The organism is Pseudomonas sp. TJI-51 (assembly GCF_000190455.2).
GTDB lineage: Bacteria > Pseudomonadota > Gammaproteobacteria > Pseudomonadales > Pseudomonadaceae > Aquipseudomonas > Aquipseudomonas juntendi.
The window spans coordinates 10,683-62,753 of the sequence record NZ_AEWE02000128.1 but is presented as its reverse complement, the minus strand read 5'-3'; the positions used below and the strand labels follow the sequence as shown (position 1 = coordinate 62,753).

The 52,071-nt window shown below is 64.0% G+C and carries 50 protein-coding genes, 3 pseudogenes and 1 riboswitch; of the genes and pseudogenes, 27 read left to right on the top strand and 26 right to left on the bottom strand.

Annotated elements, in window-relative coordinates; all coding sequences use genetic code 11:
* Positions 1 to 336: 336 nt before the first annotated feature.
* The 3 genes and pseudogenes from G1E_RS23775 to G1E_RS23765 form a co-directional block, all read left to right on the top strand.
* A pseudogene (locus G1E_RS23775) lies at positions 337 to 690 on the top strand (SDR family oxidoreductase); the annotation flags it as partial.
* A gap of 102 nt (positions 691 to 792) precedes the next feature.
* The gene (locus G1E_RS23770; RefSeq protein ID WP_009686929.1) at positions 793 to 1,866 is read left to right on the top strand and encodes a metal-dependent hydrolase; all 1,074 of its coding nucleotides are present in this window, start codon (positions 793 to 795) and stop codon (positions 1,864 to 1,866) included.
* Between the two features lie 3 nt (positions 1,867 to 1,869).
* Positions 1,870 to 2,562 carry a TraX family protein gene (locus G1E_RS23765; RefSeq protein ID WP_009686928.1) on the top strand — a complete coding sequence of 231 codons (693 nt, stop codon included), beginning with the start codon at positions 1,870 to 1,872 and terminating at the stop codon, positions 2,560 to 2,562.
* A 35-nt stretch (positions 2,563 to 2,597) separates the two neighbouring features.
* Here G1E_RS23765 and G1E_RS23760 read toward each other — a convergent pair whose 3' ends face one another.
* Both G1E_RS23760 and G1E_RS23755 read right to left on the bottom strand, forming a co-directional pair.
* Positions 2,598 to 4,118 carry an FAD-dependent oxidoreductase gene (locus tag G1E_RS23760; RefSeq protein ID WP_009686927.1) on the bottom strand — a complete coding sequence of 507 codons (1,521 nt, stop codon included), beginning with the start codon at positions 4,116 to 4,118 and terminating at the stop codon, positions 2,598 to 2,600.
* A gap of 174 nt (positions 4,119 to 4,292) precedes the next feature.
* On the bottom strand, positions 4,293 to 5,621 hold the full coding sequence (locus G1E_RS23755; RefSeq protein ID WP_029886214.1) for an MFS transporter: 1,329 nt from the start codon (positions 5,619 to 5,621) through the stop codon (positions 4,293 to 4,295).
* Positions 5,622 to 5,784: 163 nt separating this feature from the next.
* Here G1E_RS23755 and G1E_RS23750 point away from each other — a divergent pair, with 163 nt between their 5' ends.
* Both G1E_RS23750 and G1E_RS23745 read left to right on the top strand, forming a co-directional pair.
* Positions 5,785 to 6,882 carry a sugar diacid recognition domain-containing protein gene (locus G1E_RS23750; protein WP_009686924.1) on the top strand — a complete coding sequence of 366 codons (1,098 nt, stop codon included), beginning with the start codon at positions 5,785 to 5,787 and terminating at the stop codon, positions 6,880 to 6,882.
* Positions 6,883 to 7,023: 141 nt separating this feature from the next.
* Complete coding sequence (locus tag G1E_RS23745) at positions 7,024 to 8,166, top strand: glycerate kinase (RefSeq protein WP_009686923.1); 1,143 nt, start codon at positions 7,024 to 7,026, stop codon at positions 8,164 to 8,166.
* On the opposite strand, the gene G1E_RS23740 is transcribed toward G1E_RS23745, so the two are convergent.
* Complete coding sequence (locus G1E_RS23740; protein ID WP_009686922.1) at positions 8,156 to 9,106, bottom strand: site-specific integrase; 951 nt, start codon at positions 9,104 to 9,106, stop codon at positions 8,156 to 8,158. The two genes, G1E_RS23745 and G1E_RS23740, sit on opposite strands and share 11 nt — an antisense overlap.
* Before the next feature lie 106 nt (positions 9,107 to 9,212).
* Positions 9,213 to 9,327, top strand: a riboswitch (TPP riboswitch).
* 89 nt (positions 9,328 to 9,416) lie between these two features.
* Here G1E_RS23740 and G1E_RS23735 point away from each other — a divergent pair.
* The 5 genes from G1E_RS23735 to codA all read left to right on the top strand — a co-directional run bounded on the left by G1E_RS23735 (position 9,417) and on the right by codA (position 14,683).
* On the top strand, positions 9,417 to 10,064 hold the full coding sequence (locus G1E_RS23735; RefSeq protein WP_009686920.1) for a TenA family protein: 648 nt from the start codon (positions 9,417 to 9,419) through the stop codon (positions 10,062 to 10,064).
* A 2-nt stretch (positions 10,065 to 10,066) separates the two neighbouring features.
* Positions 10,067 to 10,726 (top strand): thiaminase II, encoded by a 660-nt coding sequence (gene tenA, locus G1E_RS23730; protein WP_009686919.1) that lies wholly within the window; start codon positions 10,067 to 10,069, stop codon positions 10,724 to 10,726.
* Positions 10,727 to 10,963: 237 nt separating this feature from the next.
* The gene (gene codB / locus G1E_RS23725; protein ID WP_009686918.1) at positions 10,964 to 12,226 is read left to right on the top strand and encodes a cytosine permease; all 1,263 of its coding nucleotides are present in this window, start codon (positions 10,964 to 10,966) and stop codon (positions 12,224 to 12,226) included.
* Positions 12,223 to 13,440 (top strand): PucR family transcriptional regulator, encoded by a 1,218-nt coding sequence (locus G1E_RS23720; RefSeq protein WP_009686917.1) that lies wholly within the window; start codon positions 12,223 to 12,225, stop codon positions 13,438 to 13,440. Before codB ends, G1E_RS23720 begins: the two co-directional genes overlap by 4 nt.
* Before the next feature lie 4 nt (positions 13,441 to 13,444).
* Positions 13,445 to 14,683: a cytosine deaminase gene (gene codA, locus G1E_RS23715; protein ID WP_009686916.1), complete on the top strand. Its 1,239-nt coding sequence runs from the start codon at positions 13,445 to 13,447 to the stop codon at positions 14,681 to 14,683.
* A gap of 48 nt (positions 14,684 to 14,731) precedes the next feature.
* On the opposite strand, the gene G1E_RS23710 is transcribed toward codA, so the two are convergent.
* Together G1E_RS23710 and G1E_RS23705 are read right to left on the bottom strand one after the other, a co-directional pair.
* Positions 14,732 to 15,733 carry a threonine/serine dehydratase gene (locus G1E_RS23710; RefSeq protein ID WP_009686915.1) on the bottom strand — a complete coding sequence of 334 codons (1,002 nt, stop codon included), beginning with the start codon at positions 15,731 to 15,733 and terminating at the stop codon, positions 14,732 to 14,734.
* 117 nt (positions 15,734 to 15,850) lie between these two features.
* Entirely contained in the window at positions 15,851 to 16,459 is a 609-nt protein-coding gene (locus tag G1E_RS23705; RefSeq protein ID WP_009686914.1) for a transcriptional regulator, read from the bottom strand.
* 251 nt (positions 16,460 to 16,710) lie between these two features.
* Here G1E_RS23705 and G1E_RS23700 point away from each other — a divergent pair, with 251 nt between their 5' ends.
* Together G1E_RS23700 and G1E_RS28815 are read left to right on the top strand one after the other, a co-directional pair.
* Complete coding sequence (locus tag G1E_RS23700) at positions 16,711 to 17,697, top strand: DNA-binding protein (protein WP_009686913.1); 987 nt, start codon at positions 16,711 to 16,713, stop codon at positions 17,695 to 17,697.
* A gap of 55 nt (positions 17,698 to 17,752) precedes the next feature.
* Entirely contained in the window at positions 17,753 to 17,914 is a 162-nt protein-coding gene (locus tag G1E_RS28815; RefSeq protein WP_009686912.1) for a DUF6021 family protein, read from the top strand.
* Between the two features lie 98 nt (positions 17,915 to 18,012).
* On the opposite strand, the gene G1E_RS23695 is transcribed toward G1E_RS28815, so the two are convergent.
* The 3 genes from G1E_RS23695 to G1E_RS23685 form a co-directional block, all read right to left on the bottom strand.
* Positions 18,013 to 18,264 (bottom strand): hypothetical protein, encoded by a 252-nt coding sequence (locus G1E_RS23695; RefSeq protein WP_009686911.1) that lies wholly within the window; start codon positions 18,262 to 18,264, stop codon positions 18,013 to 18,015.
* A gap of 14 nt (positions 18,265 to 18,278) precedes the next feature.
* Complete coding sequence (locus tag G1E_RS23690) at positions 18,279 to 18,779, bottom strand: DUF4142 domain-containing protein (protein WP_009686910.1); 501 nt, start codon at positions 18,777 to 18,779, stop codon at positions 18,279 to 18,281.
* A gap of 107 nt (positions 18,780 to 18,886) precedes the next feature.
* Positions 18,887 to 19,600: an MgtC/SapB family protein gene (locus G1E_RS23685; RefSeq protein ID WP_009686909.1), complete on the bottom strand. Its 714-nt coding sequence runs from the start codon at positions 19,598 to 19,600 to the stop codon at positions 18,887 to 18,889.
* 395 nt (positions 19,601 to 19,995) lie between these two features.
* Between G1E_RS23685 and G1E_RS23680 the strand changes: the two genes are divergently transcribed.
* Positions 19,996 to 20,463 (top strand): sterol desaturase family protein, encoded by a 468-nt coding sequence (locus G1E_RS23680; protein WP_009686908.1) that lies wholly within the window; start codon positions 19,996 to 19,998, stop codon positions 20,461 to 20,463.
* A gap of 11 nt (positions 20,464 to 20,474) precedes the next feature.
* Here G1E_RS23680 and G1E_RS23675 read toward each other — a convergent pair whose 3' ends face one another.
* On the bottom strand, positions 20,475 to 21,368 hold the full coding sequence (locus tag G1E_RS23675) for a bile acid:sodium symporter family protein (protein ID WP_009686907.1): 894 nt from the start codon (positions 21,366 to 21,368) through the stop codon (positions 20,475 to 20,477).
* A gap of 183 nt (positions 21,369 to 21,551) precedes the next feature.
* Here G1E_RS23675 and G1E_RS23670 point away from each other — a divergent pair, with 183 nt between their 5' ends.
* The 9 genes from G1E_RS23670 (at position 21,552) to G1E_RS23630 (ending at position 29,172) form a co-directional block, all read left to right on the top strand.
* The gene (locus tag G1E_RS23670) at positions 21,552 to 22,418 is read left to right on the top strand and encodes a Dyp-type peroxidase (RefSeq protein WP_047150156.1); all 867 of its coding nucleotides are present in this window, start codon (positions 21,552 to 21,554) and stop codon (positions 22,416 to 22,418) included.
* A gap of 84 nt (positions 22,419 to 22,502) precedes the next feature.
* Entirely contained in the window at positions 22,503 to 23,411 is a 909-nt protein-coding gene (locus G1E_RS23665; RefSeq protein ID WP_047150155.1) for an aldo/keto reductase, read from the top strand.
* A gap of 4 nt (positions 23,412 to 23,415) precedes the next feature.
* Positions 23,416 to 24,699, top strand: coding sequence for an NTP/NDP exchange transporter (locus tag G1E_RS23660; protein ID WP_009686903.1), 1,284 nt, complete (start codon positions 23,416 to 23,418; stop codon positions 24,697 to 24,699).
* A 147-nt stretch (positions 24,700 to 24,846) separates the two neighbouring features.
* A complete protein-coding gene (locus tag G1E_RS23655; RefSeq protein WP_009686902.1) occupies positions 24,847 to 25,023 on the top strand; it encodes a general stress protein in 177 nt (58 codons plus the stop codon).
* A 58-nt stretch (positions 25,024 to 25,081) separates the two neighbouring features.
* Positions 25,082 to 25,282, top strand: coding sequence for a hypothetical protein (locus G1E_RS23650; protein WP_009686901.1), 201 nt, complete (start codon positions 25,082 to 25,084; stop codon positions 25,280 to 25,282).
* Positions 25,283 to 25,302: 20 nt separating this feature from the next.
* Positions 25,303 to 26,634, top strand: a complete 1,332-nt coding sequence (locus tag G1E_RS23645; RefSeq protein ID WP_009686900.1) for an iron-containing redox enzyme family protein — start codon at positions 25,303 to 25,305, stop codon at positions 26,632 to 26,634.
* Entirely contained in the window at positions 26,634 to 27,587 is a 954-nt protein-coding gene (locus G1E_RS23640) for a class I SAM-dependent methyltransferase (protein ID WP_009686899.1), read from the top strand. Before G1E_RS23645 ends, G1E_RS23640 begins: the two co-directional genes overlap by 1 nt.
* An 80-nt stretch (positions 27,588 to 27,667) precedes the next feature.
* Entirely contained in the window at positions 27,668 to 28,255 is a 588-nt protein-coding gene (locus tag G1E_RS23635) for a nucleosidase (RefSeq protein WP_009686898.1), read from the top strand.
* 95 nt (positions 28,256 to 28,350) lie between these two features.
* Complete coding sequence (locus G1E_RS23630; protein ID WP_009686897.1) at positions 28,351 to 29,172, top strand: Ku protein; 822 nt, start codon at positions 28,351 to 28,353, stop codon at positions 29,170 to 29,172.
* Between the two features lie 23 nt (positions 29,173 to 29,195).
* Here the strand turns inward: G1E_RS23630 and G1E_RS23625 are convergent, their stop codons facing one another.
* From G1E_RS23625 to ligD, 5 genes and pseudogenes are all read right to left on the bottom strand, one after another.
* The gene (locus G1E_RS23625; RefSeq protein WP_009686896.1) at positions 29,196 to 29,855 is read right to left on the bottom strand and encodes a glycosyltransferase family 2 protein; all 660 of its coding nucleotides are present in this window, start codon (positions 29,853 to 29,855) and stop codon (positions 29,196 to 29,198) included.
* Positions 29,852 to 30,451: a bifunctional 2-polyprenyl-6-hydroxyphenol methylase/3-demethylubiquinol 3-O-methyltransferase UbiG gene (locus G1E_RS23620; RefSeq protein ID WP_047150154.1), complete on the bottom strand. Its 600-nt coding sequence runs from the start codon at positions 30,449 to 30,451 to the stop codon at positions 29,852 to 29,854. The genes G1E_RS23625 and G1E_RS23620 overlap by 4 nt, the downstream gene beginning before the upstream one ends.
* A gap of 11 nt (positions 30,452 to 30,462) precedes the next feature.
* Positions 30,463 to 31,241, bottom strand: a pseudogene (locus G1E_RS23615) (PIG-L deacetylase family protein).
* The gene (locus G1E_RS23610) at positions 31,238 to 32,281 is read right to left on the bottom strand and encodes an acyl-CoA dehydrogenase family protein (protein WP_009686893.1); all 1,044 of its coding nucleotides are present in this window, start codon (positions 32,279 to 32,281) and stop codon (positions 31,238 to 31,240) included. Before G1E_RS23610 ends, G1E_RS23615 begins: the two are co-directional and overlap by 4 nt.
* 25 nt (positions 32,282 to 32,306) lie before the next feature.
* Positions 32,307 to 34,808, bottom strand: coding sequence for a DNA ligase D (gene ligD / locus G1E_RS23605; protein ID WP_047150153.1), 2,502 nt, complete (start codon positions 34,806 to 34,808; stop codon positions 32,307 to 32,309).
* Positions 34,809 to 34,936: 128 nt separating this feature from the next.
* On the opposite strand from ligD, the gene G1E_RS23600 reads away from it, so the two are divergent.
* On the top strand, positions 34,937 to 35,401 hold the full coding sequence (locus G1E_RS23600; RefSeq protein ID WP_009686890.1) for a hypothetical protein: 465 nt from the start codon (positions 34,937 to 34,939) through the stop codon (positions 35,399 to 35,401).
* A complete protein-coding gene (locus G1E_RS23595) occupies positions 35,398 to 35,622 on the top strand; it encodes a metallothionein (protein ID WP_009686889.1) in 225 nt (74 codons plus the stop codon). Before G1E_RS23600 ends, G1E_RS23595 begins: the two co-directional genes overlap by 4 nt.
* A 60-nt stretch (positions 35,623 to 35,682) precedes the next feature.
* Here the strand turns inward: G1E_RS23595 and G1E_RS23590 are convergent, their stop codons facing one another.
* Genes G1E_RS23590 through G1E_RS23575 form a run of 4 tightly spaced genes read right to left on the bottom strand, consistent with a single transcriptional unit; the run spans position 35,683 to position 39,537 of the window.
* Complete coding sequence (locus tag G1E_RS23590; protein WP_009686888.1) at positions 35,683 to 36,636, bottom strand: lysylphosphatidylglycerol synthase domain-containing protein; 954 nt, start codon at positions 36,634 to 36,636, stop codon at positions 35,683 to 35,685.
* Positions 36,636 to 37,841, bottom strand: a complete 1,206-nt coding sequence (gene clsB, locus G1E_RS23585) for a cardiolipin synthase ClsB (protein ID WP_009686887.1) — start codon at positions 37,839 to 37,841, stop codon at positions 36,636 to 36,638. Before clsB ends, G1E_RS23590 begins: the two co-directional genes overlap by 1 nt.
* Positions 37,838 to 38,611 (bottom strand): endonuclease/exonuclease/phosphatase family protein, encoded by a 774-nt coding sequence (locus G1E_RS23580; protein WP_033691360.1) that lies wholly within the window; start codon positions 38,609 to 38,611, stop codon positions 37,838 to 37,840. The genes clsB and G1E_RS23580 overlap by 4 nt, the downstream gene beginning before the upstream one ends.
* Positions 38,612 to 38,619: 8 nt before the next feature.
* Positions 38,620 to 39,537 carry a DUF72 domain-containing protein gene (locus tag G1E_RS23575; protein WP_033691357.1) on the bottom strand — a complete coding sequence of 306 codons (918 nt, stop codon included), beginning with the start codon at positions 39,535 to 39,537 and terminating at the stop codon, positions 38,620 to 38,622.
* 194 nt (positions 39,538 to 39,731) lie between these two features.
* Here G1E_RS23575 and G1E_RS23570 point away from each other — a divergent pair, with 194 nt between their 5' ends.
* Entirely contained in the window at positions 39,732 to 40,283 is a 552-nt protein-coding gene (locus G1E_RS23570; RefSeq protein WP_009686884.1) for an ATP-dependent Clp protease proteolytic subunit, read from the top strand.
* Between the two features lie 19 nt (positions 40,284 to 40,302).
* Here G1E_RS23570 and G1E_RS23565 read toward each other — a convergent pair whose 3' ends face one another.
* Positions 40,303 to 44,082, bottom strand: coding sequence for a CheR family methyltransferase (locus G1E_RS23565; protein WP_009686883.1), 3,780 nt, complete (start codon positions 44,080 to 44,082; stop codon positions 40,303 to 40,305).
* 306 nt (positions 44,083 to 44,388) lie between these two features.
* Here G1E_RS23565 and G1E_RS23560 point away from each other — a divergent pair, with 306 nt between their 5' ends.
* Both G1E_RS23560 and G1E_RS23555 read left to right on the top strand, forming a co-directional pair.
* Positions 44,389 to 44,616 (top strand): general stress protein, encoded by a 228-nt coding sequence (locus G1E_RS23560; RefSeq protein ID WP_047150152.1) that lies wholly within the window; start codon positions 44,389 to 44,391, stop codon positions 44,614 to 44,616.
* Positions 44,617 to 44,758: 142 nt separating this feature from the next.
* Positions 44,759 to 45,028: a DUF6555 family protein gene (locus G1E_RS23555; RefSeq protein ID WP_029886814.1), complete on the top strand. Its 270-nt coding sequence runs from the start codon at positions 44,759 to 44,761 to the stop codon at positions 45,026 to 45,028.
* A 127-nt stretch (positions 45,029 to 45,155) separates the two neighbouring features.
* Here the strand turns inward: G1E_RS23555 and G1E_RS23550 are convergent, their stop codons facing one another.
* From G1E_RS23550 to nikC, 7 genes and pseudogenes are all read right to left on the bottom strand, one after another.
* On the bottom strand, positions 45,156 to 47,360 hold the full coding sequence (locus G1E_RS23550) for a molybdopterin cofactor-binding domain-containing protein (RefSeq protein ID WP_009686880.1): 2,205 nt from the start codon (positions 47,358 to 47,360) through the stop codon (positions 45,156 to 45,158).
* The gene (locus G1E_RS23545) at positions 47,357 to 48,352 is read right to left on the bottom strand and encodes a xanthine dehydrogenase family protein subunit M (RefSeq protein WP_009686879.1); all 996 of its coding nucleotides are present in this window, start codon (positions 48,350 to 48,352) and stop codon (positions 47,357 to 47,359) included. Before G1E_RS23545 ends, G1E_RS23550 begins: the two co-directional genes overlap by 4 nt.
* Complete coding sequence (locus tag G1E_RS23540) at positions 48,349 to 48,873, bottom strand: (2Fe-2S)-binding protein (protein ID WP_009686878.1); 525 nt, start codon at positions 48,871 to 48,873, stop codon at positions 48,349 to 48,351. The genes G1E_RS23545 and G1E_RS23540 overlap by 4 nt, the downstream gene beginning before the upstream one ends.
* Before the next feature lie 573 nt (positions 48,874 to 49,446).
* Positions 49,447 to 49,581, bottom strand: a pseudogene (locus tag G1E_RS29855) (integrase); the annotation flags it as partial.
* Positions 49,582 to 49,594: 13 nt separating this feature from the next.
* A complete protein-coding gene (nikE, locus tag G1E_RS23530; protein WP_009686877.1) occupies positions 49,595 to 50,410 on the bottom strand; it encodes a nickel import ATP-binding protein NikE in 816 nt (271 codons plus the stop codon).
* Positions 50,407 to 51,177, bottom strand: a complete 771-nt coding sequence (nikD, locus tag G1E_RS23525; RefSeq protein WP_009686876.1) for a nickel import ATP-binding protein NikD — start codon at positions 51,175 to 51,177, stop codon at positions 50,407 to 50,409. Before nikD ends, nikE begins: the two co-directional genes overlap by 4 nt.
* Entirely contained in the window at positions 51,178 to 52,071 is an 894-nt protein-coding gene (gene nikC, locus G1E_RS23520; protein WP_256220459.1) for a nickel ABC transporter permease subunit NikC, read from the bottom strand.

Sequence of the window (52,071 nt, the reverse complement as noted above, 5' to 3'; positions counted from 1 at the left end):
TTGCCGGCGATAGGGCCAGACCTGCAAAATGAGTTCGATTACCGAACACCAACCAAACTTGGCGTGTCCGCTATCCGCCCACCCAATCCCAACGCTGCATTGCCCAACCCCCGCCTTTTTGCTTAAGTGTGCTCATCCACCGGCTGTCGCCTGCCCCCGCTACCTGCAACCGGCCCGATAGAATGACCGTGACGACCGCAACCACCGCCGAGAAGGCCGTAGGAAGCGGCGACCAGAACAATAACGATGCCGAGTGCCTTGCCTATGGAAAACCGCCTGCTGAGCGAGCGCAGTAGCGTGTTTCACCACGCCGACCCGTATGCTGTGTCCGATTAGTCGGTCGCCACCCGGGGCGTGAACCGGGTGCCATATGGTGCGGCCAAGGGTGGGGTCAATGCGCTGACTGCTTGCCTGGCCTTCGAAACCGCTGGCCGTGGCATCCGCGTCAACGCCACCGCGCCGGGTGGCACCGAAGCGCCGCCGCGGCGGGTGCCGCGCAACACCGCCGAGCAAACCGAGCAGGAGAGGCGCTGGTACCAGCAAATTGTCGACCAGACCCTCGACAGCAGCCTGATGCACCGCTACGGCAGCATCGACGAACAGGTCGGGGCAATTCTGTTCCTGGCCAGCGATGAAGCGTCATACATCACCGGCGTGACCCTGCCGGTAGGGGGCGGCGACCTTGGCTGAACCGCCCGGTCTTGCGGCGTTGCATCTGGCAACAAGGCGGGGAATTGCCTAGCGACCCTGGTTGAGGGTAGTTTCCCGTCACCACCTGCCAGGAATGCTCCCTTGGACTCGATTACCCAAGCTGTACTCGGCGCCGCCCTGCAGGGTGCCGTGCTGGGCCGCCTGCAAGGGCGCCGCGCGCTGTTGTATGGCGCGGCGCTGGGCACGCTGCCAGACCTCGACGTGATCATCCGCTACGCCGACCCGGTGTCGCAGATGACTTACCACCGCGGCTTCTCCCACTCGCTGTTCGTGCTCACCGGGCTGGCCTTGCTGCTGGCCTGGCTGGTCAACAAGTGCTGGCCCGACAAAGGCTATACCTTGAACAGGCTGTTCCTGGCGTTCTGGCTGGTGCTGATCACCCACCCATTGCTCGATGCCTTCACGGTCTATGGCACCCAGTTGTTCTGGCCTCTGCCAGTCACACCGCAAAGCTGGGCTGCGGTATTCATCATTGACCCGGTGTATACCCTGCCCCTGGTGGCCGCCGTTATCTACGCGGCCGTGCGCGGAGTGACTGCCAGGGCCACGCGGCTGCTGACCCTGGCACTGGTGTTCAGCACGGCGTACCTCGGCTTCGGCCTTGCCGGGCGCATGGCCGCCGAGCAGCGCTTCCAGGCCGCACTGGACCAGCAAGGTGTCGTCACCACTGAACTGCGGGCCGTGCCCATTGCCTTCAACAGCCTGGTCTGGCGAGTGTTGGCGAAAACGCCCGGGGGTGACTATTACGAGGGCATCAGCAGCGCCTTCGACCGGCAGGCGCCAGAAATGCAGCGCTTGCCGCGCAACACGCAGTTGGCGCAGGTGTTGGCCACCGATGAGCTGTATCAGCGTTTGCGCTGGTTCACCGATGACTGGTTGCGTTACGACCAGGTCGGCGACGTGCTGGTGGTAACGGACTTGCGCATGGGTATCCCGGGCAACTACAGCTTCCGTTTCCGCATGGCGCACCGGGACAGCCAGGGGCAGTGGGTGGTCGATGTGCCAACGGCTTTCCAAACCGGGCCCGGGTCGATGTTCAACAGGCGCGACCTGGTGCTGATCTGGCGGCGTGTCTTGGAGCAGCAACCACCGCTGCCGTTGGCCCTGTGGACCGAGCGCTACCTGGGCCTCAGCCCTGCCGAACGCGAGCGCTGAGGGTTGCGCTCGGCGGGGCTGGACCTGGTCAAATGGACCGCCATGGCGACCATGGTCGCCGATCACCTGCGCTTCATATGGCCCACAGCCGATGGCCTGTTCGTGGTGGGCAGGCTGGCGTTCCCATTGTTTTGCCTGGCCATTGCAGTGAATGTGCAGCGGGCCAGGGCAGGGGCTTTGAATACCATTGGCAATGTGCGCTACCTGGGGCTGATGCTGCTGTTCGCGGCGCTGTCGGAACCTGCATATCGCTGGCTGGACGGCGGCTCGCAGACATTGAACGTGATGCCGACGCTGGTATTGGGGTTGCTGGTGGCCTGGGGTGTGCATTACCCGTTGCTGTCGCTGCGTTTGCTGGGTTTGGCGGCCGGGCTGGCAGGTTTTTTGTTCAGTGGGCAGTTGATGTATGGGGTGCCCGGGGTATTGCTGCCAGGCGCCTGCCTGATGGCGCGCCGGCAGGGCGGCGCGGCCTGGGTGTTGCCTTGCCTGCTGGCCATGGGCGGCAACCTGACCAACAGCTGGTTGCAGGCGCATTTGCTGGCACCGATCACCCTGCTCACACTGCTGAGCGCGGCCTCGGCGCTTGCGCTTGGCTTAGCGCTGTTGCGCCATGATGATTGGCGGGTGCCGGCAGTGGGGCGCTGGGGCTATCTGTTTTATCCAGTGCATCTGCTGGTAATAAAGGTGCTGTCCTGAGCCTGTGATCGGAGGGCGGGCCTACCCAAGCCCCTTCAGCCGATCAGCGTCAGGGCCTGTTGCAGGGTCAACGGCTGTTTCATACGCTGCGACAGCGCCGCCATGGCGTCGGAATACCCCCTGGCAATCACTGCCTCGACTTGCTCGTTCACACACTGCAGGGCAATGAAGTCACCTGTTTCCGGCTCGCCGACGAACTCGATGCGGTTCCAGTCCTGTGCGTGCCCCAGCACCTCGATGGTAACCCCGTGCTGGTAGGTCCAGAAGAACGGCACGTCGGCGTAGCGGCGTTGCTCGCCGAGCATGTTGGCCGCTGCGATCACCCCCTGTTGCTGCGCCAGGCGCCAGTGCTCGATGCGCACCGGGCGCCCGGCAAGCGGGAATGTGGCGATGTCCCCTGCCGCCCACAGGCCGGGGGCAGCACGCATGTCGGCGTCGACCCTCACCGATTTGTCTTCCCCAAGGGGCACCCCGTGCAGAAACGCCGTCGCGGGGCTGACGCCGGTTCCCAGCACGACCAAGGCTGTTTGCAGGCGCTCGCCGTTGGCCAGTACCACGGCCTCGACCTGCCCCTGGCCTTCGATCAGCTTGACCTCGGTGGGGCCGTGAAAAGTCACCCCTTGAGCCTCATGCAGGGTGCGCAGGCAACGGCCAATACGTTCACCCAGCTGTCGAGCCAGGGGGATCTCGTGGCGGGCTACCACATGCACCCGCGCGCCGTACGCCTGCAGGGCCGAAGCGGCCTCCAGGCCGATGAAGCCGTCGCCCACAATGACCACCGGCTGGCCGGGCTCGGCCGCATCAAGCACGCGCTCAGCATCGTCGCGGGAACGCAGGGTGAACACCCCAGGCAGATCGATACCGGCCAGTTGCGGGCGCACGGGCTTACCGCCGGTGGCAAGCAGGCAAGCGTCATACGCGATCGACTGGCCGTCAGCCAAAGTGATTTGGCGGTGCTGGCTGTCAACGCTGCGCACCTTGCCATGCTTGCGCTCCAGTTGGCCTTGGCGCAAGGCATCGGCGTCGAGCAAGGCGGGTACTTCGTCGGGGGGCATCTGCCCGGCGATCACGAATTTGCTCAGCGAGGTCCGGTCATAGGCGGGCTGACGCTCCTGGTCTATCCACACCAGCCGGCCGGCAAAACCTTGCCTGAGCAGGGCGGCCACCGCAGCGCTGCCCGCGGCCCCGGCACCCACCACCACAAAGCAGCGGGCATCGCTGTGCCTGGGCGGCTCGACGGCAGCCAGGGGCTGGTCATCTACCCACACCTGATCGCCCTTGAGCCACACCTGGTAGCGGCGCAGGTCGGCAAGTGCCGGCGGTTCGCAGACTGCGCCGTCGTCGACGGCAAACGCGGCTTTGTGCCACGGGCAGACCAGTAGCCCGGCGCACACCACACCCTCGTCGAGCGGCGCGCCGGCGTGCGGGCAATTGGCCTGGTAGGCGTGTACCTGCTGGCCTTGGCGGACGAGGATGATCTCTTCGCTGCCGGCCTGAACGCGCAACGGGCGGTGCTCGTCGAGTTGTGCCAGGCAAGCCACGGCGTACTGGGTCATGGGGGTTCTCCAAAGGGGGCCTTTGGAACCATTTGACGCCTGAGGTGGGAAGGGGGTGCGTTGGGCTGACGACCGGTGTTCCGGTGGTAACGGGCCAGGCCCGCTGCCACTAGAACACCCCCGTTGCATCACTATGCTGGCGTGGTCTGGCAGCGGGCTGGCTCGCCGCTGGACTCAATTGGCCCGGGCAGCACTCAGTGCACCGGCCCTGGTCACGCGCAGCGCCACCAGGCTACCGAGCACGATCAGTGCCGCCAACGAATACAGGGCGGCATCGGTGGACCCAGTCTGGTCTTTGATGAACCCCACCAGGTACGGGCTGAGGAAGCCGGCCATCTGGCCGACCGAGTTGATGATCGCCAGGCCGGCCACGGCGGCACTGGCGCTGAGCAGCGCCGTGGGCATCGGCCAGAACATCGGCAGACCGGTGAGCGCGCCCATGGTGGCGATGGACAGGCCAAGGATGGCAATGGCCGGGTTGGCGGCGAAGTTGACTGCGATCAGCAAGCCCATGGCGCCCATGAGCATCGGCACCACCAGATGCCAGCGGCGTTCGTTGCGCAAGTCGGCCGAGCGGCCGCACAGAATCATGAAGACCCCGGCCAGCAGATACGGAATGGCGCTCAGCCAGCCGATCAGCAGCGGGTTGTCGAAGCCCATGCCCTTGATGATCGACGGCAACCAGAAGTTGATGGCGTAGACACCGCTCTGGATACAGAAATAAACGAAACCAAAGGTCCAGATCAGCGGGTTGGTCAGTACCGCCAGTACACTGTCGCCGGTAGTGGCGGGCTTGCTGGCAGCGTCGGCCGCCAGGTCTGCGGCGATCAGCTGGCGTTCGCCCGCGCTCAACCAGGCAGCCTTCTGGTAACCGTCACTGAGCAGGAACACTGCCAGTATGCCTAGAGCCACGGTGGGCAGGCCCTGGATCAGGAACATCCATTGCCAGCCGGCCAGGCCATGCTGGCCGGCGGCGAAATGTTCGAGGATCCAGCCGGAGAACGGCCCGCCCAGCAGACCCGAAACCGGGATAGCCGACATGAACAAGGCCATGATGCGCCCGCGTCTGGCTGCCGGGAACCAGCGCGAAAGGTACAACACCACGCCCGGGAAGAAGCCGGCTTCGGCCGCCCCGGTGAGCAGGCGCAAGGTATAGAACTCGGTCGGGGTGGTGACGAACAGCAGGCAAGTGGACAAACTGCCCCAGGCGATCATCATCAGCGCGATCCAGCGCCGAGGGCCGAAGCGGTTGAGCGCCAGGTTGCTGGGCAGGCCGCACAATACATAGCCGATGAAGAAGATGCCGGCGCCAAGGCCGTACACGGTTTCGCTGAACTTCAGCGCGTCGAGCATCTGCAGCTTGGCAAAGCCGACGTTGACGCGGTCCAGGTAATTGAACAGGTAGCAGATGAAAATGAACGGAATCAGCCGCAGGGTGACGCGCCGGTACAGCGCGTTGCGGGTGGTGTCCGTGCCTTGGTCAGGGGCTGGGCTGTGTGCCATGATCGGATTCTCTGTTGTTATGGTTATCGCCGCGTCGCCTGTGCCGGCGCTCGCCCTGACGAGTCTCGGGGACTGCGGCGTGCCTGTCTTTGTGCTTTTGCACAGTGCTGGGCGCGGGCTGCTGTGCCCGAGCCCAAAAGCCTAACACCCTAAGGACCGTGCAATGTTCGAACTCGACCATGACCTGGCACAGGATATCGTTGACCGGGCGATGGCCATTCTGCCGTGCAACGTCAATGTCATGGACAGCCAGGGGTTGATCCTGGGCAGCGGCGAGCCGGAGCGCATCAACACCCGCCATGAAGGCGCCCAGTTGGTACTTGCCAACGGCCGGATCGTCGAATTGGACACTGACGCGGCCAAATGCCTGAAAGGCGTGCAGCCTGGGGTCAACCTGCCGTTGATGCTCGACGGCAGGTTGATGGGCGTGCTGGGCCTGACCGGCGACCCGCAGCACGTGCGAACCTACGGTGAACTGGTGCGCATGACCGCCGAAATGCTGCTGGCCCAGCGCCATTTGCAGGCCGACCAGCAGTGGCGGCGGCAGCGCTGTGACGACCTGCTGGCGTTGCTGCTTGGCGGCAGCGGTGATTCCACGCGGTTGCTCGACGAAGCCCGGCAACTGGGCCTGAAGCCACAGCTGCCGCGTGTGCCGTGCTTGTTCGAACTGGCCTCGGGGCCGGCCGCCGAGGCACTGGCAGCGTGGTTGATCAGCCGTTACCCCGACAGCTGGTGCGTCAGCCCGGCGCGGCAGTCGTTGCTGTGGTGCCGCCCGGCGGGTGTCGCACTGGATGAGCCGCGCCTGCTGGAACGCCTGCAACGGCATGGCTGGGAAGTGGAACGGCTAGCCCTGGGCAGCGCCGCGCAGAGCCTGGAGCAGTTGCGCCGGGGTTACCGTCGGGTGCGTGACTTGCTGGCTTATGGCCGTGAGGTATTGCCTGGCGAACGCCTACTCAGCCTGCAGCGCTACCGGCTGCCGGCGCTGCTGTGGCGCCACCGCAATGATGACGCACTGGATGAACTGCTGGAACCGTTGCAGCGCATACGCGTCAAGGACAGCAGCGGCCAGCTGCTGACTACGCTGCGGGCATGGTGTGCCCATGACGGCCAGAGCCAGGCCTGTGCCGATGCCTTGGGCATCCACCGCAACAGCCTGCGCTACCGGCTGGAGCGCATTGCCGAGTTGGGCGAGGTCGACCCGCTGCGGATGGAAGGCATGCTGAGCTTGTACCTGGGGTTGCAGCTGTTGCCTGCAAACTGAAGCATTTCTCTGTTGCGGCCCTATCGCCGGCACAGGCCAAAGGCATCCGCCCAAACAACCCACCCAGGGTTTTGTGCATTTGACCGAGGCCGCCTGGGCGTACAGCTGTCAGCATGCCGCCATCAGGACAGGAGAATCCCCATGAAGATCGTCATTGCCCCCGACTCGTTCAAGGACAGCCTCGATGCTGCCGGGGTTGCGCGCGCCATCGCCGCCGGCTTGCGTGAGGGTTGCCCGGATGTGCAGGTGGTCGAATGCCCGATGGCCGATGGTGGCGAAGGCACCATGGACGCGATCCTTGCCGCCAGGGACGGCGAGCTGCGCCGCCAGACCGTGCGCGGGCCGCTGGGGCAGAGCGTGGAAGCCGGCTGGGGCTGGTTGCCGCACAGCCGCACGGCAATCATCGAAATGGCCCAGGCCAGTGGCCTGCAGCTGGTCCCAACCGGGCAGCGCGATGCCTGCCGCAGCAGCACCTGGGGTACCGGCGAGCTGATTGCCGCCGCGTTGGCTGCCGGCGCACAGCGCGTGGTGCTGGCCATTGGCGGCAGTGCCACCAATGACGCCGGTAGCGGCATGTTGCGTGCGTTGGGCCTGCGCCTGCTGGATGCCCAGGGGCAGGCGCTGGAGGAAGGGGGGCTGGCTTTGGCGCAGTTGGCGCATATCGATGCCAGCGATCTCGACCCACGCCTGGCTGAGGTACAGTTCGAGGTAGCGGCCGACGTCGACAACCCGCTGTGCGGGGCCAATGGTGCATCGGCGATCTTCGGCCCGCAGAAGGGCGCCAACCCGCAGCAGGTGCAGGCGCTGGACCAGGCGCTGGGGCATTTTGCCGACCACTGTGCGCAGTTGCTGGGTAAGGATGTGCGTGACTACCCAGGTTGTGGCGCCGCCGGTGGCATGGGTTTCGCCGCGCGGGCATTCATGGGCGCGCAGTTCCGCCCCGGGGTAGAGGTGGTGGCGGAACTGGCCGGGCTCGATGCCCTGGTGCAAGGTGCTGATCTGGTGGTGACGGGCGAGGGGCGCTTCGATGCACAGACCTTGCGCGGCAAGACGCCAATGGGCGTGGCCCGGGTCGCCAAGCGCCACGGGGTACCGGTGGTGGTACTGGCCGGGACCTTGGGTGAGGGCTACCAGCAGTTGTATGCGCACGGCGTGGATGCGGCCTTTGCCCTGAGCAGTGGGCCAATGAGCCTGGAGCAGGCGTGTGCCGATGCTGCTGAGCTGCTGCAGGCGCGGGCCTGTGACATCGCCCGCCTGTGGCGCTGCGCAGCCGTCAGGGAATGAGCACCTGCTCATGGCCGGCCGGTAGGGCGGCCAGTTCGCCGAAGCGTTGTGCCGCATCGATGTAGCGCAGCGCCGACTTGGCGTCTTTCCAGCCCACATAGCTCATCAACGCTTTCAACTCCCAACCATTGGCGGTGGCCCAGGTGGCGAAACCGCGCCGCAGCGAGTGGCCGGTGTACAAGGCTGCCGGAACCCCGGCGCGTGCCAGCATGCGCCTTAGCAGCCCCACCAGGCTGTTGCTGTTGAGCGCGCTGTCGCCCAGGTTGCCCCAACGGTCGAGCTTGCGAAACACCGGCCCGTGGGCAATGCCGGCAACCTCCAGCCATTGCAGGTAGGCCGTGACCGGGCACAGGGCCTTGAGCGCGGGGGTGCGGTGCTGCACCCCCAGCGCTTCGCGGTCACCCTTGCTGCGTGGCAGGAACAGGGTGATGCCGACACCCGCTTCGGCCTGGACATGCTCCACGCGCAGGCGCGCCAGCTCATCGCCACGAAAACCCCGCCAAAAGCCCAGCAACAGCAGCGCGCTATCCCGCCGTGCGCGGCGCAAGGCGGCCAAGTCGTGATTCTCACGGGCCTGGCGGGCTTCCTCTTCAAAACAGGCGACCGCCGTTTGCAGGTGCTGCAGCAGCAGCGGGGCAGCCTGCTTGGGCGGGGCCGGGTGCAAGCTACGAATGCCGCGCAGCACCTGGCGCACCAGGGGGGCCTTGGTGGGGTCGGGGAAGCCCTGGGCAACGTGCCATTGACTAAGCGCGGCCAGCCGTTGGCGCAGCGTGCTGACGGCATGCTGGTCGGCATGCTCGGCCAGGTAGCGGGCGATGCTCTCGGCGGTGGCCGGCAGAAAGCCGCCCCAGTGGCTTTCGAAGTGTTCGATGGCAGCCTGATAGCTACGCCGAGTGTTGTCGCGGGTGGCGGCGCGCAGGTAGCGTTCGATATCGGTCATGGTGCAAGCGGCGGTGGAGGACGGCTACACGATAAACCTAAATCACCCGGCTGTCCTGGGTGTGATCCGGCGCGCTGTACAGCAGCGGCACGCTACGGTATACCTGAGCGCGACCAAGGGGAGCCCGGCAACGGGCTGAGAAACCGCTGAGCATCGCAGCGCGGTGACCCTTCGAACCTGATCCGGATCATGCCGGCGAAGGGATGGGCTCGATACATGTCGTTACCTGCCTTTTTGCCGGCCTCACATGCGAGGCTCGTCCATGCCCAGTGCCAAGGTCTCGCTGCCATCCCCCCACAAGGACAGCACCATGACCGAACGCTTCAGCCAGACCCTGCGCCGCCATAGCGACCCGACCTGGTCGGCCGCCGTTGGACACCGTTTCGTGACCCAACTGTGCGACGGCAGCCTGCCGGCGCCGGTCATGATCGACTACCTGGTGCAGGACCACCGCTTTCTCGACAGCTTCCTGACCTTGCTCGGTGCCGCCATCGCCACTGCCGATACCTTCGAGGCCCGGCTGCGCTTCGGCCGCTTTGCCGGCATGATCTGCAGCGAGGAGAACACCTATTTCCTGCGCGCGTTCGAGGCGCTGGATGTCAGCCCGGCGCAACGGCGCGACCCCGCCGATACCGCACCCACCGCCGGTTTCAAGGCGATCATGCGCGAAGCGGCCGCCACCCGCTCCTACGCGGGGGCGCTGGCGGTGCTCAACGTTGCCGAGGGCCTGTATCTGGACTGGGCGCTTAAAGCGCCAAAGCCCTTGCCGGAGAACTTTGTCCATGCCGAATGGATCACGCTGCATGACAATCCGGCCTTCCAGGACTTCGTTGCCTTCCTGCAGGCCGAACTGGACCGGGTAGGCCCGCAGGCGGCGGCGCTGGCCAGTGACTTCTACCAACGCACCGTGGCACTGGAGCTGGCCTTCTTCGATGCCATCTACCCGGAGGGCCAGTGAGCATGGATATTTTCGAGCGCCTGAAAGCCGCCGCCAACCGCCCCTGGGCCCGCTATGTCACGCACGACTTCGTGCAGCAGATGGGCGAGGGCACGTTGAGCGAGCAAGCGTTTCGTACCTACCTGGTGCAGGACTACCTGTTCCTGGTCCAGTTTGCCCGGGCCTGGGCGCTGGCTGCCTACAAAAGCCGACGCCCGGCGGACATTCGTGCCGCACAGACCACGCTGGCGGCCATTCTCGATGAAACCGAGCTGCACCTGCGGCTGTGCGCGCGCTGGGGGTTGAGCCAGGCCGACATTGAAGCGGCGCCAGAGCATCAGGCCACCGTGGCCTACACCCGTTACGTGCTGGACTGCGGCGCTGCCGGGGACCTGCTGGAGCTGCAGGTGGCACTGGCCCCCTGCGTGGTCGGCTATGCCGAAATCGGCCGCGCCCTGGCCGAGCAGATTGGCGACTTGAGCGGCCACCCATACCGCGAGTGGATTGGCGAGTACGCGGGTACAGCCTACCAGGGGGTGGCTGCGGCAGCTCGCCGGCACCTCGACGAGCTGGCAGCACGCAGCATGACCGAGCAGCGTTTTGCCGAACTGGCAGCCATTTTCGCCCAGGCCTCCAGCCTGGAAGCGGATTTCTGGCAGATGGGGCTGGACGGGGCGGCATAACGTTGCGTGCGGTGTCGGGCTGAGTGGTTACTACTCAGCCCGGAACCGCTTTGGTGCATGAATGCCTCAAAAGAAGTCGTGCCGCACACTTTCACCGGGGTAAAGCCCGGCTTTACTGGTCACTGTGCACATGCACCAATGGGCTGCATGCCCGGTTTTTTTCGCTGTTTGACGGCCGCAAAAAGCGGCCCGCATCTTGCTCCAGCTGCTCCCAACTACAACCTGGAGCCCCGTGCAATGAGCTCACCCAGCGAATTTCCACTCAGCGAAGCGCCGCCATCAGCCCGCAAGGGCCTGCTGCCGATCACCATGGTCCTGTTCAGTTTCACCTTCTTCACCGGCACCATGTTTGCCGGCGGCAAACTGGGCATGGCGTTCAGTTTCGCCGACATGCTATGGGTCGCCACCCTCGGTAACAGCTTGCTTGCGCTGTATGCCGCCGCGTTGGCCTTCATTGCCTCGCGTAGCGGCCTGAACACGGTGTTGATGGGGCGTTTCTGTTTCGGGGAGGCAGGCAGCCGGCTGTCCGACTTCCTGCTGGGCTTCGCCGAACTGGGCTGGTACGCCTGGGGCACCGCCACGGTGGCGATCGTGTTGGTCAAGCTGCTTGGCCTGGCAGAGGGTTTCAGCCTGCCGGTGATGGTGCTGTTCGGCCTGGGCTTCAGCATCACCGCCATCCTCGGTTTCAAGGGGCTGGATGTGCTGGCCCGGGTTTCGGTGCCACTGATGTTCGTGCTGCTGTTGGTGTCGATGTACATCGCCACCCGCGATGCCGGCGGGTTCGCCGGCCTGGCGGCGGTGGTACCGCATGAGACCATGACGTTTTCGGCGGCAGTGACCATGGTGTTCGGCACCTTTGCCAGCGGCGCTACCCAGGCGACCAACTGGACACGCCTGTCGCGCAGCGGGCGGGTAGCGGTGAGCGCCAGTGTGGTCGCGTTCCTGCTGGGCAACGGCCTGATGGTGGTGGCAGGCGCCTGGTGCGCCATGGTCTACCAGCAGGCCGATATCGTCGAAGTGATGATGCTGCAGGGCTTGTCCTTTGCCGCAGTGGTCATGCTGTGCCTGAACCTGTGGACCATCCAGGGGCCGACCATCTACAACGTTTCGGCTGCCGCGTGCCACCTGCTGCGCAGCGAACGGCGGCGCACGGCGACCCTGTTGGCGGCCGCTGTGGGTATCGTGCTGGCCATGGGTGGCATGTACGAGATGCTGATCCCGTTCCTGGTGCTGCTGGGTTCGATCATTCCGCCGGTGGGTGGGGTGATCATGGCCGATTTCTGGTATCGCCACCGTGGTAAATACCCGGCGCTGGGCACTGCAACGCTGCCCCGCTACAACCTGGTCGGGCTGTTGGCCTACGCCGTTGGCGCCGTGCTGGCCTACGCGTCGCCGTGGGTGGCACCGCTGGTGGGTATCGGCGCCTCGGCGCTGTGCTACATCGTCGTGCTCGAGCTGGGCGGGCGCCGCTCAGCGGCCCAGGCGGGCGTCGAACCGTGAGCCTGGCGCTGGAAGAAATCCTGCAGCTGCCCGGCCTGCACGAGATGAGCGTGCGCGCCGGGGCGCGCAACCTGCAACGGCGGGTACGCTGGCCTTATGTGGCAGAAAACGAAGGTATCGCCGAATGGGTGATGGGCGGCGAGCTGGTGTTCGTCACCGGCATCAACCACCCACGGGGTGAGGCCAACCTGCTTGCGCTGGTCGAAGACGGCGACGCCGTCGGCATTGCCGGGCTGGTAATCCTCACCGGCGGCAGTTTCATCCAGCACATTGCGCCTGCAGTGATTGCCCGTGCCGAGCAGCTGGGTTTGCCACTGATCGAACAGCCTTACGCCCTGAAAATGGTGGTGGTCACCCACTTGATCGGTACTGCGCTGGTGCAGATGACCCAGGTTCGCCGCTCGCGCAACGACATCCTCGGCCAACTGCTCAGTGGCGATTACCCAAGCCTGGCGATTGCCCGGCAGCGCGCTGCGCACCTGCAATTGGCGCTGGATGAGCCGCGCCGGCTTCTGGCCTTGCGCCTGGCCGGGGTCGATGAGCTGTTCCAGCGGTTGGGGCTGACGCTCGGCGAGCGGCGCTGGCAGCACACCCGCCAGGCCCTGGAGGACCAACTGCAAGCCTGGTGCCGGCAGCAGCCGGGCAGCGTCACGGCGCACCTGCCCGGTGACCTGTTCGTGGTGTTGCTGGCCGACACCCAAGACCTGCCGGAACGATTGGCCGGGTTGTACCGGCAATTGCAAGGGGTGGCCGGCGAGTTGAGCCTGTACATGGGGCTTTCCAGCCTTGCCGAAGACTGTGCACACTACCGCCAGGCCTTGAATGAAGCGCGCCAGGCACTGGATGTGGCCCGGCACCTGCGCCCGGCCAGTGGTTACTGCAATTTCAGTGAGCTAGGCGTGCTGCGCTTGCTACAGGGCATCGTCGACCGCTCGCTGATCGACGATTTCGTCAGCCGTACCCTTGGCCCGCTGCTGGTACCAGGGCGTAAGCAAGCCACTGCATTGGTCCACACCCTCGACGCCTTGCTCATGGAAAATGGCAACAGCCTCAAAGCCGCCCAGCGCCTGGGCCTGCACCGTAACACTGTCAATCAGCGCATACAGCGCATCGAACAACTGAGCGGGCAGTCGATCGACGACCCGCTTTTTCGCATGAATGCTTCGGTCGCCATGTTGGTATGGCGCATGAGCGAAGCCCACGGCAAGGAGTAACCGCATGAACATCATCAACGCCCGGCTGCGCGGCAAACCCGGCTTGTTCCGCATTGAACTTGCTGGCGAGCGCATCAGCGCAATCGTGCCGCAGGCAAACGTGGTGGCGCAGGCGCCCGGCGACCTGGACGCTGCACAGAACCTGGTGGTAGCGCCCTTTGTCGAGCCGCACATCCACCTTGACGCCACGCTGACGGCCGGTGAGCCGAGGTGGAACATGAGCGGTACGCTGTTCGAGGGCATCGAGTGCTGGGCCGAGCGCAAGCAGTTCACCACCCACGATGACATCAAGGCCCGCGCGAAGAAAACCATTGGCATGCTGGTGGACCACGGTATCCAGCATGTGCGCACGCATGTCGATGTCACCGACCCGACGCTTACCGCGCTCAAGGCCATGGTCGAGGTACGCGACGAAGTCCGCGGGCTGGTCGACCTGCAAATCGTCGCGTTTCCGCAGGAAGGCATCGAGTCGTATGCCAACGGCAGGGCATTGATGACCGAAGCGGTGGCCATTGGTGCCGACGTGGTGGGGGGCATTCCGCATTTCGAGAACACCCGCGACCAGGGCGTGTCGTCGATAAAATTCCTGATGGACCTGGCCGAGCGCAGCGGCTGCCTGGTAGACGTGCACTGCGACGAAACCGACGACCCGCAGTCACGTTTTCTTGAAGTTCTGGCCGAGGAAGCCCGGGTGCGTGGCATGGGCGCCCGGGTCACCGCCAGCCATACCGTGGCGATGGGTTCGTATGACAACGCTTACTGCTACAAGCTGTTCCGCCTGTTGAAGCTGTCGGGCATCAACTTCGTGTCCTGCCCAACCGAAAGCATCCACTTGCAAGGGCGGTTCGACAACTACCCCAAGCGCCGTGGGGTTACCCGGGTAGCCGAAATCGACCGCGCCGGCATGAACGTGTGCTTTGGCCAGGACTCCATCGTGGACCCGTGGTACCCGCTGGGCAACGGCAACATCCTGCGCATTCTCGAGGCCGGGCTGCACATCTGCCACATGCTCGGCTACGAAGACTTGCAGCGTTGCCTGGACCTGATCACGGACAACAGCGCCCGCACCCTGAACCTTGGGGAGCACTATGGCATCGAGGTGGGGCGCCCAGCCAACCTGTTGCTGCTGTCGGCACCCGATGACTACGAGATGGTGCGCAGCCAGGGGCATGCGCTGGTCTCGGTGCGCCATGGCAAGGTGCTGATGCAGCGCACGCCAGCCCAGGTGCAGCGCCTGCTCTGAGCGGTTGAGGTTGGGGCCCGGCGCTATGCCGGGCCCTGGCGTCAGCTGTCAACCGACCGCTTCGAGGAACTTGTCCAGGACAATGTTGCGGCCACACAGGACCACCGCAACCCGCTTGCCTTGGTACTGCCTGGCCAGTTTCTGCATGCCGGCGACGGCAACTGCCGCAGCGCCTTCGATGATCCACCGCTCGTGGCGGGCGATGTCGCGCATGGCTGCACGGATTTCGTCCTCGCTGACCAGCACCGTCCCGGTGACCAGTGCCTGGCACAGCGGGAAGCTGACAGCACCTGGCTCGATGCCACCGGCGGTGCCGTCGGAAAGGGTTTCGCGCGCCTCCACTTCGATGATCTCACCCGCCTGTAGCGAGCGCGCCAGTGCGGGATCATTTTCGGGCCAGCAACCAATGATCTCGGTGCCCGGCTTGAGCACGCGCAGGGCGGCGCCGATACCGGCAATCAGCCCGCCGCCGCCCACCGCGACGAATACCGCGTCCAGGTCGGGTGCCTGCTCGAACAACTCCATTGCGAGGGTGCCTTGGCCTGCGATGACCTGCAGGTCGTTGTACGGCGACACGAACGGCACACCCTGTAGCCGCGCTTGCCTGGCGGCCTCCAGTTCTGCACCCAACGGGTCGCTGGGCAGGCAGATGACTTCGGCGCCCAAGGCACGCATCGCTGCCAGCTTGTAGGCCGACGCTGAAGCGGCGCTGTACACCGTCACCGGCACCCCAGCCGCGTTGCCGGCCATTGCCAAGGCCTGTCCGTGGTTGCCCGAAGACGCGGCGATCACCCCGGCAGCCCGCTGTTCGGTTGGCAGCAGGCGGATCTTGTTGCTGGCGCCGCGAAACTTGAACGAACCGGTGTGCTGCAGGTGTTCGCATTTAAGCAGCACATCGCAACCGGTCTGCTCCGAGAGGCGGGCGCTGCGGGTCAGCGGCGTCACACTGACGGCAGGGCGCAGTGCCGCATGGGCATCCTTTATGGACCGAAAAAGCCCATCCAACTGGGTGGCATCGATAATGGGCGCAAGAGCGGGAGTGGCTGCCATGCTGTAAACCTGCATAGATATGGAATATACGTCTACCGTAGACGTTTATTCTATTCGACACAAGCAGGCGTGCACATGCGTCGCCGTGCTCATCCCGGCAAGCCAGCGATAGTGGGTTTAAAGGGCCTTGAGCTCTTTCAGGTACTTGTACACGGTCGCGCGCCCCATGCTCAGTACGTTGGCCACATAGTCCACGCCACTGCGGCCTTGAAACGCGCCCTCGGCATGCAGCGCCTGCACCAGGCTGCGCTTGTCCTTCATGCGCAACGTTTGCAGTGACAGGTTGCGCGCCTGCAGCCAGCCATGCAGGAAGGTGTTGATGCGTTCCTGCCAGTCATTGCGGAACAACGCGTCCGGTTGCGGCACCATACGGCTCATCTGGAAAAACGCATCCAGCGCAACACGGGCCTGCTCCAGTACCGACACGTTCAGGTTGATGCACATCAGGTGCTCGGCTTCGCCCTGGGCATTGCGCAACACGGTGCTGATCGAACGGACCTTCTGGCCGTTCCAGTTGAGTTTCTCGTAAGGGCCAAGGTTCGTGCCCTGGAGCAAGTCGCCCAGTTCATGATCGATCGCCGAGTCGTCACCCAAGGCGCGTTGGGAGAAGTTGTTGGCGATGTGCACCACCGTCTGGCTGCGCAGGTCGTGGACGATGACTTCCGCGTGCGGGTACAGCAACAGGGCGATGCTGTCGGCAATTGCCTTGTAGTTATCCAGGGTCATTTGTTTCGGGTGCTTTTCGCAGGGGCAGGAACCGGACGTTCATGGTGGCGGCAAAGCGCCTGGGACACAAGGCGGGTGGTTGCAGAGTCTCGTACCGCTGCCAGCACTACCAAACGCACAAATTCACCCCTCACATGCGATAAGCCGTGATTATTCCATGTGAGAAAACCTTTACTGAGCAAGGCCATGATTGGCATAATCAGTACGTAATTACATGCTACATAACACAGTACGAAATCGTAGGAGCTCTCATGGCCCGGGGCGGCATAAACAAGGTGGTGGTGCAGCAGGCACGCCAGGCGCTGATAGCCCGGGGCGAAAACCCCAGCATCGATGCCATTCGTATCGAACTGGGCAATACCGGCTCGAAGACCACCATTCACCGCTACCTCAAGGAGCTGAACGGCCAGCAGCCGGTTGCCGCGGAAGGTGGCGTTGCATTGAGTGAGGTGCTGGCCCGCATGGTTGGGCAATTGGCGACCCAGTTGCAGGACGAGGCCGATCTGACCATCGAGCAGGCCGAAAGCACGTTTACCCAGCAGCGTGAACAGCTGGAGGCGCAGCTCGAAAGCGCCCAGCAAGCCCTGGCCGCAGCGCATCAGCAGCACCAGATCGATGCCGCAGCACTGGCCGCCGAGTCCGAGCGGCTGCTGTCCACGCAAAGCACGTTGCAGGCCGAACAGCTACGCAGTGCGAGCCTCAACCAGTCGCTGGGCGAACTGCAGCTGCGCCTGGCAGACAAGGACGAGCAGATCCAGTCACTGGAAGACAAGCACCGCCATGCCCGCGACGCCCTTGAGCATTACCGCAGCGCCAGCCGTGAGCAGCGCGAGCAGGAACAACGCCGGCACGAGGCGCAATTGCAGCAGTTGCAGGTGGAAGTGCGCCAATTGCAGCAGGGCATGATCGTCAAGCAGGACGAACTGACCCGCCTGCACCGCGATAACGAGCGCTTGCTCGGTGAGCACCGCCAAATGGCCAGCGAATGCCGGGCGCAGGGGGAATTGCTGGAGCAACGTGATGCGCAGATCCAGGGTTTGCGCACGATCCTGGCGCAGGCGCAGGGCGCCAGTGAGGAAATGCGCCGGCAACTGGAGATCCAGGCACAGAGCCTGGAACAGCGGCGCGAGCTGTGTACCGAGCAAGCACGGCAGCTGAAACACTTCGAGGAACAACTGCGCGAGCGTGACGAGGCGTTGGCGCAGTGCCGGGCGCGGGTGGCCGAAGCAGCAGGTTAATCAAACTTTTTCGTCGCAGCGCTTTCTTCCCTAAACACCTCAAGGAGATAGCGCCATGCCTGATAAACAATCACCGCACAAACAGGGGCCGCATTCGTCGGAGCAGGCGGACAAGCAGAGTGACCTGGGTTTCGACCCGGATTCGCCTGACCTCGACGATCCGCAGGTTGACCCGCAGGGCCCCGCCAAACCACCCAGGGATGTGGAGAAGAAATAGGGAATGCCCGCCAGCTGAGCGAAATGAGCTGGCGGGTTTACCGAGGGATTTGCCCGGGCTGTGAGGCCTGGCGGCGCAAATCCCCGGTTTGCCAGCGCTTAGCCCTCGGCCCGCCTGGCGGCGTCCACACCGGCCGCCGACAGCTTGATGGGATACTGGACGCTGATTTGTTGGTCACTGCTGACCACCACGCTGCCATCATGAATCAGGCCGTCGTCCTGCAGGGTCTTGAGCATGCCTGCAACGGCCTTCTCGCCACGATAGTTGTCCAGCACTTCCTTGCCCAGCCCCTGTGGGTGAGCATGCAGAAGACGGGTGAGTACTTCGCTTTTCAGTGCATCGTTACTCATGTCGAACCTCACGTTCACTTAGCGTGTTTGGCCTGTAGTGCCTTGGCGTGCTCCAGGTGCTGTTCCAGCTTGGGCAGGGTTTCGCTGGCGAAGGCCTTCAGCTCAGCCTTGTCGGAGGACGCAGCTTCTTTCTTGAACAGCTCGACCGCTTTCTCGTGCGCATCGACCTGGTTGTTGAGGTAAGACTTGTCGAACGACTCGTCACGCCATTCCAGGATCATCTTCTTGACCTTGTCGGTCATCGCCGCGTCGTCGGGTACCGAAATATCCAGTTTACGGGCGATGTCGCCGAGCTTCTGATTGGCCTGGGTATGGTCGGTGACCATTTGCTGGGCGAAAGTCTTGATCTCTGCGTTCTGGCTTTTTTCCTGGGCCAGGTTGCCGGTAACCACTTCGGCGATGCCGGACTCGACCGCTGCATCGACGAAATCATTGGAGCTGGCTGCCAGCGTGTGGGCCGATACCAGACCCAGCACCATCGATAACCCGACACGCTTGATGAAAAGACTGCTCATGCTTCACTCCTTAAACCTTGGCGCGACTTCAGTGTCGCGTACGGTTGAGGGGCGGGGCAGGGCAAAGGTTTAATCTTTTTCATCACCGGCAGCGAACCCGGTGGCGCTCAATCCACGGCCAGCACCTGTTGCTGAAGTTGCCAACGCACTGAACTCACGCCCTTTTCCAGGCTGACCCGGCTGACCAGGCGCTCCAACTGCGCCGGTGCTTGGGCGGTGCCCAACAGCTCTGCACGCACCTCAAGCCTGGCCGGGTTGTCCAGGTCGGCACTTTGCAGCGACTGCAGGCGTAGCTGCGGCTCGGCCAGGCTGTGCAGCATCAGGCTGCGCACCTGGATCTCGTCCTCGGCGCGGCAGACGATGCGCACTTCGAAATGCTGTTCGTGCTCGCTGGCGGGCACCACGCCCTGGCGGTCAAGGCGTTGGGCGATGTCGCGCAGCAGGATATTCGCGCACAGCACCACCAGGCTACCCAGCGCGGCCTCCAGCAACAGCCCCAGGCTGCACAAGACACCGACCGCTGCCGTGCACCACAGGGTGGCGGCGGTATTCAGGCCGCGCACATTGAAGCCATCGCGCATGATCACCCCGCCGCCGAGAAAACCAATGCCCGAGACCACATAAGCGGCAACGCGTGAGGCATCGGCAGCGGCCATGCCGGGCACTGCCTGGGTCATCAGCACGAACAGGCAGGCCCCGGTACTGACCAGTGCATTGGTGCGCAGCCCGGTCAGGCGCTGGCGCAACTGGCGTTCGGCGCCGATCAGCGCCCCTAGCAGCAGCGCGACACTGACGCGCAGCAGAAAAACATTCCAATCCATAGCTCACCTCTTCCACGGGCACACGCCCGCATGAGCGCCTTCACTGGGCGCGGTTGAAAAACCAGAAAGATGCGCAGGACCACGGGGGGAGGGAGGTGAAGCGGGGTTACAAGAAACCACCGTCTTGCCAGGCTGGCCAGACAGTGCAGGACACTGCCGAGCTAGCGCGCCACGTGGGCCTGTCGCAAGCGACTGGGGCTACTGTCCAAAGCGGGTCTCCTGTTGGGATGGCTAAATTGCGCCGCGGACCATACGCCCCGCGGCAAAGCCGGTCAAGTGTGCAAAGATGACAATGGCTTAATCGGCACATGCCCTGCGGCAGCGCCTGCCACATGGAAAAAAAAACCATCAGCCGGTAACCTTGCGCCACCCTATGCGATCACCCGGACCGTTCCATGCTGCTCAATCTGACCGTGCTGTTCGGCACCCTGGTGGCCATGGAGGGCGTAGGCACGCTGGCCCACAAGTACATCATGCATGGCTGGGGCTGGTGCTTGCACCGCTCGCACCATGAGCCACAGCTAGGCATGCTCGAAACCAATGACCTCTACCTGCTGGCGTTGGCGCTGATAGCCGCCGCCCTGATCGCCCTGGGCAAGGGCGGCCATGCGCCGCTGCAGTGGGTGGGCGGTGGCGTGGCGGGCTATGGCGTACTGTATGTACTGGCCCATGATGGTTTCTTTCATCGGCACTGGCCGCGCCGGCCACGGCCGGTCAACCGCTACCTCAAACGCCTGTACCGGGCGCACCGGCTGCACCATGCAGTGAAGGGGCGCACCGGGGGTGTGTCGTTCGGTTTTTTCTACGCGCCGCCGTTGAAGGTGTTGAAACAGCAACTGCGGGGCAAGCGCAACCGGCGCTGACTGCCTGGGCGTTACCTGGCGGTGCCGCTTTCAGGCTGCGCCACGGCGTGCCCTCGACTGACCCACCAGCCGAAACCGGCGGCGGTGAAGAACATGATCAGGCTGTACAGCGCTGCCGGCACTGCCATGGTCGGGTTGTTCAGCAGCGACGGGCTGAGGGCCAGGGCAATCGCCAACGTGCCGTTATGTATGCCGATTTCCATGCCGATGGCGATGGCCTGGCGCTTGGGGATGTTGAGCAGGCGCGGCACCCAGTACCCCACCGCCAGGCTCAACAGATTGAACAACAGCGCCGCCAGGCCCACGACCGGTGCGTACTCGACCACCGTCTGCCAGTCCTTGGCCAGCGCCAGAACAATGGTGAATGCCAGAAACAATGCCGCCACCAGCTTCATCGGCTTTTGCATGCGCGCGGCAAACCCTGGGGCAAAGCGGCGAATCAGCATACCCAGCGCCACCGGCAGCAGAACAATGGCGAACACCTGCATGACCTTGGCGAACTGCAGCGGTATGGCCTGGTCCGACGCCATGAACCAGCTCAACGACAGGTTGACCAGCAGCGGCATGGTGAGAATCGCGATCAATGAGTTGACCGCTGTGAGGGTGATATTCAACGCCACATCGCCATGTGCCAGGTGGCTGAACAGGTTCGCCGTGGTGCCGCCCGGCGAAGCGGCCAGCAACATCAACCCCACCGCCAGCGCCGACTCCAGGCCAAAACCGCTGGCGATCAGGAAGCACACCAGCGGTAACAGCAGAATCTGGCAGGCCAGGCCCACCACCACGGGCTTCGGATATTTCACCACCCGTGCGAAGTCGGCCAAGGTCAACGACAGGCCAAGGCCCAGCATGATGATGCCCAAGGCCAGGGGCAGAACGGCGGTGAGCAGAGGCGAGGCGGTCATCGGTAGTCTCTCGGGCGAAGGATCCGAAGCAGTCTAGGTGGGCCGGGGTGGATAGGTAATTGCAAAGAGCCAGCTCTTGGTAACCATTTGTTACCAGAGACATCCCTCATCGGCGCTGTATGGCGCGTTGCAGCAAGCCCGCAGGCGCAGTAGCATGCCGCCTTTTTCGAGGATTAGCCTGTCATGCCGTTCCAGCAAGGTCTGCTTGCCACCCCGGTGCCGGCCCACGCCCGCCACCTGTTCTTCACCCTGCAATCGCCCGAGGCGTTGCCTGCCGCCCTCGATGCCTTGCTACCGCAGGTCGATGGCGTGCAGGTGATTCTGGGCGTAGGCGCGCCCATGGCCAAAGCCCTGGGGCGTGAAGTACCTGGCCTGCGTCCTTTCCCGCTGCTGGATGCGGCGGTAGAGAACCCCAGCACCCAGCATGCGTTGTGGCTGTGGCTGCGTGGCAATGAGCGGGGCGACCTGCTGCTGCGGGCCCAGGCACTGGAGCAGGCGTTGGCGCCGGCCCTGCGCCTGGCCGACAGCGTTGACGGTTTCCTGCACCGGGGTGGGCTGGACCTGACCGGCTACGAAGACGGCACTGAGAACCCGGTGGACGAGGATGCGGTGCAGGCAGCGATCGCTGCCGATGGTTCCAGCTTTGCTGCGTTTCAGCTGTGGAAGCACGACCTGGCGTACTTCAAGTCGCTGCCCCAGGCCGACCAGGACAACATCATGGGCCGCCGCCTCAGTGACAACGAAGAACTCGACGACGCGCCCGAGTCGGCACACGTCAAGCGTACTGCCCAGGAAAGCTTCGAGCCCGAGGCCTTCATGGTGCGCCGATCGGTATCCTGGGCCGATCAGCGCGGCGCCGGCCTGGCCTTCGTTGCCCTGGGCCGCAGCTTCGATGCCTTCGAAGTGCAACTGCGGCGCATGAGTGGCCTGGAGGACGGCATCATCGACGGCCTGTACCGCTTCAGCCGGCCCCTGAGCGGCGGCTACTACTGGTGCCCGCCAATCAGCGCCACCGGTGTCGACCTGAGCCCGCTGCTGCAGGCCAGGTAAAAACATCCGGACACAGAAACGCCCACGCGCGCCGAGTAGAGCGACTAGCCTTGGAAGTTTCCCTGGCATGACGGGAGCTTTTCCATGTATGCACGTCGTGATGTCCTACGCGTGGGTGCGACGTTAGGCCTATTGGCCAGCGCCCCTTGGTTGCACGCGGCCACGCCGGCAGGCATGTTGACCCGCGCCGTACCGTCCAGCGGTGAAGCGCTGCCGGTCATTGGCGCCGGGACTTCCGGCAGTTTCGAGGTTGAAGCCGGTTCGGCTGCCTACCAGCAACTGCGGGCAGTGCTCAAGGCCTTTTTCAACGGTGGCGGGCGGGTGATCGACACCTCGCCCAATTACGGTGGCGCCGACAGCATTCTTGGCCAATTGCTGGAGGAAGGGGGCTGGCATTCACGCTGCTTCATTGCCACCAAGATTGCCGCCGACAGCCGCGCAGAAGCCCAAGCGCAATGGGCTGACAGCCTGAAGCGGCTGCGCACCGACAAGGTCGACCTGTTGCAGGTGCACAACCTGCGTGACTGGCGAACCCAACTGCCCTACGCGCGCGAACTCAAGCAGCAGGGCAAAACCCGCTATGTGGGGATCACCCATTATCTGAACAGTGGCCACGCCGAGGTCGCCGAGCTGGTGCGCAGCGAGGCGCTGGATTTCATCCAGATCAACTACTCGGTCAGTGCCCCCCAGGCGGCCCGTGAATTGCTGCCGTTGTGCCAGGAGCGGGGTGTGGCGGTGCTGATCAACCGCGCGTTCGACGATGGGCGCCTGTTCACCCGCGTCAAAGCCCAGCCGTTGCCCGGCTGGGCCGCTGAAGCGGGCATCGGCAGCTGGGCGCAGCTGTTTCTCAAGTTCGCCATCAGCCACCCGGCGGTGACGACGGTAATTCCCGCCACCGGTCGGCCAGATCGCCAGCTCGACCAGCTCATGGCTGGCCAGGGCCCACTGCTTACCCAGGCGCAGCAACAGGCGCTGATCAGGCAATTCACCTGAGCGTATGACTGCCTGGCGGCGGCGCCTGGATCAAGGGCTGAACATACAGCCCGGCGAAGGCCCGGCGGTTATCGCCGGCCTGCTGCTGTTCTATTGCCTGTTTACCGGTTACTTCATGCTGCGCCCTGTGCGCGAAACCATGGGCGTTGCCGGTGGCGTTGACAACCTGCAGTGGTTGTTCACCGGAACCTTCATCGCCAGCCTGGCATGCCTGCCGGTGTTCGGCTGGCTGGCCAGTGGCGTGCAACGCCGGTTCATCCTACCTTGTACCTATGGTTTTTTTGTCAGCAACCTGCTGCTGTTCGCTGTGTTGTTTACCAGCACACCAGACAACCTGTGGGCGGCGAGGGCGTTCTACATCTGGCTTTCGGTGTTCAACCTGCTGACCATCTCGCTGGCCTGGAGCGTGCTCGCCGACCTGTTCTCTACGGCCCAAGGCAAGCGCCTGTTCGGCCTGTTGGCCGCCGGGGCCAGCCTGGGTGGCCTCAGCGGGCCGATTCTGGGCACGCTACTGGTGGCACCGCTGGGCCATGCCGGGTTGCTGCTGCTGGCGGCGGCATTCCTGCTCGGCAGCGTCGGGGCAAGCCTGTTTCTGCAGCGCTGGCGACAGCGGCAACCGTTGCCAGCGCATGCCGAGCGCAGCGCCACAAGGCCGCTGGGCGGCAACCCGCTGGCCGGTGCCACTGCGGTACTGCGCTCGCCTTATCTGTTGGGCATTGCGCTGTTCGTGGTGTTACTGGCAAGTGTCAGTACCTTCCTGTACTTCGAGCAGGCACGCATCGTCAGCCAGACTTTCACCGACCCCACCCGGCAAACCCAGGTGTTCGGCTTGATCGACAGCGTTGTGCAAGCCTTGGCCATCCTCACGCAAGTCTTCCTCACCGGGCGGCTGGCACGTCGCCTAGGGGTAGGCATGTTGCTGATGGCCGTGCCGGTGGTGATGGCAGTGGGCTTCTTGTGGCTGGCGCTGGCCCCGGTGTTCGCGGTGTTCGTAATGGTCATGGTGGTGCGCCGTGCAGGGGAGTATGCGCTGGTACGACCGGGGCGCGAGATGCTGTTCACCGTGTTGCCTGCCGAGGACAAGTACAAGGCCAAGAACTTCATCGACACCGTGGTGTACCGGGGTGGCGACGCCCTCAGTGGCTGGCTCAAGCGTGCCCTGGACGTGATGGGCGAACACCCGCAACTGGCCATGCTGATTGGGGCGGTACTGGCCGTGGCCTGGGCGGCCACCGGCGCTTGGCTTGGCCGCCGTCAGGCCCATATGGATAACCCGCCGCGCGACTGAAAGGCGCGCCAAATAAGGACTGGCCGCTTATTTAATGCCACCGGTCCGAAGCCTGCCAATTGAAACGAATCCCGACCCGAGCCCGTACTCCGAATTCATGTACGGCGCTGAAGCCGTGCATCCCGAAATCATATGAGGTTTCAGACCATGGCCACTAAAGACAATAGCCGTACCGGCAACCAACAAGGCAGCCAGGGCGGTAACAAGAACTCGGGCAACTTCGCCAATGACCGCGAAAAAGCCTCCGAGGCAGGCCGCAAGGGCGGGCAGCATTCCAGCGGCGGCCAAACCAGTGAATCGGGCCGCAAAGGCGGCCGCTCGTAAACGAGGCCCTGCAGTGCCGGGGAACCGGCACTGCCATCGAGTAGCCCTGGAGGTCGTTATGCAATGGTTACCTGTGGCGGCCCTGTCGGGCGCCCTGTTGCTGGTTGGCGGCTGTTTCGACCGAGACAATGGCCACCCCGGCAAAGACGACGCCGACACCACCAAGCCGTCGCTGCAAATGCAACAACCCAGTGAAAAGCCCGCCCCCCAACCTGCGCCAGATCCTGAACCGATGCCAGGTCAGAAACCCAGCCAATAAACGCGCATGAGGAAAACGGCATGACGGTCATGACTCGCAAGACCGCCGCGACAGTTCCGGCCTCACTGGCCACAACCAGCCTGCAACAGCGTTACGAAGCCTTGCTGGCAGGCACTGATAACGCTGGCGCGCAATGGTTGAATGAGCAACTGGAGCGTGCCCGGCACCTGCCGGATGACCTGCCAGCCGATCCCGTGGAGCTTGAAGCCTGGGGCGCGCGCCACGCCGGGCAAGTAGCTCAAGGTTTTGCCGCCTACTTGGCACAACGCCAGCAAGGTGGGCCACGCCGCTATTTTGCCACGCGCGCGCAAGCGCTATGGTTCCTGCAACAGGTGGCACCGACCAAGTCGGTGGATGGTGCGTGGTTGCACAGTACCTTGCGGCATTGGGCAGACCCGCGCTACCACGGGTTGATCCGGACCTACCTGGAAGAATTGGGCAGCGGTGATGTGCGCTGCAACCATGTGGCGATCTATCAGCGGCTGATGAGCCGCCTGGGTTGCCTGGAGCCGTTGCACCTTGAAGACGAGCGCTATTTGCAGGGGGCACTGCAGCTGGCACTGGGTCGCTACGGTGAGGACTTCCTCCCTGAGCTGATCGGTTACAACCTCGGCTACGAACAACCACCGCTGCATTTGCTCATTACCACCTATGAACTCGCCGAATTGGGCATCGACGGCCAGTATTTCCAATTGCATGTCACGATCGACAACGCCGCCAGCGGTCACGCCCACCTGTCAATCCAGGCCTTGCGCCAACTCAGCCCGCGCAGTGACCCCTCCGGGTTCTACCAGCGAGTACGGCACGGCTACCGCCTGAATGACCTTGGCGTGGATACACCCACCCTGGTCAGCCTTTTCGACCTTGAAGCGGAATTAGTGCAGGCCTTGGAACAGAAGCGCCAGTTTGGCCAGTTCATGCATTCAGACCGGTGCCGGCTGCAGGGGCGCACCATCAACCAATGGCTGGCAGAACCTGGCGCCATGCCGCACTTTCTGCAGGCGCTGCAGGCGCAGGGCTGGATTCGCCGCGGTGAAGAACCCGCGCAAAGCCGCTGGTGGGCACTCGTGGATGGGCCATCAGCACCGATGTACGGTGTGTTCACCGCCTATGAAAAGCAGTTGTGGCACGACTGGATCGCAGCAGGTTGGCAGTCGCGCGTTCGTCGCCTGCTCCCCGGAAGCTGGCAGTTGCCGGCATCCCCGGAAGGTGACGCTGTGAATGTCGACGCGCACGATATTGAAGCGCTCATCGAACGCATGGCTGGTAATCGTCACGCGACGCCTGACGGGCTGCAGGCGACCCGCGCCTATCTGCAGGCCACGGGGATGATCCAGGAGCAAGCGCGCTGATGGTGCCGGACCCGCAAGTACTTGCCAGTGACGATGCGCTGGTGGAATTGGGCCAGCGCCTGCGTGCCGCTGGTTACCGTTTCACCTGCGTGACACCGGCCACACACGCTCGCGTCATGGCCCGCTGCGCCGGCGAGCAGGCACGCACCCTGCGCGGTGTGTTCGGCTGGAGTCAGGCGTTCAGCCCCGGGCTGGTAACCGCGGATCTAATGGCCCTGCTGCAGCGCGCGGAGGGCTTGACTGCGGCACCTCAACAGTCGTTTCGCAGCGCGGTGCGCTGGTCCACCCTGGATGACCTGTTACTGGTGCATTCTGCCTACCCGACCGAGGCCGCGGACGCGGTGTTCTTCGGCCCAGACAGCTACCGCTTCGCCCAGGTCATTCATGACCACCTGCGACACACCCCCAACCGGGTTGAGCATGCCGTAGACATTGGCTGTGGAACCGGCATTGGCGCCTTGCTGATCGCGCGGGCGGCGCACCATGCGCAGGTTTCTGCGGTGGATATCAACCCGCTTGCCCTGCGCTACACCGCCGTGAATGCAGCGTTGGCTGGCGTCAGCAATATTTCGGTGAAGCACAGTGACCTGCTGGACGATGTGCCCGGCAACTTCGACCTGATCGTTGCCAACCCGCCCTACATGCTCGATGTGGGCGAGCGGACCTACCGGCATGGCGGTGGCGCCCTGGGGGCCGCGTTGTCGTTGCGGATTGTCGAGCAGGCTCGTGAGCGGCTGACCCCGGGCGGCTCGTTGCTGTTGTATACCGGTGTGGCGATTGTGGACGGCCATGATCCCTTGCTCGAGGCTGTTCGCCTGCGTCTGGCCGGCCCCACGTGCTCTTGGGTGTATCGGGAAATCGACCCTGATGTGTTCGGGGAGCAACTGGCTGAGCCGGGTTATGAAGCCGTGGAGCGGATAGCCGCCGTAGCCCTGACGGTTACCCGCCTGTAGAAGTGTCACGGCGTACTTGCAATTGGCCGGGGTTGCCCGACAATGGCGCGCCCCTTGCCGCCACACGGACCACCCGCACCATGATGCTGACCACGCAATTCCCCGATATCTCCCTGGATGACACTTTGTTCGTTTTCGCCCTTGAAGCCGAAGCGGGCGAGGTGTTCCGCGAAATGAACACCGTGTTCACCGGTATCGGCAAGGTCAATGCCGCTATCGCCCTGACCAAGGCTATCGCTGTGCGCCGCCCCAGGCTGATCGTCAACCTGGGTTCTGCTGGCAGCCAGCGCCACGGTAAAGGCGTTGTCGTGTGCTGCAACCGTTTCGTGCAGCGCGACATGGACGTGACGCCGTTGGGTTTCGCCCGTTACGAGACGCCACTGGCGAATACCCCGGTGCTACTCGAACACGGTGCGGCCATACCCGGCCTGGCGCTGGAAACCTGCGGCAGTGGCGACAGCTTCGAAACCAACCACAGCGATGCGCCTTACGACGTGGTCGACATGGAAGCCTATGTGCTGGCCTTGATCGCCCGCAGCGAAGGTATTCCGTTTGTGTGCCTGAAGTACATCTCCGATGACGCGGGCAGCGAGGCTGCCGGTGATTGGGCCGTACAGGTTCACCTGGCGGCCGAAGCGTTCAAGCGTGTGCTGTTCAACGCGGTCTGATTGCCGGCCATTGGTGGCCGTGGGGCAATGCCATTAAACCTTCGCCACCCGGTGCAGTCACTGTTGGTATCGGCAGCCAACTTTGGAGCAGTGTCATGGCTCGGGCAATCTGGAAAGGCGCTATCAGCTTCGGGCTCGTGCATATCCCCGTGGCCCTCAACACTGCGGTGCGCACCGAACGGGTGGACTTCGACTGGTTGGACAAGCGCAGCATGGAGCCTGTGGGCTACAAGCGGGTGAACAAGGTCACCGGCAAGGAAATCGACAAGGACAACATCGTCAAAGGCGTGGAGTATGAAAAGGGCCGCTATGTGGTGATCAGCGAGGAGGAAATCCGCAAGGCTCGCCCTGAAGCCACCCAGACGATCGATATCTTCTCCTTTGTCGAAGCTGGCGAAATACCCCTGCAGCACTTCGATACCCCGTATTACCTCACCCCCGACCGGCGCGGCGGCAAAGTCTATGCATTGCTGCGCGAGACGCTGGAAAAAACCGGCAAGGTGGCGCTGGCCACGGTGGTGCTGCACACCCGCCAGCACCTGGCGCTGCTGCGCCCTCTGGATGACGCGCTGGTGATGATCACTTTGCGCTGGCCCGAGGAGGTGCGCGGGCTGGAGACCCTGGAGCTGGACAGCAGTGTGACCGATACCAAGGTCGACAAGCGTGAACTGGACATGGCCAAGCGCCTGGTCGAAGACATGAGCGGGCCGTGGAAGCCCGAGGACTACCATGACGCCTTCCGCCAGACCATTCTGGACCTGGTGGAAGAAAAGGCCAGCAAAGGCAAGATCGCTACAGTCGAGAAAGGCAAGGCCGCCAGCGCCGAGAAAGGTGCTGATATCCTCGACCTTACCGAGCTGCTGAAACGCAGCCTCGGCGGCAAGAAGCCGGCGAAGAAGCCGCGCAAGGCCTCCTGAGCGAAGCCCCGCAAGCGCTTCGATCAAACCAGAGCCTGCAGCCCCGCCAGGTAATCGCCAAAGCCTTCCCGGGCGCGGCTGTCGCGGCGGCTGCTGGTGGCCACGCTGTGCCTGGCCGTCCAGACGATCTGCGCGCCACTGGCTTGCAGGTCGCTGACCAGTTGCACGTCTTCATGGGCGGCCAAGGGCTGGAAGCCGCCGACTCGCGCATAGGCGTCGGCGCACACGCCCAGGTTGGCGCCATGAATGTGCCGGTGCCCCTCGCGCTGCTCGTAACGGCTTTGGTAGAGCTGGCGCAGGGCTGCCGTCTGCCACGGCTGCCAGTATTCGACGTGTACCGTGCCACAGACAACCTCGGCACTGCAGGCCAGCTGCGACAACAACCAGTGCCCCGGTACCCGGCTGTCGGCATCGGTACAGGCCAGCCACCGCGCACCACGGTCGACCATGTGCGCCGCGCCCACCCGCCGGGCCATGCCCACACTGCCAGCCTCCACCTCCAGCACCTGCACACCAAAACGCCGCGCCACGGCGGCGCTGCCATCGCTGCAGCGGTCGAGCACGACCAGCACCTCGACCCGATGGCCAGCCTGCTGTGCCTGCACGGCGGCGATCAGCACCGCACGCAGGCAACGGCCGAGGCGGCGGGCTTCGTTATGGGCCGGAATCACGACGGCGATCATGGGCAAGTCTCGTCTAGGTCGACCACACTGGGCTGGGCTGACCAGTACTCGAGCACGAAGTCCGCTTCATCATGCTGGAACTGCTTGTAGAGGGGCAGGTGGCGGGCCAGCATGCGATGCACTTCACGCCCATCCTGCGGGCAACCGACAATGGGGTGCTTCCAGTGGCATGCCAGCAGGCCGCCGTCGTAAGACAGGCTGGCGACCGCTTGTTCGATTACTTGCAGCCAGTCGGTGGGGTCCAGGTAGTAGCCCACCTCGCTCAGCACGATCAGGTCGAAGCGCCCACCAGGCCAGTCTGCCGGGAGCCGCGCAAGTTCCACAGACGCATTGTGCATTTGAGCCAAGCGTTCGCGGGCCAGCCCCACGGCGGTGGGATCGAGGTCCTGGCATAGCAGTTCCCCGCTGCGTTCGGCCAGCAGTGCGCTTAGCTCGCCATTGGCGCAGGCTGGTTCGAATACCCGCTGGTAGCATTGACGGGGCAGGCTGGCCATGACCAGCTCGCGCTTGCGCTTCTCGTACCAACGGGTGCGAAAAGCCCACGGGTCTTCATTGGTCGCATACAAGTCGGCGAAATACTGTGGGTCGAGGCTCATGACAACTCCAGTCAAAGGAACACCAGTTCGAAAGGTTGCAGCAGGCAATCCAGCAGGTTTGCCGGTAGCACCGGCGGCCGCTCACCGTCTGCCTGCAACTGGCTGGCATGGGCGGCGAGGGCCTTGCGCTTGCGCGCCAACCGGGCTTCATCCAGCTGCAGGCGGTGGGCACGGGGCCAGGGCAGGCGAGGGTCGTCGGGTTGCGCCCAGTGCCAGGCCCAGACCGGGACCTCGGCCAGTTGCACTTGCCGCGCCAATGCCGCGTGGGCGGCGGCGCGCCCGACGGCCTCGGGGCGCCCCCCCCGACGGCCTCGTGGTCGCAATGACCGTCATTGCGCCAGGTAGCCATCAACAGGTCGTCCGGGCGCAACAATTGAGTCAGATGGCTGACGAGGAACGCTTCCTCTCGCGGCAATTGGCCGTCCTTGAGGTTGAGCCGGCGCCAGTCCACGCGGTTCGGGTCCAGGTCAAGCTGCTGCAATGCCAGGCGACTTTCCTGGGGGCGTTGGCGACGCAGGCGATGCTCGCTCCACTGGGTTGAGCCAGGGTGGCTGCCTTCACCATCGGTTGCGGAAATCAGCACCAGGTCGGCTTCACGGCCTTTGAAGCTGCTCAGCAGGCCGCCTGCCATGAGGATTTCATCATCCGGGTGGGGCGCAATCATCACCAGGCGGCGCCCAGGCGGGCAGAGCCGGGCGGGGTCGAGCCATGTGGCCCGGGCGAGGTGGGCGGCCTGCTGCCAGTCGGCCCAAGGGGTGCCGCTGCTGGCCTGGATCAAGTTCTCACTCATAGCTGCCACGCTCCTGCCGGCACCTGCGCCAGCTGTTGGCCCAGCGCTGCCAGGTCACGCTCCGCGTGGCTCTGGCGCAGATACACCGGCAAATCGGCGCTCAAACGGGCGAAGTGGCTGTTGCGGCAGAACGGTGTGGCACCCAAGGCCCGCCCGACATGGCTGATGACCTGGTCCACGGCCTGCTCGACCTGGGCGCGGGTGCGCCGCACTTCAAAACTGGCATCTGCACCCGGCTGCCGGTCGATCCAGGCGGCGCATTCACGCAGCGCCGCACGCGCACCATACAAAGCGGCGTCCACCGCCCCGAGGTGGGCATCGGCATGCGGGTCGGGCCGCGGCTTGCGGCAATACTCGCGCAGGTAGTCGGCCAGGGCCTCGGCCGCACCATACCAGCACGCGGCGATACCGCCGCCGCCGTGCCAGAAACCAGGGCGCGCCAGGTACTGGCCAGGTTTGCCGATCAGCGTTGCCGGGGTGTTGTCGAAGGTAACCTCGACGCTGGCCGTGGTAGCCATGCCCACGGCTTGCCAATGCTCGATGTTCAGCCCCTGGTCAGGCTGCGACAGTTCGATGGCGACCAACTGCTGCTGACCCTGCTCATCCCAGGCCGTGAGCAATGCCCGGTCGATCTGCAACGCCCCGGAACACCAGGCTTTGGTGCCTTGCAAACGTACCCTGTCGCCGTCGCGGGAGGTTATGACCGCGCGGGCATCAGGTGGCTCGGCGGCCCACACGCCCCAAATGCCCTCTGCCACGTGATGTGCAGCTGCGCACTCCGCCAGAATCGCCAAAGCATCGGTGTGCCCTTCATACAGCTTGGCCAGGGCCAGGTCGCAACCCGCCACGCGGGCCAACGTCTGCCAACGGCGCAAGGTATTGCCCTGGCCTGGCAACGGCAGCAGGTCCAGGTGGTCGGCCTGCAGCGCCTGCATCAGCTGAGGCAACTGAGTGTCGAGGTTGAGGGGCTGTTGACGATCACCAAATGTACGCAGTAGGCGGTCGAAATGGGTCAGGTTGAAGTCCTGGACGATGCTCATGGGCGGGTCTCCTGATGCGTGGCCACTAGGCAAGCCCCAGCTGTTTGCGCATGCGCGCCGTAATAGACTGGCGGACCCTGCCCAGGTCCGCCCACGGGTCGTCGACCTCTGCCAGGCGCGCGGGCAGGTTGGCGATGTTCCATTGGTTGGCGGCTTTGAGCGCGGTCAGTTCCTCACGCCAGATGGGCACCGACACCGGCATGCCTTCCCGTGCACGCAGGGAATAGGCACACGCGGTTGTTGCCCCCCTGGCGTTGCGCAGATAGTCGATGAAGATGCGCCCGATGCGGTTCTTGGGCCCTGAAACAGCGCTGAGGCGGTCCGGAAACAGCTTGGCCAGGTACTCGACGATGGCATGGCTGAAGGCTTTGACCTCGTCCCAACCCGCGCGGCGGGTCAGCGGTACCACCAGGTGTATGCCCTTGCCGCCGCTGGTCTTGATGAACACTTTCAGGCCAAGCTCGTCGAGCAGGGTGAGGGTGAGTTGAGTGGCTTCCAGCATGGCCTTCCAGGGCAGCGCGGGGTCAGGGTCGAGGTCGAGCACGAAGCGGTCGGGCTTGTCGAAGTCCTTGTCAGTGGCATTCCAGCTGTGCAGCTCGAGCATGTTCATCTGCACCGCGCCCAGCAGGGTATCGGCGCGGTTGATGACCATGGCCGCCTGGCCGGCCTGGGCCTTGTCGTATTCGAGCACATTGGGCAGGTGCAGCTGGCTGGCGTTCTTCTGGAAGAAAAGCTCACCGGCCAGGCCATCGGGTGCGCGCACCAATGCCACCGGGCGGTGCTGGATCTGGGGTAGCAACCACTGGCTGACGGCGGCGTAATACTCGGCCACATCGCGCTTGGTCACGCCCGTGGTAGCGTCGATCACCCGGTCAGGGTGGGTAAGGTGCAGGTCCTCTGAAAGCGGCGCTGCTTTGCCGCGTTTGCGGCGGGGCGTTGTGTTGGTGGACATGGGGCGTTCCAGGTCGATGGCGGTGGCGGGCTTGTCATCGCGCAGGCCATGGAAGACCGAATGGCGCACAATGCCGTCCCGGGTCATCTGGGCATACGCCACTTCAGCCAGCAGCTGCGGCTTCAGCCAGTGCACACCGCGGGCTTCTGCGCCGCTGGGCGGGCGGGTCACGGCGGGCCTGGCAATTTCCAGTGGCTGCAGGCGCGTATGGATGCTGGCCAGGGTGGCAGCCGTGAAGCCGGTACCGACCTTGCCGGCATAGCGCAGCTCGCCATTGTCCGGGTCGTGCAGGGCCAGCAGCAGGGCCCCGAAGCCGCTGCGGCTGCCTTTGGGGTCGGTGTAGCCAACCAGCACGAACTCCTGGCGGCGCTTGCATTTGAGCTTGATCCAGTCCGCGCTGCGGCGGCCGCTGTAGGGGCTGCCCGCACGTTTACCGATCAGCCCTTCGAGTTCCAGGCGGCAGGCGCTGGCCAGCAAGGCGTCGACCGGTTCGTCGAAGTCGGCGGAATACTTGAGTACGTCTGACGGGGCGTGATCGAGGAGGTTTTTCAGCGTTTCGCGGCGATCCTGTAGCGGTGCCTGCCGCAGGTCCTGGCCACCCAGAAAGGGCAGGTCGAACACGTAGTAAGTGATGTGCTCGTCCTGCTCGGTGTCGAAGGCGTTCTGTAACGCCTGGAAGTCCGCTGCGCCATTTTCGTCAGCCACTACCATTTCGCCATCCAGCCAGGCCGAATCGATACCCAGCGCGCGCAGTGCCGCGAGCTGGCGGGGCATCTTGCTACTCCAGTCATGGCCGTTGCGGGTGAATAGCCGCACATCGTCGCCGTCGATACGAGCCAGGATGCGATAGCCATCGAACTTGACCTCATAGCGCCAGTCGCCCTGGGGCGGCGTGTCCACCAAGGTAGCCAGCTGTGGCTGCAACTGGTGCGGCAATGCGGCTTGGCGGACCTTTCCGGGGCGCTTGCGGGTAGCCCGCGGCTTGGCGGCGGCTTGCTTGGCTGCCGGCTTGCGGGGGATCAGGGTGCGGTCACTGAGCACACTGTCGGGCTGAGCGTCGACGATGCTGTACTCGACTTCGCTACGGGCCTGGGCATCGTGGGATTTGACCAGCATCCATTGTTCTTTCTTGCCCGCCAGGTGCGTGCGGAACAGGTTCCACACCCCCGACAGTTTTTCGCCTTGCAAACGAAACTTGAGCTTGCCCTTGGCATAGCCCTCATGGGCGTCGCCCTCCGGCTCCCAAATGCCGCGATCCCAGACGATGACATCGCCAGCCCCGTAGTGGCCTTCAGGGATATGGCCCTCGAAATCGGCATAGTCCAGCGGGTGGTCCTCGACGTGCACGGCCAAGCGGCGCACCTTCGGGTCCAGCGAGGGGCCTTTGGGGATCGCCCAGCTCTTCAACGTACCGCCCAACTCCAGGCGGAAATCGTAATGCAGGTGGCTGGCGTCGTGTTTCTGAATGCAGAACTGCAGCGCATGGGCTTCTTTGCCACGGCTGCGTTTGCCACTGGGCTCGGGCGTTGCGTTGAAGTCGCGCTTGCGCGCGTATTCCTGCAGGGGCTTGGCCATGTCCGGCTCCGGGCAAATCGCACTCTGTAGAGGTGGGAGGCGCCGGGCAGGCAGGGAGTTCAAAAAACTCTGAATCTTCGGCCACCGGATGCAGTCGACCGAATGCAGCTAACTGACGGAGAACGTACATGGCCCGAACAGAAGATCCTAAGCCCTACACCCCAACCGAGATCGACGACACCGAGGACCGCATGGGCAGCGTGCACGAACTGGACTTCGATGAGCGCCTGGACGAACGCCAGGGACGGGTAGGGGACGAGCGCCCGGCGAGCGAGATCGAGCGCGAATTCCCACCAGAGCGTGTTGCCGAAAGCGGCATGACGGGTGGCGAAGCGCTGAGCGACAGCCTGCATGAAGACAACGTCACCTACGACGACCTGAGCCCGGATACGCTGCTGGATGAAACCGGCGCCCGTGACCCGCACGAGCCCGGCGGCGGCGACGGCCCGGCTGATATGGACCTGCGCGAAGTGGATGCCGACGAAATCGGTGGCGGCTTTGGGCTGGATGAAGCCGAACTGGCACGTTCCGCACCGCTTGACGGGGAACCCTGGACCGATGATGTGATCGATGACGAGGAGAGCAGATCATGAACCAGCAACGTTGTGCCTGTACCGACTGTTCCTGCACCGTGGATGCCAATGCCTTGCAGCGTGACGGCAAGGCCTATTGCTGTGAGGCCTGTGCCAACGGCCATAGCCATGGCGAGGGCTGCAGGATGCAAGCCTGCCATTGCAGCGAAAAACCGGATGAAAATGCCGTAGACAATGCGCTGGATGAGACCTTCCCGGCGAGCGACCCGATTTCCCCTTAAGGTCGCCTTGTTGGCGCGGCACCAGGCCGCGCCGACGTTAAGCGCGCGTGACCCTGACCATCAGGTTTGCACCGAATTGTCACGCTGGCGCATGGCCTTCGCGCGCTTCTCAAGCACCAGATAAGTCACGATCGCAACCACCAACGGTATCAGGTAGTACAGGGTGCGATAGCCCAACAGCGCAGCTACCAGCGTGCCCTGCGCCATCTGCCCGTGCAGCAGGGCGAGGAACACCGCTTCCAGCACACCCAGGCCCGCCGGGATATGTGCAACCACGCCTGCCACGCAACTGATCAACAGGATCCCGAGGATCGCGGGGTAGAAGGCGTCGCCCGGCAGCAACCAGTAAATCAGCAGCGCCATCAATGCCCAGTTGCTGGCCCCCAGCGCTACCTGGCAGAGCGCAAGGCGCAGGGTTGGCAAAGTGACTTCGTGCTCGCGCCAGCGCCACGTGCGCTTCTTGGCCAGGCCACAGGCCAGCAGGTACGCCGCGGTAATCGCCAGCAACAGCACGCCGATCAGGCGCAGCCCTGTGGTGCCCACCGCCCAGTTGCCCGGCAGTTCGACCAGACCCAGGGCGAACACACTGCCGGCCAGCAGCATGTAGCCCATCCAGTTGGTGAGCAGGCCCAGCGTGAGAATGCGCGTGATGGTGGCGGTATCGAGCCCCAGGCGCCCATACAGGCGGTAGCGCAAGGCAACCCCGCCGACCCAGGTGGTGAAGTTGAGGTTGAACGCGTAGCACACGAAGGCGACCGGCAGCACTTGCCGGGCGGGCAGCTGATGACCGGTGTAGGCGCGGGCCAGCAAGTCGTAGCTGGCGAACGTCAGGTAACTGCACACCGCAATTGCCAGGCCGACCACCAGCGTTCCAGGCTTGTAGGCGAGCAGCGACTGGCGCACTTCGTTCCAGTCCAGGTTGCGCGCCAATTGGTAAAGCAGCACAGGGATCAGGATCAGGAACGCCACCGTCAATACGCGCTTGGCCCAGGTTTGCCAGGTTGTCCGTGCCATCAGGTATTGCCCTCGTGCAGGTCGCCGGCCGGGGCCTCGACGTCTGGCTGCAGCGAGCGCAGCCGTTGGCGGTGTGCCGGCAACCAGCCGGCGATGCGCGGGAAATGGCGCGCCGCATGGAAGCAGGCGAAGATCAGCGGTGCCCGCCACCAGTAGCCACGGATCATGCGTTCCAGGGTCACCGGCTTGCACTGCTCGTGCGCAAGTGACTGCAGGTGTTCGCCGAGCAGCTGGTTGAAAGCGCGGTCGCGGATGAACAGGTTGGCTTCCAGGTTCAGCGACAGGCTCAGCGGGTCGAGGTTGCTGGAACCCACGGTCGCCCACTCGTCGTCCACCAGCGCCACTTTGCCGTGCAAGGGCCGCTTGCAGTATTCGTGAATGACCACGCCATCACGCAGCAGGTAGTTGTACAGCAACCGCGACAGCGCACGGACCCAGCGCATGTCTGGCTGCCCTTGCAGGATCAGGTGCACAGCCACCCTGCGGCGGGCAGCGTTGCGCAACTCGCGCAGCAGCCGGTAGCCGGGGAAGAAGTAGGCATTGGCCACCACGATACGTTCCTTGGCACCGCGAAACGCCTGCAGGTACTGGCTTTCGATGGCTGTCCTGCGCACGCCATTGTCACGCTCTACCAGCACGGCGGTGGTGGACCCGGCGGGCTCGGTCAACGGCCGCACGGCGCTTGGTTCCTGCAGCACCGGCGACATCAGGCGCTTGCTGGCGGCATGCACCTGTGCCACCACCGGGCCGGTTACCTCGACGGCATAGTCCTGCTTGGCCATTGGGCCGAAGTCGCCCAGGTGATCGGCGCTGTAGTTGATGCCGCCAATGAAGGCCCGCTCGCCATCGATGACCACGATCTTGCGGTGCAGGCGCCGGAACAGGTTGGTACGCATGCCCACCAGGCGCGGCTGCGGGTCGAAGGCGTGGAAACTCACGCCGGCATCTGTCATGGCCGCGATGAACGGCGCGGGCAGGTCGCCGGTACCATAGCCGTCCACCACCACTTCGACACGCACGCCGCGGCGGGCCGCGTCGATCAGCGCCTGCTGCAGTTGCCGGCCGACCTTGTCGTCGAAAATGATGAAGGTTTCCAGCAGGATCTCTTCCTGGGCACGGGCCATGGCCTCGAACACACAGGGGTAATACTGCTCGCCGTTGATCAGCAACTTCACGTTGTTGCCCTCTACCCAAGGTCTGTTCACAGGTGAATCTCCGCGGCCAATGGTGCGTGGTCGGAAAGGTGCGACCACGGGTAATTCGACAGTACTTGGGCAGCGCTCGGCATGGCGTTGCGCAGGTAGATGCGGTCAAGGCGCAGCAACGGCAGACGCGCCGGGAAGCTGCGTGCCGGGGTGCCGAAGCGCTCGCCAAAGGCCTCTACCAGGTGCTCGCCTAACACGGCATCTGCCTTCAGGCGCCAGTCGTTAAAATCGCCGGCGACGATGACCGGCGCTTGCGGCGGCAGGCTGGCCAGCAGGTCGAGCAAGAGTTGGATCTGGCTTTGCCGATGGGCTTCGCGCAGGCCCAGGTGCACACAAATGGCGTGCACCTGGTCGTGCCCTGGCACCTCAAGTTGGCAATGCAGCAGGCCGCGTTGTTCCTTGCCTTGCACCGACACATCGAGGTTGTTGAAGCGCTGGATGGGAAATTTGGACAGCAAGGCGTTGCCGTGGTCACCCTGCGGATACACGGCATTGCGGCCATAGGCGAACTGGGGCCACATGCTGTCGGCAAGAAATTCATATTGAGGGGTATCAGGCCAGGCCGGGTGGCGCAAGGCATGTTGCTGATGGCTGCCATGCACTTCCTGCAGGAACACCAGGTCTGCACCGGTGGCACGCACCGCTTCACGCAGCTCAGGCAGGATGAAGCGGCGATTGAAGAAGGTGAACCCTTTGTGCACGTTCAGCGTGAGTACGTTCAAGCGGCGCACGGCGGTGGACTGATCGGTGCTGCGCGGCAAAGCAGTCATGGGTTCGTTCACAAGGCCACCTCCGGCACCACGCCCGGTTCGGTCATCAGTTCGTGGTCCAGCGACAGCTTCTGCAGCAAACGGCGGGCGTCGTAGGGCGCATGGACCTTCTGGTCATTGTCGAAGTAACAGTACACGTCACGCGCCGCGCGCCGAGGTGGCGGCCCCGGCACGATCAGCCGCGCGTCGTCTGCCTGGCCGCCTTGGCTCCAGTGCAGGATGCGCTGTTTCCAGCGGCGTAACGCACGCGCGGTATAGCCGCTGCTATAGAACTCCACGTCGCCGTGCAGGCGCATGTACACGAAGTCTGCGGTCACATCCTCGGCATGCGGCCACTTGCCGGCACTGTCCGCAACCACCAGCGCAACCCGGTGCTTGCGCAGCAGCTTGATGAACGCCTCGCAAAGAAAGCTCTCATGGCGGACCTCCACCGCGTGGCGCAAACGCACATTACCGGTGATTGCAAGGCCGCCACTGTCCCGCAGCCGTTCGGCACAGCCCTGGGCGCATGCGCGCGCGGCTTTGCGGTCACGTGGCAGCAACTGCAAGAACCGGGCAAAACGCTCTTCGTCAAACTTCATGTTCGGTGGGAACTGCCACAGGAACGGCCCCAGCTTGTCGCCTAGCAGTAGCGGGCCAGAGGCGAAGAAGTTGGCCACTGGCTCTTCAACTTCCTTCAGGCGCCGCACATGGGTGATGTACCGTGGCCCCTTGACCGCGAAAACGAAGCCATCCGGCGTTTCATCACGCCAGCGCAGGTAGCGCTCTGGGGTTTGCAAGCTGTAGAACGAGCCGTTTATCTCGATGCTGTTTACCGCCCGCGAGGCAAACGCCAATTCATCGTCCTGGCGCAGGCCCTTGGGGTAGAAGTCCTTGCGCCAGGGGCCATAGCGCCACCCGGAAATGCCGATGCGGATATCGCTCACGCTGTCGTCCTCATCACCGGTTCCTTGTTCGGTTACTGTGAAGATGCGACTGGCGCAGAGGGCCAAGGGTTCACCGCGTTTGACCAACGGGAGCGGCGACTGACAGGTTGAACTTTGCCGGCGCAGACGATTCCACCGGGTAAGCGCCCAGGCGCGCAAGCCTAGGAATTGACCTGCCAACCCCGGAGGCAAACATGGCCAGACACATCATTCATTTCACCGGGCCGATCAATTCATCGACCTGTGGCAACCTGATCAATACCTGCTCAAAGGCATTGCAGCAGGGCGCCGAGGTGCTGCAACTGAACATCGCTACCATGGGCGGCGAGTGCAGCTACGGCTTTACCTTGTACAACTTCCTGCGGGCGCTGCCGGTGCCGGTGCATACGCACAACCTGGGCACCGTCGAGTCCATGGGTAATATCCTGTTCCTGGCCGGGGAGTGGCGCACGGCATGCAGCTACAGCAAGTTCCTGTTCCACCCGTTTCACTGGACCTTGCATGGCTCGGTCGACCATTCACGCATGGCCGAATATACGATGAGCCTGGATTATGACCTGCAGCTGTATGCGCAGATTGTGGCCGAGCGCACACAAGGTGCGCCCGAGGTGCTGGATGTGCCGCGCTACCTGATGGCGTACCCGCGGATTCTGGGGCCGCAGGAGGCTCTGCAAAGCGGCGTGATCCATGCCGTCGACGAGATGCCGATCACGCTGGACATGAACCAGTGGAGCGTGCACGCCTGAGGTTCATGCCGGCCGACCATCAGTAAGGCACCGTGCCGCTCAAGGTTTCGATGGCCTCCACCAGTTCGTCGTAGCCGACCGGCTTGTTCAGGTGCCGGTCGAAGCCGGACTGGCGTGACTTGTGCTGGTCTGCGCTGGCACCGTAACCGGTGAGGGCAATGGCCGGGGTGTGGCGCAGATGGGCGTGGCTGCGCAGCGCCTTGATCAAGGCATGGCCATCCATCACCGGCATGCCGATGTCGGAGAGGATGATGTCGAACGCCTCACCGGAGGCCACCTCCAGCGCCTCGCGGGGGCGGCTGAAGGCGCGCACGCTGGCGTTTTCCATTTCCAGCAGCTCTTGCATGATCTCCAATACCTCTACCGAGTCATCCACCAGCAACACGCGCACGCCGTGCAGCCGGCCCTCCCGGGAATGCTCTGCAGGGTTGGCGCAAGGCGGCGACTGCACGTTGCACAGGGGCAGGCAAACGGAGAAGGTGCAGCCCAAGCCCAAGCCGGCTGAACTGGCCTGCACGGTGCCGCCCTGGGCTTCGACCAACTGGCGTACCAACGAAAGGCCGATGCCCAGGCCTTCACGGTTCTGATTGGCCAGTTGGGGAGCCTGGCTGAACAGGTCGAAGATGTGCTCCAGGCTGTCAGGGCTCAAGCCTACGCCCTGGTCAATCACCTGCAGGCGTGCCTGTTGATCGTCACGGCTCAACACCAGGCGTATCTCACTGCCTGCCGGGCTGAATTTCAGGGCATTATTCAGCAGGTTCCAGATGATCTGCTCCAGGCGCGTGACATCGCCTTCGATCATCACTGGCAAGCCGTCGGCAGGCAGCTCCAGGCGCACCAGACAGGGGTGTTGCTCAGCCACCACCACAGCGTGGATGCCGCGCAGGATGGCGCCAAGGTCTACCGGCTCGGTCTTGAGCTTGAGCTTGCCGGTACGGATGCGTGCCACATCCAGCAGGTCATCGATGATCCTGGCCTGGCTGCCAACCGCCTCGCAGATGGTGGCAACGGCCTTGCTGGCGTTGCCGATCTGCTTGATCGAGGGCAGGCGGCGGAGCATTTCCGCATTCAGCTGAATCAGGTTCAGTGGGTGCTTCAGTTCATGCGACATGATGGCGAAGAACTCGTCCTTCATGTGGCTGGTGGTTTGCGATTCCGCCAGCTGCTTGCTCAAGCGTTCTTCGCCCAGGCGCACATGCTCTTCGGCAGCGTGGCTGCTGCTGATGTCGATGAAGGTCAGGACGGTGCCGTCGATTTTCTGCTCGCTGGAGCGGTAGGGCAGCAGGCGTGCCAGGTACCAGTGGTCGCGCTGGCCGCCAACTTCCCGCTCGATAACGGCCTCACCCTGGGCCACGGCGCGGGCATCATCAGCCATGGCCGGGTAGTCCAGGCGGTGCGTGATGTCGAGCAATGAGCGGCCGGTATCGACCGGTAAAATGTTGAACAGGTCGGCGGCGCGCGGCGTGAACCAGCGGATATGCAGGTTGCGGTCGACGAACACGGTGGCGATTTCGGTGCAGGCGATCAGGTTGCTGAGGTAGTCGTTGACCTTGTCGGTCTCTTCCACCTTGTTCTTCAACTCGTAGTTGACGGTAAGCAACTCTTCGTTGATGGACTGCAGCTCTTCCTTGCTGGTTTCCAGCTCTTCGCTGGCCGAACGCAGCTCTTCGTTGATTGCCTGCATTTCTTCGTTGGAGGCCGTGAGTTCCTCGCTGGATACCTGCGACTGCTCGATGGTTTCCTGCAGCTGCAGGCGGGTACGCTGGAGTTCACGCTCCAGGTTATGCAGGACCATGCTGTCGGTCTGGCGGATGACGCCCGGCAGTGGCAGGGAAGGGTCGGGCGCCCGCTGCTCGAACACCACCAGCAGGCAATCGCCGTTGTGCACGTCGTCCTTGTAAGGCTGCACGGTGATTTCCACCTGCAACGGCTGCAGGCCATCGCCCAGGTCGACCGGCCGGGAGGTGACCGCTTCGGTGCCTTGGCGCGCCTGGAACAGCGTACTGCGCAGCGCCAGGCGCAGGCTCGGCAGCACCAGGCCGAGCAGATTGCGGCTGGGCTCGCCGCCGCCCAGTTGCAGGAAGCGCCCGACACCTCCGCTCATGTGCAGGATATTGCCGTCCACATCCGCGATCAGGCTGGCTGGCATGCGCATGGCCAGCGCGCGGTGGTGCAGCTCGGCATAGGAGGGCTTGCGCCCGGGCTTGACCTTGGCCAACGGGTCCAATGGCAGGCTGGCGCCAGTACTGCCCGGCACCTGCCGCTCGGCGCGGCGCCCGGCATTGCTGACGTCACGGGCGCGGAAGATACGGTTACGCTTGTCCACCGGCGCGAACAGTTCACCCACCACGTCGGCTGACTCGGACGAGCCCAGGAACAGATGGCCGCCAGGGCGCAAGGCAAAGTGGAACATCAACAGGATGTCGCGTTGCACTTCGCGGTCGAGGTAGATCAGCAGGTTGCGGCAGACAATGAGGTCAATTTGCGAAAAGGGTGGGTCCGACAGCAGGTTGTGGCGCGCGAACAACACTTTTTCGCGCACTTCCTTGCGCACCCGGTAATGCTGGTCTTCCTTGACGAAGAACTGGCGCAGCCGGCTGGGCGGCACATCGGTCACGATCGCTTCGGAGTACAAGCCGGTACGGGCGATGCCAATGGCACGCTCATCGAGGTCGGTGGCAAACACCTGGACCTTGCGGTTGCGCTGCTCCAGCGCAAGTTGCTCACAGATCAGCATGGCCAGGCTGTAGGCCTCTTCGCCGGTGGAGCAGCCGGCCGACCAGACGCGGATCTCGTCATGGCCGTCGACGGGGTCATGCTCGCTGGCCAGTTGCGGCAGCACGTGCCGCTCCAGGGCCTCGAAGGCTTCGCGGTCGCGGAAGAAATTGGTCACGCCGATCAGCATGTCTGCCAGCAACGCCGTGGACTCGGCCGGGTTCTGCTCGAGGTAGTGCAAGTAGCCGGCGAGGTTGCTTTGCCCGGTCACGTGCAGGCGGCGTTCAATGCGCCGCAGCACGGTGGCGCGCTTGTAGTGCTGGAAATCGTGCCCCGTGTTGCTGCGCAACTGCAGGAGGATCTCCTCCAGCAGCGGCTCGCTGGCCTGGGCGTCGCCTACGCGGGTGCCCAGCGCCGGGGGCAGGGTGTCATCGTCGATTTCCGGCAATCTGACCTGGCGAGCGTTACGCCACAGCTCCAGCAGCTTTTGTGGCATCTCGGCCACGGGCAGCACCAGGTCGACCATGCCGGTTTCGATGGCAGCCCGGGGCATGCTGTCGTACTGGGCATCGTCCGGGGTCTGAACCAGGGTCACGCCGCCTTGCTCCTTGATCCGCGACAGCCCCACGGCACCGTCGGCGCCGGTGCCCGACAACACCACGCAGAATGCATGGTCCTTGTGCACGTCGGCCAGGTCGCGGAAGAACAGGTCAATGGCCACGTGGTCGCCACGGCGGCGATTGGCGGGGGACACGCGCAGGTAGCCGTCATTGGTCGAGAGGCGATTGGCCGGGGAGATGACATACACATGGTTGCGCTCGATCGGCACCGGCTCGGTGACTTGGCGCACGGGCATCTGCGTGGTGGCCTGGATGATCCGGTCGGCCACGCTCTGATGATCCGGCGACAAGTGCAGCACCACCACGAACGCCATGCCGCAGTCGCTTGGCATATGCCGAAACAGCGTGCAGATGGCCTCCAGGCCACCCGCGGAGGCACCGATGCCCACCACCGGAAAGTCCAAGTGGCTTGGGCTGAGTGCAGGGTTTTGCGGCGCGGCGGGTTGCTTGGGCGAGGACTTCATCGACGGAGCCTTGTACAAGAGCCTTACGGGCGGTGCGTGACTGTGCAGTCACACCCGGATAGTGGGGCGATTATAGGCCGCTGCCCTGCAGTTGTGACTGCTGCATGCGCGATAAAGTGCGACCCGCCTGCAAACGGGGCGCAAATAGTTGGCCTGCACGTGTTTCGGGCCACCGGTCAGCTGCCGTCAAAACGTGTGAGCCAAGCGGGCAATTGCAGGTTCGGAATCTGAACATGGCAACCTTGTGTGTGCACTGTATGAACGCACAGGTTGTGCGACCGCCTATTCATCGCAAGGAGAAACCACATGGCTCAAGATCAGGAAGGTACCCGCCAGCGCGGCGGAACCAAAGAAACCAATCCGGGCAATTTCGCCAACGACCGTGAGCGGGCATCGCGCGCTGGGCACAAAGGCGGCCAGGCTTCGGGCGGCAACTTCGCCAATGATCGCCAGCGGGCATCGGAAGCCGGACGCAAAGGTGGCCGGAACAGCCACGGCAGCCGCAGCGCNNCCCCCGCCAGCCGCAGCGAGTGAAGGTACTGCGCGAGCGGTAGTGTGCCTGTAGGCGTCCACCGCTCGGGCGCCGCTGGTGCCTGTCGATCGATATTTTTTTGAATCTTCTGCTGCTGCCCCGATCAATCAGGGTGTCATCCATGGAGAAGAGGAGGCCCCTGCGATGCCTGCCCCACAGCTGTTCATCATCGATTACCAACTGCATGGTCAGCCGCGCAGTTTCATCATTCGCCTGGACCGCCTGGACAATGCCGAAGCCTGGCATTGGGCAAGTTGCGATGCGGGCATTGGGATCATCCCCAAATTCGGGCGGGAAAAGATCAGGAAGGTCAGCCGCCCGATGGCTGAACGGTATGGGATTACTGCGGTGAGCTGGCGCCTGTCGGGGAGCAAACCGAATCAGTCGGTGGGCGACCCTGCGGCCATTGTCTAGCGGCAGCGCAGGGGCTGCTGCGGTCCCCTCCGCCCGCAGATGGCCCCAGTTCCAAGTACCGATTTGCTGAGAAATGAGGGGAGCGGCCTGCAGCCGCTCCCCTCGCATGTTTCTGACAACTTTCGCGTTACAGCACCTTGTCGAGTGTGATCGGGAACTCCCTCACGCGTTTGCCGGTTGCGTGGTAGATGGCGTTCGCCACTGCGGCAGCCACGCCGACCACGCCGATTTCGCCCACACCCTTGGACCCCAGCTCATTGACGACATCGTCGTGCTCTTCAACAAAGATCACGTCGATATCACCACAGTCCGCGTTCACCGGGATGTGGTACTCCGCAAGGTTGTGATTGACGATGCGACCCAGGCCATGGTCGGTCAAGGCCTCTTCGTGCAGTGCCATGCCGATACCCCATACCACGCCGCCCAGGATCTGGCTGCGGGCCGTTTTCGGGTTGACCACGCGGCCCGCCGCCACGGCGCTGACCACTCGGGTGACCTTGATCATGCCAAGGTCTTCGTCGACCTGGACTTCGACGAACACCGCCGAGTGGGTCGCCGTGGAAAACGGTTGGCGCCTTGCACCAGGCTCAGCGTCGATTTGCACTTCGAACTGCGCGCCGGGGGCACTGGCGACGATATCTGCCAAGGCCACGCGAACACTACCCGCGTGCAGATAACCATCCGCGAAGACGATGTCCTCCCGCGCTGTGCTCGCCACCTGCGGATGCACCTTGCGCGCATGCTCCAGCACCTTGGTACGCAACACCTGGCAAGCCTGGCGCACGGCCGAGCCTACCGACGATACCGTGAACGACCCGCCCTGCAGGGGCGCGGTGGGCAGGGACGAGTCACCGAGCACGAAGGTGACATCCTCCACGCTGACGCCCGCAGCGTCGGCTGCAATTTGGGTCATGACGGTGTAGGTGCCGGTGCCGATATCGGTGGTGGCGCTGCTCACAGTGAGGTGGCCTTGGGCATCCAGGCGCGCTTTCGCGCTGGCCTTCATTTGCATAGCCTCCCAGACGCCGCCCGCCATTCCCCAACCGACCAATTGGTTGCCAGTGCGCATGCTGCGCGGTTGCGGGTTGCGGTGCTGCCAACCGAAACGCTCACTGCCTTGCTGATAGCACGCCAGCAGTTCTTTGCTGGAGTAGGGCTTGCCCTCGTTGCCGTTGTTGGCGGCAAAATTACGCCGGCGCAGCTCTACCGGGTCGATATCAGCGGCACAGGCAAGCTCATCCATCGCGCACTCAAGCGCGACCACGCCTGAACCGGCCCCAGGGGCACGCATGTCAAGTGGCGTGTACACATCCAGCGAGGCCAGGCGGTAGTTGAGTTCAACGTTGTCGCACTGGTAGAGCATGCCGCTCCATTCCACCAGGTGCTCGGTGAAGTCTTCGAAGCGCGAGGTCTGCCCCAGCCCATCGTGACCGACAGCCAGCAAGCGCCCATCTGCATCTGCCCCCAGGCGCAAACGCTGCTCGGTGCGGGGCCGGTAGCCGAACGTGAACATTTGCTGGCGCGTGAGGGTGACGCGCACAGAGCGCTGAAGATGCAGCGCCGCCATCACTGCCAGGGGCAGCTGGTACTGCGGGCGCAGGCCCGAGCCGAAGGCACCGCCGACGAAGGCTGCGTGCACACGGATCTGGGCCTTCGGCAGGCCGAATACCTTGTGCAGGTAGTCCTGGCAGTTCTGCGTGCCTTGGGTCTTGTCATGAATTTCCAGGCTGCCGTCGGGCTTGTAGTGCACGGTGGAGGCGTGGGGCTCCATCGGGTTGTGGTGCTCGTTGGCAGTCAGGTAGGTGGCATCGACCTGCACGGGTGCCCCAGCGAAACTGCCAGCGAAGTCGCCACGCGGGGCCGGTGTTTCTGCCGGCGCCACATGCGACGCCTTGGTAGCGCCCAGGTCTGTCTCGTGAGGTTCCTCGGCGTATTCGATCCGGATCAATGAGCCTGCATACCGGGCCACCTCCAGGGTGTGCGCCACCACCAGCGCCAGGGGTTGCCCGCTATACAGCACTCGATCGTTGAACAGGGGCCGAAAGGGCGCGCCCTCAGCTGCATCGGCGTCGCTGTAGTCATCGTCATAACTGGAAATATGCGGACGATGCCCATGGTCGAGCACCGCGACAACGCCGGGTACGCCCAGCGCCTCGGTAGCGTCGATGCGCAGTACACGGCCGCGGGCGATGGTACTGGACACCACGCTGCTATGGAGCAGGCCGTCTTTTGGGTATTCGCCCGCATAGCGTGCCTGGCCGGTGACTTTAGCCACGCCATCCACGCGATCCAGAGGGGTACCGACTACCGATTTGTTGTTGACCATGGTCATGCCCCCCCACCAGCGGCACGGTGCGCCGCGTCAGTCAATGCACGCACGATTGCACGCTGCGCCAATGTTACTTTGAAACCGTTGTGGCTCAGCGGCTGTGCGCCCTGAAGCAGCGCCTGTGCGGCGTTATCGAACAGCGCCTCGGAAGGCACCTGGCCAACCAGCAGGCTTTCCACCGCCGGGTCGCGCCATGGTTTGTGCGCTACACCGCCCAGCGCCAGGCGGGCGTGCTGAATCACATCGCCATCCAAGCGCAAAGCCGCAGCGACCGACACCAGCGCAAACGCGTAGGAGGCTCGGTCTCGAATTTTCAGGTAGCGGTAATGCTGTTCGAACAGCGGTGGCGGCAGCTCTACGGCCGTTACCAGTTCATCGGCTGCCAGCTGGTTATCACGCTCCGGATTGTTCTCCGGCAGGCGATGGAAATCTGCGAACGGGATCTGGCGTTTGCCAGCCGGTCCCTCTACGTGCACCACGGCTTCGAGTGCTGCCAGTGCTACGCACATGTCGGACGGATGAGTGGCCACACAGGCCTCACTGGCGCCAAGAATGGCGTGTATGCGGTTGCGGCCGCTACGAGCAGGGCATCCGCTGCCGGGTTCACGTTTGTTGCAGGGGGTGCCGGTATCGTAGAAGTAGTAACAGCGTGTGCGCTGGAGCAAGTTGCCGCCGGTACTGGCCATGTTTCTCAACTGCGGTGAAGCGCCCGCCAGGATAGCCTGTGACAGCAACGGGTATTGTTGCTCGATCATCGGGTGCCAGGCCAGGTCGGCATTGCTGACCAGGGCACCGATCATGACGCCACCGTTGGCAGTGGGGTGCAGCCCATCCAGCGCCAAGCCTGAGATATCAATCAGGCGCTCGGGGCGGACCACGTTTTCCTTCATCAGGTCGACCAGGTTGGTGCCCCCGGCGATGAAGCGCGCGCTGTCGCCAGCCAGGCTCACGGCTTCGCTGACTGTCGCAGGCTTGTGGTAGCTGAAGGGCATCATGGCTTCGCCCCCCGTTGTGGTTGATCCGGGTGTGCCATCAGCGGCTGGGCTTCTTCGATCGCGGCGACGATGTTGCCATAGGCACCACAGCGGCAAAGGTTGCCGCTCATCTGCTCGCGAATGGCCTCACGGTCGGCACGTCCTTCACGCACAAGCCCGACGGCAGAGCAGATCTGCCCAGGTGTGCAATACCCGCACTGAAACGCATCGTGGGTGATGAAAGCCCGTTGCATAGGGTGCAGCACGTCGCCGCTGGCCAGCCCCTCGATGGTCACCAAGTCTGCGCCGTCGCACATGATGGCCAGGGTCAGGCAAGCATTGACGCGCTTGCCGTCGCGCAACACCGTGCAGGCGCCACATTGGCCGTGGTCGCAGCCTTTTTTGGTACCTACCAGGTCCAGCTGTTCACGCAACAGGTCGAGCAGGGTGGTCCACGGGTGGACAGCCAGTGTTCGTGGCTGACCATTGAGGGTCAGGTAGATGGGGTGTTCTGCAGCCCCATTGGAAGAGAGCGCGCTCATGGAAGGTCCTCACGGTCAGGGTTCACGCAGTTGGCTGCGTCTTTGTTGTGCGACCTGGGCGGTTGCAGAAACGTTCCACCGGTTTGCCAGGCGTGGAAAGGTGGCTGCGGGCATGGCGGGACGCGTGCAGGCGTTATGGTGGTGCCGCGGGACTGAGAGCGAAGCTCACGGCTACTGGCCGGTAGCCGAGAAGGGATGAGCGGGCGAGGGCAAGAACCGTGGCTGACGTAAGCTGAGAGCTGACGGAAAAGCCGGTGATAGAATTGACTGGCATGATTTACTGACACTGTTTCATGCCGTCCCTGAAGCTACACGGCGTCGGGTTGGTCTTGACCGTCATGTTGATCAGATCGAATCGAGCCGCAATGTCTTCACTAAAGCACGGTACCGGTACGAGAAAGATGCTCGGCAATTTTACTGCACGGGGTTGGTCGGTGTGCTGCAGGATGTGATTCCGCGTGTCGTTGAGTACCACAAGGAATGTGGCTCAACAGATCCGTTCATTGAGAATTTCGAGATGCATGGTGATGGACTAACCATCATGGTTTGAGGGAGTGTTCTAAGGGATGTGCAGTCCTCCCAGGTGGCGAGCATCGCCTGCAGCGGCTCCAAGACCACCGCGGTTTTCTTCCGCACGGATACGCCTCGGCGCGCCTGGGCCTTGCGTGCCTCGCGAAGAAGCCTCTTCACTGCAGGAGCATCACTTGGGTTATCCAATTGTTCATGCGAGAGATGTACTGAGCCGAGCGCAGGTCTTTGTCGGGCGTTCAGGCAGCACAGCGGCTTGCAATTGCCTCCCGGCCGGATGCTCGAACGACAAGTCGCCGCGCACGGTGCAGTCCTCGACAATGCTTCCTGCGTCCAGCACCACAACCCGCTGGCAGAAGTAGTGCACTAGGCTCAGGTCGTGGGTGATCAGCACGAAGGCGGTCCCCTTGTCGCGACGCAGCGCTTGGAGCCGTTGTAACAGTTGCAGTTGCAGCACACGATCCAGATTCGAAAGCGCTTCGTCGAGCACCACCAGCTTTGGCGAGATCGCCAGTGCTCGGGCGATGTTGGCACGTTGCAACTGACCACCGCTGAGCTGTTGCGGCAGGGTCGCGGCATGCTCGGCGCCCAGCCCCATCTGCTCCAGCAGCTCCACTACCCGTGCGTGGCGGGCTGTCTCATTTAAGGTGCTCAGGTGACGCAGGGGCTCGGCGATGCTCCAGCCGATGCTGCGCTGCGGGTTGAATGCGCCCGGCGCGTCCTGGAACACCAACTGCACGGCGCGCTGGAAGGCCCGTGCCTGTTCGCCGCGCAGCTGATTGACCGGCTGTCCCGCGAAGGTCACCAGGCCTTGGCTAGGGGTTTCCAGCCCGAGCAGCAGGCGGGCGAGGGTACTTTTGCCACTGCCGCTACTGCCCAGCAAACCAAGTGATTCGCCCGCATGCAGCTGCAGGTCGATGCCGTCGAGTACTTGGAGCCAGGCGCGTTTGTGCAGCAGCCCGCCGGTGCGGTAGCGATGACTCAGATCGTGGGCGTGCAGCAGGCTCATAGAGGGCTCCCGCAGAGGGCCTGGTGGGCTTCGAGAAGGGTTCGAGCGGTGCCGCTGGCCGGACGCTCGAACAGATCGTGCACGGGCTGGCGTTCGACGATGCGGCCAGCGTCCATAACGGCCACCTGATCGGCGCAGCGGGCGACCACGCCCATGTCGTGGGTGACCAGCAGCACCCCCAGTCCATGCCGTTCGACCAGCGCCATCAGGATATCGAGAAAACGTGCCTGGCTTACGGCGTCAAGGTCGCTGGTGGGCTCGTCGGCCAGCAGGAACGGGGTTTCGGCCATCAGCGCCAGTGCGATCATCATGCGTTGCAGCATGCCGCCGCTGAGCTGAAAGGCGAACGATTGCAAGACCCGAGCATGATCCGTCAGCCCCACGGCCCTTAGGCTGTCGGTCATGCGCTCGCGGGCGGCGGCGCCGGTGGTGCCGTGCAGGCGCAGCGTCTCCAGTCCATGGCTGGCCATGTTGCGTACTGGGTTGAAGGCACTGCGCGGGTTTTGCAGCACCAGGCTGGCCAAGCGGCCTCGTGCCTGGGCGGCGCTTACCGGCTGGCCGTCGAGCAGCATTTGGCCCTGCGTGCGCACAACGCCGGCCGGCAACAGGTCGAGCATGCCCAGGCAACTCAGTGACTTGCCCGAACCACTGGCCCCGACCAGGGCGCAGACTTCGCCGCGACGCAGTTGCAGGTCCACGCCTTGCACCAGCAGGCCGGCCTGGGCCTCGATATGCAAGTCACGGACTTCGAGGGTCGATGGGGTCATCTAGTGGTGCTCCCGGGATGGGTCGAGGCGGTCGCGCAGGGCATCGCCCAGCAGGTTGAAGGCCATCACCGAGAAGAAGATCATCAGCCCCGGCAACAGCAGCAGTTGTGGGTGGGTCCAGATGAACTCCTTGGCGTCGTTGATCATCACGCCCCATTCGGCGGTCGGTGGCGACACCCCCAGGCCCAGGAAGGACAGGCCCGAGACATGCAGCATCATGTGCCCGATGTCCATGGTCGCCAGCACCAGCAGCGGGCCAGCGATATTGGGCAGCACATGCTGGCGCAGGCGGGTCCAGCGCGAAGCGCCGGCCAGCCGTGCGGCGAGCACGTATTCGCGCCCGCGCTGGGCGATCACCAGGCCGCGCACCATGCGTGCGTACCAGGCCCAATGTGACAGGGCGATGGCGACGACCACATTGGTCAGGCCGGTGCCGAGCAAGGTGACGAAGAAGAACGCCAGCACCAGGGTCGGGAAGGTCATGAACATGTCGCACAGGCGCATCAGCCACAGGTCTATCCGCCCGCCGACGAAACCCGCTACGCCGCCCACGGCCAGCCCGAGGGCCAGGACCAGTGCCAGGGTCAGCATCACGCTGCCCAGCGACAGGCGGGTGCCGACGATCAGGCGCGAGAGCAGGTCGCGGCCCAGGTGGTCGGTGCCCAGCCAATGGCTGGCGTCCGGTGGCATCAGGCGCTGGCTGAGTTCGACCAGGTCGGGATCGTGTGGCGCCAGCCACTGGCCGAGCACGGCCAGTACCACCAGCAGGCCGACCAGCACCGAACCCAGAACCAGGCCAGCATGACCGGCCAATGCCGGTCGACGAATTACCGAGAGCGTGCTCATGCGCTTGCGCCCTCCAGCCGGCTGCGCGGGTCGAGCCAGGCGTAGCAC

Excerpts from the sequence above, each read along its gene's own strand:
- G1E_RS23760 (WP_009686927.1), bottom strand. The coding sequence starts at position 4,118 with ATGACCCAGTACGCCGTGGCTTGCCTGGCACAACTCGACGAGCACCGC.
- G1E_RS23755 (WP_029886214.1), bottom strand. The coding sequence starts at position 5,621 with ATGGCACACAGCCCAGCCCCTGACCAAGGCACGGACACCACCCGCAAC.
- G1E_RS23750 (WP_009686924.1), top strand. The coding sequence starts at position 5,785 with ATGTTCGAACTCGACCATGACCTGGCACAGGATATCGTTGACCGGGCG.
- G1E_RS23745 (WP_009686923.1), top strand. The coding sequence starts at position 7,024 with ATGAAGATCGTCATTGCCCCCGACTCGTTCAAGGACAGCCTCGATGCT.
- G1E_RS23740 (WP_009686922.1), bottom strand. The coding sequence starts at position 9,106 with ATGACCGATATCGAACGCTACCTGCGCGCCGCCACCCGCGACAACACT.
- G1E_RS23735 (WP_009686920.1), top strand. The coding sequence starts at position 9,417 with ATGACCGAACGCTTCAGCCAGACCCTGCGCCGCCATAGCGACCCGACC.
- tenA (WP_009686919.1), top strand. The coding sequence starts at position 10,067 with ATGGATATTTTCGAGCGCCTGAAAGCCGCCGCCAACCGCCCCTGGGCC.
- codB (WP_009686918.1), top strand. The coding sequence starts at position 10,964 with ATGAGCTCACCCAGCGAATTTCCACTCAGCGAAGCGCCGCCATCAGCC.
- codA (WP_009686916.1), top strand. The coding sequence starts at position 13,445 with ATGAACATCATCAACGCCCGGCTGCGCGGCAAACCCGGCTTGTTCCGC.
- G1E_RS23710 (WP_009686915.1), bottom strand. The coding sequence starts at position 15,733 with ATGGCAGCCACTCCCGCTCTTGCGCCCATTATCGATGCCACCCAGTTG.
- G1E_RS23705 (WP_009686914.1), bottom strand. The coding sequence starts at position 16,459 with ATGACCCTGGATAACTACAAGGCAATTGCCGACAGCATCGCCCTGTTG.
- G1E_RS23700 (WP_009686913.1), top strand. The coding sequence starts at position 16,711 with ATGGCCCGGGGCGGCATAAACAAGGTGGTGGTGCAGCAGGCACGCCAG.
- G1E_RS28815 (WP_009686912.1), top strand. The coding sequence starts at position 17,753 with ATGCCTGATAAACAATCACCGCACAAACAGGGGCCGCATTCGTCGGAG.
- G1E_RS23695 (WP_009686911.1), bottom strand. The coding sequence starts at position 18,264 with ATGAGTAACGATGCACTGAAAAGCGAAGTACTCACCCGTCTTCTGCAT.
- G1E_RS23690 (WP_009686910.1), bottom strand. The coding sequence starts at position 18,779 with ATGAGCAGTCTTTTCATCAAGCGTGTCGGGTTATCGATGGTGCTGGGT.
- G1E_RS23685 (WP_009686909.1), bottom strand. The coding sequence starts at position 19,600 with ATGGATTGGAATGTTTTTCTGCTGCGCGTCAGTGTCGCGCTGCTGCTA.
- G1E_RS23680 (WP_009686908.1), top strand. The coding sequence starts at position 19,996 with ATGCTGCTCAATCTGACCGTGCTGTTCGGCACCCTGGTGGCCATGGAG.
- G1E_RS23675 (WP_009686907.1), bottom strand. The coding sequence starts at position 21,368 with ATGACCGCCTCGCCTCTGCTCACCGCCGTTCTGCCCCTGGCCTTGGGC.
- G1E_RS23670 (WP_047150156.1), top strand. The coding sequence starts at position 21,552 with ATGCCGTTCCAGCAAGGTCTGCTTGCCACCCCGGTGCCGGCCCACGCC.
- G1E_RS23665 (WP_047150155.1), top strand. The coding sequence starts at position 22,503 with ATGTATGCACGTCGTGATGTCCTACGCGTGGGTGCGACGTTAGGCCTA.
- G1E_RS23660 (WP_009686903.1), top strand. The coding sequence starts at position 23,416 with ATGACTGCCTGGCGGCGGCGCCTGGATCAAGGGCTGAACATACAGCCC.
- G1E_RS23655 (WP_009686902.1), top strand. The coding sequence starts at position 24,847 with ATGGCCACTAAAGACAATAGCCGTACCGGCAACCAACAAGGCAGCCAG.
- G1E_RS23650 (WP_009686901.1), top strand. The coding sequence starts at position 25,082 with ATGCAATGGTTACCTGTGGCGGCCCTGTCGGGCGCCCTGTTGCTGGTT.
- G1E_RS23645 (WP_009686900.1), top strand. The coding sequence starts at position 25,303 with ATGACGGTCATGACTCGCAAGACCGCCGCGACAGTTCCGGCCTCACTG.
- G1E_RS23640 (WP_009686899.1), top strand. The coding sequence starts at position 26,634 with ATGGTGCCGGACCCGCAAGTACTTGCCAGTGACGATGCGCTGGTGGAA.
- G1E_RS23635 (WP_009686898.1), top strand. The coding sequence starts at position 27,668 with ATGATGCTGACCACGCAATTCCCCGATATCTCCCTGGATGACACTTTG.
- G1E_RS23630 (WP_009686897.1), top strand. The coding sequence starts at position 28,351 with ATGGCTCGGGCAATCTGGAAAGGCGCTATCAGCTTCGGGCTCGTGCAT.
- G1E_RS23625 (WP_009686896.1), bottom strand. The coding sequence starts at position 29,855 with ATGATCGCCGTCGTGATTCCGGCCCATAACGAAGCCCGCCGCCTCGGC.
- G1E_RS23620 (WP_047150154.1), bottom strand. The coding sequence starts at position 30,451 with ATGAGCCTCGACCCACAGTATTTCGCCGACTTGTATGCGACCAATGAA.
- G1E_RS23610 (WP_009686893.1), bottom strand. The coding sequence starts at position 32,281 with ATGAGCATCGTCCAGGACTTCAACCTGACCCATTTCGACCGCCTACTG.
- ligD (WP_047150153.1), bottom strand. The coding sequence starts at position 34,808 with ATGGCCAAGCCCCTGCAGGAATACGCGCGCAAGCGCGACTTCAACGCA.
- G1E_RS23600 (WP_009686890.1), top strand. The coding sequence starts at position 34,937 with ATGGCCCGAACAGAAGATCCTAAGCCCTACACCCCAACCGAGATCGAC.
- G1E_RS23595 (WP_009686889.1), top strand. The coding sequence starts at position 35,398 with ATGAACCAGCAACGTTGTGCCTGTACCGACTGTTCCTGCACCGTGGAT.
- G1E_RS23590 (WP_009686888.1), bottom strand. The coding sequence starts at position 36,636 with ATGGCACGGACAACCTGGCAAACCTGGGCCAAGCGCGTATTGACGGTG.
- G1E_RS23580 (WP_033691360.1), bottom strand. The coding sequence starts at position 38,611 with ATGACTGCTTTGCCGCGCAGCACCGATCAGTCCACCGCCGTGCGCCGC.
- G1E_RS23570 (WP_009686884.1), top strand. The coding sequence starts at position 39,732 with ATGGCCAGACACATCATTCATTTCACCGGGCCGATCAATTCATCGACC.
- G1E_RS23565 (WP_009686883.1), bottom strand. The coding sequence starts at position 44,082 with ATGAAGTCCTCGCCCAAGCAACCCGCCGCGCCGCAAAACCCTGCACTC.
- G1E_RS23555 (WP_029886814.1), top strand. The coding sequence starts at position 44,759 with ATGCCTGCCCCACAGCTGTTCATCATCGATTACCAACTGCATGGTCAG.
- G1E_RS23550 (WP_009686880.1), bottom strand. The coding sequence starts at position 47,360 with ATGACCATGGTCAACAACAAATCGGTAGTCGGTACCCCTCTGGATCGC.
- G1E_RS23545 (WP_009686879.1), bottom strand. The coding sequence starts at position 48,352 with ATGATGCCCTTCAGCTACCACAAGCCTGCGACAGTCAGCGAAGCCGTG.
- G1E_RS23540 (WP_009686878.1), bottom strand. The coding sequence starts at position 48,873 with ATGAGCGCGCTCTCTTCCAATGGGGCTGCAGAACACCCCATCTACCTG.
- nikE (WP_009686877.1), bottom strand. The coding sequence starts at position 50,410 with ATGAGCCTGCTGCACGCCCACGATCTGAGTCATCGCTACCGCACCGGC.
- nikD (WP_009686876.1), bottom strand. The coding sequence starts at position 51,177 with ATGACCCCATCGACCCTCGAAGTCCGTGACTTGCATATCGAGGCCCAG.